Source organism: Streptomyces sp. NPDC018263 (assembly GCF_055562575.1).
Window position 1 is genome coordinate 223,248 of sequence record NZ_JBVHFA010000009.1, and the last position, 55,200, is coordinate 278,447.

The following is a 55,200-nucleotide window of genomic DNA, read 5'->3' on the forward strand; positions in this document are numbered from 1 at the left end:
GGCGATGGCGAAGTCGCCGGGCAGCACCGCGCCGGGCAGGACCACGACGACCTTGTCGCCGACCGCGAAGTTCCGGGCGCCGCAGACGATCTCCTGCGGCTCACCGGTGCCGTTGGCGGTGCCGACGTCGACCGTGCAGAAGCGGATCGGCTTCTTGAAGCCCTCCAGCTCCTCGATCGTCAGCACCTGGCCGACGACGAGGGGACCCTTCAGGCCGGCGCCGAGCTGCTCGACGGTCTCGACCTCGAGGCCGGAGTCGATGAGCTTGGCCTGTACGTCACGGCCGGTCTCGGACTCCGGCAGGTCGACGTACTCCCGCAGCCAGGAAAGCGGGACACGCATCAGATCTCCATCCCGAACGGCCGGGTGAACCGGACGTCACCCTCGACCATGTCTCGCATGTCTTCGACGTTGTGGCGGAACATCAGCATCCGCTCGATGCCGAACCCGAAGGCGAACCCGCTGTACTTCTCCGGGTCGACGCCGCAGGCGGTCAGCACCTTGGGGTTGACCATGCCGCAGCCGCCCAGCTCGATCCAGCCCTCGCTGGAGCAGGTGCGGCAGGGCCGGTCGGGGTTGCCGACGGACGCGCCGCGGCAGACGTAACACACCATGTCCATCTCGGCGGACGGCTCGGTGAACGGGAAGAAGTTCGGCCGCAGCCGGGTCTTCATGTCCGGGCCGAACAGCGCCTGGACCATGTGGTCCAGGGTGCCCTTGAGGTCGGCCATGGTCAGGCCCTCGTCCACGGCGAGCAGCTCGACCTGGTGGAAGACCGGGGTGTGCGTGGCGTCCAGCTCGTCGGTGCGGTACACGCGGCCGGGGCAGATCACGTAGACCGGCGGCTCGCGGTCCAGCAGGGAGCGGATCTGCACGGGCGAGGTGTGGGTGCGCAGCACGACACCGGACTCGGTGCCGCCCTTCTCACCGCGGACGAAGAAGGTGTCGGCCTCGCCGCGCGCGGGGTGGTCGGGGCCGATGTTGAGCGCGTCGAAGTTGAACCACTCGGCCTCGGCCTCGGGGCCCTCGGCGACCTCGTAGCCCATGGCCACGAAGACGTCCTCGATGCGCTCCGACAGCGTGGTCAGCGGGTGCCGGGCACCGGCGGGGACGCGGTCGTACGGCAGGGTGACGTCGACGTCCTCCTCGACCAGCACGCGGGCGTCCCGCTCAGCCTCCAGCTCCGCCTGGCGGGCGGCCAGCGCCTTGTTGACCGCGCCGCGGGCCATGCCGACCCGCTTGCCGGCGTCGGCCTTGGCGTGCGGGGGCAGGGCGCCGATCTCGCGGTTGGCGAGGGACAGCGGGGAGGCCGGGCCGGTGTGGGCGACCTTGGCCTCGTGGAGCGCGTCGAGGGAGTCCGCGGCACCGAAGGCGGCGAGCGCCTCGTCCCGCATACGCTCGATCTCTTCCGGTTTCAACGCCTCGACCTCGACAGGGTCGTACGACTTATTCGGTGCCGACATCTCTTCCCGTGCTTCCGATTGGGTGGCTGGTGGTCCCGTCACCGCCCGAAGGGGTCCCGGCGGGCCGCGTGCGGACACAAAGGTGCCAAGGGCCGAGTCTAACGGGGACGGGCTGGGCGAATGGCCCGCGGGCGGCTAGGCCAGGTAGGCCGGGGCGCTCACGGGCAACGTAAATCGGAACTGCGCGCCGCCGCCGGGGGCGCGGCCGACCGTGATGGTGCCGCCGTGGGCCTCGACGATGCCCTTGACGATGTAGAGCCCGAGGCCGGTGCCACCGCGCTTGCTGCCCCGCCAGAAGCGGGTGAAGACGCGGTTCATGGACTCCTCCGGGATGCCGGGCCCCTCGTCGCTCACCGTGACCGACGTGCCTGTCTCCTCGCCCTCGCGCGGGGAAGGGGCGGGCCTGACGTCGATCGTGACAGTTCCGGCGCCGTGGCGCACCGCGTTTTCCAGCAGGTTGCTGAGCACCTGGTCGACCTTGTCGGGGTCGGCCCACAGGGCGGGCAGCGGGTGCTCGACGCGGAGCAGGAAGCGGTCTGCGGGCTGGCCCGCGGCGACATGGGCCTGGATGTGCCGGCCGACGGCGGCGGCGGTGTCGACGGGCTGGCGGCGCACCTCCAGCCGGCCGCTGTCGATGCGGGAGATGTCGAGGAGCTCGGCGATGAGCCGGGTGACCCGGTCGGCGTCGGCGTCCACGGTCTCCAGCATCAGCCGCTTCTGCTCGTCGGTGAACCGCTCCCACTTGGCCAGCAGGGTCGCGGTGAACCCCTTCACGGAGGTGAGCGGGGAGCGCAGTTCGTGCGCGACGGTGGCGATCAGCTCGGCGTGGCTGCGCTCGGTGCGGCGCCGGGCCTCGGTGTCCCGGAGGGTGACGACCAGGCGGCGCAGCGGGCCGAGGGGTTCGTCGCGTACGTAGCGGGCGGCCACCAGGACCTCGCGGCCGCCGGGCAGCAGCAGGTTCCGCTCGGGCTGGCGGACCCGGATGGCGAGGCCGCCGTAGGGGTCGGTGAGCTGCCACCAGCGGCGCCCTTCGAGGTCCTCCAGCGGCAGCGCCTTCTCCAGCGGCCGGCCGAGGGCGTCGGCGGGGCTGACGGCGGTGATCCGGGCGGCTGCGGCGTTGAACCGTACGACCCGGCCGTGCTCGTCGGCGACGACGAGCCCGTCGGGGAGCTGGTCGGGGTCGATCGCGTCGGCGGGAAACGCGCGCACGTCCCGCCCGTCCGGCGCCGCACTCGTGCCGACCACACTCATCCCCGTACCCCACCTCTCAGCCTGCGCAGGGCCCCCGAGTGGGTCACCCTACTAGCTCCCGGTGACGGAACGGCAGCCTCCGGTAGCGCGCTGGGCGCGCGCCGACGCGTAGAGGCATACGGCCGCGGCGGTGGCGAGGTTCAGGCTCTCGGCCTTGCCGTGGATGGGGACGCTGACGACGGCGTCGGCCAGGGCGCGGGTCTCCTCCGGCAGTCCCCACGCCTCGTTGCCGAACACCCAGGCGGTGGGGTCGCCCATGGCGCCCTTGTCCAGCTCCTCGTCGAGGTCGCGGTCCCCGGCGCCGTCGGCGGCGAGGATGCGCACCCCGGCGTCCTTGAGCCCCTGCACGGCCTGCTCCACGGGGACGCCCATGGCGACGGGCAGATGGAACAGGGAGCCGACGGAGGCGCGTACGGCCTTGGGGTTGTACAGGTCCACGGAGGCGTCGGTGAGGATCACCGCGTCGGCACCGGCGGCGTCCGCGCAGCGCAGTACGGTGCCCGCGTTGCCGGGGTCGCGGACGTGCGCGAGGACGGCGACCAGCTTCGGGCGGGCGGCGAGGATGTCCTCGAACGGGGTGTCCAGGAAGCGGCAGACGCCGACGACACCCTGCGGGGTGACGGTGGTGGAGATGTCGGCGATGACCTCCTCGTCGGCGAGGTGCACCCGGGCGCCCGCCGCGCGTGCCGCGGCGATGATGTCGGCGTACCGCTCCGCGGCCTCGACCGTGGCGAACAGCTCCACCAGCGTGGACTCGCCCCCCACCCGGTGCCCGGCGGCCTCCCGGACGGCCTGCGGCCCCTCCGCGAGGAACAGCCGCTCCTTCCCCCGGAAATTCCGCCTCCCCAGCCGCCGCGCGGCACTCACCCGCGCGGACCGGGGAGAGATCAACTCAGGGTTGCCGGAGCCCATGTTCCTCATCACCTTCAACCGAATCCCAACAGCAAGCGGTGTCGTTCAGGGGCGCGGGGAACTGCGCGACCAGCCACGAGGGACCCGCACCCGACGGCACACGCACCGCCCGCCCCAACAACAGGACCCGCAAGCAAAATAGCCTGCGGGTCCTGGAAACAACCGGCTCAAAGCCAGCGCAGCGTCACGCGGCCTTCGGCGCGTTCACGTCCGCCGGGAGCGCCTTCTGGGCGACCTCGACGAGCGCCGCGAACGCGGTGCCGTCGTTGACGGCCAGCTCGGCCAGGATCTTGCGGTCGACCTCGATGTTCGCGGCCTTCAGACCCTGGATGAAGCGGTTGTAGGTGATGCCGTTGGCGCGGGCAGCGGCGTTGATCCGCTGGATCCAGAGCTGACGGAAGTCACCCTTGCGCTTCTTGCGGTCGTTGTAGTTGTAGACCAGCGAGTGGGTGACCTGCTCCTTGGCCTTGCGGTACAGGCGCGAGCGCTGACCACGGTAGCCGGAAGCCTGCTCGAGGATCGCCCGGCGCTTCTTGTGGGCGTTGACTGCCCGCTTGACGCGTGCCACTTGTTAACTCCTTGTAGCGGGGCCGGTGAGTGGACTCGGACTCACACGACCCGAAAACGATTGGGTCCCGGTGTCGACGTACGGCGCGCTAGGGGCGCCGCGACGTCACTTGCCGAGAAGCTTCTTGATCTTCGCGGCGTCGCCCGGAGCCATCTCGGCGGTGCCGGTGAGGCGGCGCGTCACGCGGGACGACTTGTGCTCGAGCAGGTGGCGCTTGCCGGCGCGCTCACGGAGCACCTTGCCGGAGCCGGTGACCTTGAAGCGCTTGCTGGCACCGCTGTGCGACTTGTTCTTCGGCATAGCGCCGTTCTCTCCTCGTCGGTGGCGCTCCGGTGCCCGGTCGTGAAACCGGGCACGGTGGAGCGTCGCTCTCTTATCGGTTGGTTCCGTCGGGACTCGCGTCCCTCGGGATCACGCCTCGGCGGGAGCCTCGGCAGGGGCCTCGGCGATCGCGTCCTCCACGATGCCGTCGTTCTCCGCGGCGTTCTGCGAGCGGCCGGGGTTGGCCTTCGCGTCGGCCTTGCGGGCCTCCTGCGCCTGGCGGGCCTCGGCCATCGCCTCGGTCTTCTTCTTGTGCGGACCGAGGACCATGATCATGTTTCGGCCGTCCTGCTTCGGGTTCGACTCGACGAACCCGAGGTCCTGGACATCCTCCGCGAGACGCTGGAGCAGTCGGTAGCCCAGCTCGGGGCGGGACTGCTCACGGCCACGGAACATGATCGTGATCTTGACCTTGTCGCCCTGCTTGAGGAACCGGACGACGTGACCCTTCTTGGTGTCGTAGTCGTGCGGGTCGATCTTCGGCCGGAGCTTCATCTCCTTGATGACCGTGTGCGCCTGGTTCTTGCGCGCCTCACGGGCCTTCATGGCCGACTCGTACTTGAACTTCCCGTAGTCCATGAGCTTGCACACGGGCGGACGGGCGTTCGCCGCGACCTCGACCAGGTCCAGGTCGTACTCCTGCGCAAGCTCCAGTGCCTTGGCCAGGGGGACGATGCCCACCTGCTCGCCACTGGGACCGACAAGTCGCACCTCGGGAACGCGAATCCGGTCGTTGATGCGGGGCTCGGCGCTGATGGATCCTCCTCGGTAGCACCACGCGACGGTCTGGCGGACAGCCGCGTAACGTCTGTATCAGTAAGACCTAACCGCGCCGAAGCACAAAAAATGCCCCGGACGATCACAGGCGGGGCTCCTCGAACTACCGGAACACCGCCGCGATGGTCGCGGGGCGCGCTCTCGGACGGTGTCCGACGCCTGGGCGACGAATCCGTCTGACCGGTGACCCGCCGCCCGTGAGGGTGGTCGGGTGGGAGCTCGAAGCCTCCACTTGTGGGCCGGAGTGCTCGCCGCGTGGGCGTACTCGTCCGGCCGGTCGTTACACCAGGTTAGCAGGAGCGGCACGCCACCGCTAATCCCGTGTCTCCCGGCCGGGCGGGCCGGGGTCCGGTCGGGAAGCGCCGGGGACCGGCGCCTATCGTGTGGGGTATGAGTGAGACCTCCCCTGAGACCCCCGACTTCGACGCCATGACCCGCGACATCGCCGAGGTCCCCGCCGTCGAGGTGATCGTGACGGTCGCCGTCAACCTGATGAGCGCCGCCGCCGTGAAGCTCGGGCTGAGCGAGGAGGGCGAGAAGTACAAGGACCTGGACGAGGCCCGCAAGCTGATCAGCGCCCTCGCCGGCCTGCTGGACGCGAGCACGACCGAGATCAGCTCCTTCCACGCGGCCCCGCTGCGGGACGGCCTGAAGTCGCTCCAGCTCGCCTTCCGCGAGGCGTCCCTCGTCCCGGACGAGCCCGGCCAGGGCCCCGGTGAGAAGTACACCGGGGCGGTCTACGGCTAGTCGTCAGCTTCGGACGTACAAGGGCTCGCCCGGAGGGGTGGTCCCGGCCGGCAGGAGTGCCAGGTCGAGGCCGCGCACCAGGCGGGCCCTCAGCGTTTCGTCGGCGGCCAGCCGCTCGGCGACCGCGCGGGCGGCCCGGGCGGGGGCGGCGGCCGGGTCGAGGACGAGCGCGAGGGTGCCGTCCGCCTCGCCGGGACCCAGGTGGGCGGAGCGCACGGCGGGCTCGGCGGCGACGGCCGCGCGGACGGCGGCCACCACGGCCGGGTCGGTGAGCGGGTCCACGCTGGTACGGCCTTCGGCCAGCGCGAGCAGCGCGGGTCCGGTCAGCTCGAACGGCACCGGACCGGCGAGGTCCAGTACGACCGTGTCGGCCTTCTCGTGGGCGGCGGCCTGGAGCGCCTGGTGCAGCGGTACGGCGACCGGCCGGGCGGCGGGGTCCCAGCGGGCCAGCGACGCGGTGGAGGTGAAGGCGGGCAGCGCGGTGCGCCCGGCTGCCTTGAGCGTGGGAACGGCCATGTCACTGGTCTTCTCCCGGCGCAGCCCCTTCTCGTCCACCTCGGCCTCACCGAGCACGGCGACGACGGGCACGAGCAGCCGGGCGCCCTTCAGCGCCTCCAGCACGGGTCCGAGCGCCGTGCGGTCCTCGGCCCAGGCCGTGAGGGCGGCGCTCAGCCGGGGGTCGGCGGAGCCGTCGTCGTCGGAGAACCCGGAGTCGGGAATGTTCTTGTTCGCCACGGTCCCGACCCTATCGGGGCCGGTACGGGGCCGAGCCGACGGGAGGCGTCGATGGAACCGCTGAGGGTGGAGGTGCCCGAGGGGGCCCGGCTGTCGGTGGGGGTGCTCGATCCGGGTTCCGGGCGCAGCGCGGTGCACGGCGACGGCTCGTACGACGCGGCGAGCGTGGTCAAGGTCGGCATCCTGGCCGCGCTGCTGCTCGCCGCCCAGGACGCGGACCGGGCCCTGACGGCGGCGGAGCGGGAGCGGGCAGCGCGGATGATCTGCCGCAGCGACAACGACTCCGCGACCGCCCTCTGGCACGGCATCGGCGGCGCCCCCGGCCTGGACGCGGCCCACCGCCGCCTCGGCCTCACCGCGACGGTGGGCGGCACGGGCGGCTACTGGGGCCTCACCCGGACCACCGCGCAGGACCAACTGACGCTGCTCCAGCACGTGTTCACCCCCTCCTCCGTCCTGGCCCCGGCCTCGCGCGCGTATCTGGCCGCGCTGATGGCCTCGGTGGTCCCGGAGCAGCGGTGGGGCGTCTCCGCGGTGGGCCCCGGCGCCCTGAAGAACGGCTGGTTCCCCCGCGACGCGACCGGCCGCTGGGTCGTCCACAGCATCGGCCGGGCGTCCGGCCCGGACGGCGCCCGCCTCCTGGCGGTCCTCACCGAGGGCACGGCCGGCCGTACGGAGGGGGTGGCGCTGGTGGAGAGGGCGGCATGCGCGGCGGTACGGGCGTTCACCGACCCGGCCTGATCAGCCGCCGGCACCACAGGGCAACCGGGGGCGCGCCGAGGCCGGCCGGCTGAGGGCGGCGGGGGCGATCGCGGTGTGCGGCAGGCGCGCGGGAGTCCCGCTCCCCGGCGAGCAGCGGTGGGGCCGCTCGTCGTACCTGCGCAGACGCGCCCTCGGCGCGACCGGCCGGCGTCAGCCGGCAGGCCGGCCGGTGGCGGTGAGCGGCGGCGGGCGCGCGGCCCCCGTGTGATCAGCCCGGCGTGCCCGGCCGGCGGTTGCGGCGGATCAGGGTGGCGGCCGCGATCAGGAGCGCGGTGCCGGTGGTGCCCGCGAGCCAGGCGGGCCAGCCGGGGCCGGAGGTGCCGGAGTGGGGGGTGTCGGGGCCGGGGCCGAAGTACTTCTTGCCGTAGGTGGCGGGGTGCGGGTTCTCCGGCTTGAGGTCCGGGGCGGCCTTCAGGGCGGCGGCCGGGTCGATCATGCCGAAGCCCCGGGAGTCGTCGCGGCCGCCCGTGGGGGCGTCCCGCGCGGTGTCCTCCAGCACCTTCTTGATCTGGGCCGGGGTCAGCTTCGGGCGGTCGGCCTTGAGCAGGGCCGCCGCGCCGGAGACGAAGGCGGAGGCGGCCGAGGTGCCCCAGCCCTCGTAGTAGCGGTGGTCGGGGTCGGCGATGACGACGTCGACACCGGGCGCGCTGACGGCGGCGTACCAGCGGCGGGTGGAGAAGGAGGCGCGGGTGCCGTAGCGGTCGACCGCCGTGACCGCGATGACGCCGGGGTAGGCGGCCGGGTAGGAGACGTGGTCGCCCTTGTCGCCGCCGTTGCCCGCGGAGGCGACCACCACGACGCCCTTGCCGAGGGCGTACTGCACGGCCTCGTCCTCGCCGGCCTCGGGGTGCGCGGAGTCGGAGTCGTCGCCGAGGGAGAGGTTGATGACGTCGGCGCCGTGGTCGGCGGCCCAGCGGATGCCGTCCGCGAGGGCGTTGCCCCGGGTGACGCGGGCCTTGGAGCGGGCGGGGTCCTTGTCCTCCAGGATGACCCGTACGGGGAGGATCTTGGCCTTGGGCGCGACGCCCATGATCCCGGCATCGCCGCCCGGCCCGTGCCCGTGACCGGCGATGATCCCGGCCATGGCGGTGCCGTGCCGGGCCCAGGCGCGGTCACCTGGTCCGGCGCCGAAGCCGACCATGTCCCTGCCGGGCAGGACGTTGCCCGCGAGGTCGGGGTGGTCGTCCTCCACGCCGGTGTCGAGCACGGCCACGGTGACACCCTGCCCCTGGGTGGTGCGCCACGCCTGGTCGAGGTGGAGCGCGGACAGCCCCCACTGCTGGGCGCGGATGGAGTCGGCGTGGGCGGCGGTGGCCGGGAGCAGGGCGAGGCCGGCCGCGAGCAGCAGGCTGGACGCGGTGCGGGTGCGGCGCCTCATGACGGTGTCTCCGTGGCCGGGCTGACGGTCTGGCGGAGCTTGCGCTGGATGCGGTCGGCGAGTCCCTGGGCCTCGTTGCCGAGTCCGGCCTGCGCGGGTGCGGAGGTGGCGCCGGAGCGTACGGCGTCCGGGGCGGGCTGCGGGGTGTCGACGGTGCGGCCGTCGGCCCAGCCGGAGACGGCGAAGGCGACGATGGGGGCGTCGGTGAGGACGCTGACCGTCCAGCTCGCGCGCTGCTTTGCGCCGAACCCGGCGGCGGGGGTGCCCTTGGCGGCGTACGGCAGGGGCAGCAGGTCGGTGCGCCGGTCCAGGCGCTCGGTGCGGAAGCGTGCGGCGAGCCCGGCCATCGCGGCGGGGTCGGCCTTGGTGAACAGCAGGCCCACGGTGGTGACATGGGTCTCGGTGGCGTCCATGTACGTGGCGCGCAGCAGGCGGGCGCAGCCGACGGGGGCGAGGGCGCGCGCCAGCAGGGGGTCGAAGGCTCCCGCGCACCCGGTGTCGGGGGCCACGGCGATCCTGGTCCAGCTCCGGTCGGCTCCGCCGGGACCGGCGCCGGTGCCCTTCACGGTGGGCGGGAAGAGCTGGTCGACGGGCACGTTGTGCCAGAGCGCCCCGGCGGCCGTGAACCCGCTGTCGGCGGCGCGGTCGCCGTCCTCGCCGGTGAGCCAACTCCCGGCCAGCGCACCGCCGATGAGGCCGAGCCCGAGCACGACGCAGACGGCGGTGACACCGGTGCGGGTGCGCAGCCGGGCCAGCGGGCCGAGGCCGCGCACGGGTTCCTCGTACGGCTCGGGCTGGCCGAACGCGCCGACCGGCCAGGGGGCGTTCCAGGAGAGAGCGGGGTCGGGCGCGGGCGCCGGGCTCCAGGCGGGCGGGGGCGGCACCGGGGCGGCGGGCGGCACGGGCCGCAGCCGGGCGGTGGTCTCCGTGGGCGTCTCGGCCGGGGTGCGGGCCGGCGGGGCGTCGGGGAAGCGGGCGGAGGCCGGCGGGGGCGGCGGAGGCGTGGTGAGCCGGGCCTCGGGGACCGGCGGCCTGGTCTCACGGGGCCGTTCGCGGGGGCGGCGCGGGGCGAACACCGAGGGCTCGTCCTCGGCCGGGGGCGTGTCCGGTGCGGCCCCGGCGGCGGGCGCGGGGTCGTCGGCGGGGCGCGGAGGGAACGGGGCGCGGCGCGCTTCCGTGCTCATGCACCCCCCGTTTCCTGGCGACCGGGCCGACAGCTCGTACGCGGGCCGTCCCTGCCGGGGCGGCCGCGGCCCGTCGGACGAGTTCCGTCCGGGCACGCATACCCGTACGGCTGTACCGGCATCCCGGTTCAGCGCTGCGGCCGGGTGTTTTCCGCCGTACGTGCGCGTCACTTTACGGGTTCCGGGACGCCGGGACGGAACCGGCCGAGGACGCCGGGGCATCTGCCCGGAACATCCCCCTACCCTCGGGTAATCGCGTCTGGCAGGCTGCCGTCATGACTGCGCGTGCCGCCGACCGGGCCCGGTACGACCGGGCCACCGCCGCCTACGAAGCCCCGCTCGCCCTCGTGGATCTGGCCGCCTTCGACGCCAACGCGGCCGATCTCGTGCGCCGGGCGAACGGCAAACCGATCCGGGTCGCCTCCAAGTCGGTCCGCTGCCGGGCCCTGCTGGAACGGGTGCTGGCGCGGGAGGGCTTCGCCGGGATCATGTCGTTCACGCTGGCCGAGTCGCTGTGGCTGGCGCGCTCCGGCTTCGACGACGTGCTGCTGGCCTACCCGTCCGCCGACCGGGCGGGGTACGCCGAGCTGGCCGCCGATCCCAAGCTGGCCGCCTCGGTCACGGTGATGGTGGACGACGTGGCCCAGCTCGACCTGATCGACGCCTCCCGCGCGGGCGGGCGTGAAGTGGTGCGGGTCTGCCTGGAGTTGGACACCTCGCTGCGGCTGTTCGGCGGCCGGGTGAGGGTGGGCGCCCGCCGCTCCCCGCTGCACTCCCCCGCCCGACTGGCCGAGCTGGCCCGGTCGGTGGCCCGGCGGCCGGGGTTCCGGCTGGTGGGGATCATGGGGTACGAGGGGCATGTGGCCGGGGTCGGGGACGCGGTGGCCGGGCGTCCGGTGCGCTCGCGGGCGGTCCGGCTGATGCAGGCGGCGGCCCGGCGGGAGCTGGCCGAGCGGCGCGGGGCGGCCGTACGGGCGGTGCGGGCGGTGGCGCCGGAGCTGGAGTTCGTCAACGGCGGCGGCACGGGCAGTGTGCAGCACACGGCGGCCGAGGACTGCGTGACGGAGATCGCGGCCGGTTCGGGGCTGTACGTGCCCCGGCTGTTCGACAACTACACGTCGTTCACGGGCCGTCCGGCCGCCCTGTTCGCGCTGCCCGTGGTCCGGCGGCCCGGCGTGGGCGCGGTGACGGTGCTGGGCGGCGGCTATCCGGCGTCGGGTGCGGCGGGCCCGGACCGGCTGCCGGTGCCGTATCTGCCTCAGGGGCTGCGCTTCGACCCGCAGGAGGGTGCCGGGGAGGTGCAGACCCCGCTGCTGGGCTCGCCCGCCGACGATCTGCTGATCGGCGACAAGGTGTGGTTCCGGCACGCCAAGGCGGGCGAGCTGTGCGAGCGGTTCGACGTGCTGCACCTGGTGGAGGGGGACACGGTCACGGCGACCGTGCCCACCTACCGGGGTGAGGGGCACACGTTCCTCTGACGGCCCCTCAGTAGACCGTGTCCGCCTGGTCCGGGACCACCGAGCCGTCCGGGCGGAGCACCGGCGTGCGGCGGCCGTCCGGGGCGTTGTAGGCGGTGGTGGAGCAGGGGTACGGGTCGGTCCTGCGGGGCAGCGGCTCGATGAACATCGGGTTGATCACCCAGCGGCCGTCGGAGTCGTCGTAGGCCCGGCACATCAGCTCGGCCTTGTTGCGGTTGAGGACCAGGTGGGCGCCGGTGGCGTCGGAGACGAAGGTGACGTCGGTGTCCGCGTCGCCGCCGCCCAAGGCGATCCGGTTCTTCCAGGACTGCTTCTGCCAGGCGGCCGGGCCGCGGATACCGTAGATGTCCTGGTTGATCCAGCACCGCTTGCCGTCGATGTACGGGATGACATCGCCCTTGTTCACGCCGGTCCCGCCGCAGCCCTCGTTGCGGGTGGTGATGCGGCCGCGGTGGTCGAGGACGGAGCGGATGGCGATGGTGTGCGCGGCGTCGACGCCGACCCCGCGCGACCAGACCTCGGTGACCGGTTCGGAGCCGGCCGAGACGATGTACACCCGGAATCCGGCCCGCTGGAGGGTGCGGATGAGGTCACGCTGCTGGTCGTAGTAGCGGACGTAGGCCGGGACGGTGTGGGTGCCCAGGGTGCGGGTGGCGCCGATGGGCGCGGCCAGCGCCTCGGTGCGGGCGGCGGCCGCGTACGAGGAGAGCTGGGCGGGGGTGCGGCCCGCGAAGAGCTGGGGCACCCAGGCGTACTGCGGGACGGTGCGCCGGTGGTTCCAGGTGCCCGCGAAGGCGGCGGCGCCGCTCATCGTGGTGCCCTTCTCCCGGATCTCCACGATCTCGTCGGTGCACTTCGGGCGGTCGGAGGTGCGCAGGGAGCCGCCCGCGCCGGTGCCGCAGGCGGCGGTGAGCGCCCGGTCCCCGGCGTCGGTCATCCAGGCGCTGGTGTCCTTCCAGCGGGCGGGCCGGGGCAGCGCGTCGTGGCGCAGGGCCCAGGAGAGGGTGGCGTCGGTGACGTCGTTCTTGGTGATCGTGTTGTCCCAGTCGAACGCGGCGACCGCGCCGCGGTGTCCGGAACAGGTGCCGTGGCTGTCGATGACCTGTTGCAGGTGCGCGCGGTTGTCGCCGTACCAACTGGTGCTCAACTTAGGGCACTTGGTGTCGGCTGCCGCCGCGGTGGGGGCCGGCGCGGCCGCGAGGGCGGCGGCCGCGGCGAGGGACCAGGCGAGTAGCTGTCGCATGGGACGGGGACCGTACACCTTTCGTCGGGAGGGGGGTGGGGTACGCGCCGACTAGAGCGGGGTGACGTACGCGCCGGAGATACCGCCGTCGACCAGGAAGTCGGTGGCGTTGACGAAGGAGGCGTCGTCGCTGGCGAGGAAGGCGACGGCGGCGGCGATCTCGTCGGCCCGCGCGAACCGGCCCAGCGGGATGTGCACCAGGCGGCGGGCGGCCCGCTCGGGGTCGGCGGCGAACAGCTCCTGGAGCAGCGGGGTGTCGACCGGGCCGGGGCACAGCGCGTTGACCCGGATGCCCTCGCGGGCGAACTGCACCCCGAGTTCGCGGGACATGGCGAGCACCCCGCCCTTGGAGGCGGTGTAGGAGATCTGGGAGGTGGCCGCGCCCATCCGGGCCACGAAGGAGGCGGTGTTGATGATGGAACCCCGGCCCTGGCGCCGCATGTAGGGCAGCGCGGCCTTGCAGCACAGGTAGACGGAGGTGAGGTTGACCTCCTGCACCCGCTTCCACGCCTCCAGGCCGGTCTCCAGGATGGAGTCGTCGTCGGGCGGGGAGATGCCGGCGTTGTTGAAGGCGATGTCGACGCTGCCGTAGGTGTCGTGGGCGGCCTTGAACAGCGCCTCGACCTGGTCGGGGTCGGTGACGTCCGTCTTCACGAACAGTCCGCCCACCTCCTCGGCGGCGGCCTTGCCGCTGGTCTCGTCGATGTCGGCGCAGACCACACGGGCGCCCTCGGCGGCGAGCCTGCGGACGGTGGCCAGTCCGATGCCGCTGCCGGCTCCGGTGACGACGGCGGTGCGGCCGACCAGGCGGCGGCAGACGGGAGCTTCGATCTCGGTCACTTAGGCGTGCCCCTCCGTGCTGAGGAAGACGTTCTTGGTCTCGGTGAAGGCGGTCAGGGCGTCCGGGCCGAGTTCACGGCCGAGTCCGGACTGCTTGAAGCCGCCGAACGGGGTCCAGTAGCGGACGCTGGAGTGGGAGTTGACGGACAGGTTGCCGGCGCGGACGGCCCCGGAGACGCGCAGGGCTCGGCCGAGGTCGCGGGTCCAGATGGAGCCGGAGAGCCCGTAGGGGGTGTCGTTGGCGAGCCGGATCGCGTCCTGCTCGTCGGTGAAGGGCAGCAGGACGGCGACGGGCCCGAAGATCTCCTCGCGGGCGGCCGGGCTGTCGGGGGCCACGTCGGTGAGCACGGTCGGCGGGAACCAGTGGCCGGGTCCGTCGGGGGCGGTGCCGCGCAGGGCGGGAGCGTCGTCGGGGACGTAGGAGCGGACGCGGTCGAGCTGGGCGCGGGAGATCAGCGGGCCCATCTGCGTCTTCTCGTCGGCCGGGTCGCCGACGACCACGGCGGCGAGGGCGTCCGCGAGGTGGGCGCGGGCCTCGTCGTAGACCTCGCGCTGGACCAGGACGCGAGTGCGTGCGCAGCAGTCCTGGCCGGCGTTGTCGAGGAAGGAGAAGGGGTCGAGGGCGGCCTTGAGGTCGGCGTCGGCGAAGACGATGTTGGGGCTCTTGCCGCCGAGTTCGAGGGTGACCGGCTTGAGCAGGCGGGCGCAGCGCTCCGCGACCTCGTGTCCGGTGCGGGTGGAGCCGGTGAACACGATCTTGGCGATGTCCGGGTGCTCGACCAGCGCGCGTCCGGCGGTGTGGCCGTGGCCGGGGAGCACCTGGAAGAGGTGCTCGGGCAGGCCCGCCTCCAGGGCGAGTTCGGCGAGGCGGAGCGCGGTGAGCGGGGTGGTCTCGGCGGGCTTGAGAACGACGGCGTTGCCCGCGGCGAGCGCCGGGAAGGAGCCCCAGGCGGCGATGGGCATCGGGAAGTTCCAGGGGGCGATGACGCCGACCACGCCGAGAGGTTCGTGGAAGGTGACGTTCCAGCCGCCGGGGGCCGGGATCTGGCTGCCGGTCAGCCGTTCGGCGCCGCCGGCCGCGTAGAGCAGCAGGTCGCGGGCGTTGCCGGCCTCCCAGCGGGCGTTGCCGAGGGTGTGGCCGGCCTCGCGGACCTCCAGCAGGGCCAGTTCGTCGGTGTGCGCGTCGACGGTGTCGGCGAAGCGGCGGAGCAGCCGGGCGCGGTCGGCGGGGGCGAGGGCGGCCCAGGCGCGCTGGGCGGGGACGGCACGGGCGACGGCGGCGGCGATGTCCTCGGCGCTCGCGGCGGGGACGGTGGCGAGGGTCTCCTCGGTGGCCGGGTTGACCACGTGGAGTTCGTGCGGGTCCGTCAAGGGGGTGTCACCTTTCACGGGCGTTCACAGGTGTTCGCGGGTTCACAGGTGTTCGCAGGTTCACGGGTGTTCGCAGGTTCACGGGTGTTCGCGGGTTCACGGGTGTTCGCGGGTTCACGGGCGTTCACACACGGTGAGCTGTTCACAGCCGACGGCCTGTTCACAGGCGTTCGAAGGAGCGGCGCAGTTCCCAGTCGGTGACGGCGGCGTCGAAGGCGGCCAGCTCGACACGGGCCATGTTGGCGTAGTGGGCGACCACCTCCTCGCCGAAGGCGGCCTTGGCGATGGGGCTGGTCTCCCAGAGCTGGGCAGCCTCCCGCAGTGTGGTGGGCACGTGCTCGTACTCGGCGATGTAGGCGTTGCCCGCGCAGGGCTCGGGCAGTTCGAGCCGCTGCTCCACCCCGTACAGCCCGGCGGCGACGAGTCCGGCGACCGCGAGGTAGGGGTTGACGTCACCGCCGGGCAGCCGGTTCTCGAAGCGCAGCGAGGGGCCGTGGCCGACGACGCGCAGGGCGCAGGTGCGGTTGTCGTGGCCCCAGGCGACGGCGGTCGGGGCGAAGGAGCCCGGCTGGAACCGCTTGTAGGAGTTGATGTTCGGCGCGTACAGCAGCGAGAAGTCGCGCAGCGCGGCGAGCTGTCCGGCCAGGAAGTACCGCATCACCTCGGACATGCCGTCGCCCTCGGCCATCGCGCTGCGGCCGTCCTCGTCGGCGAGCGAGAGGTGGATGTGGCAGGAGTTGCCCTCCTTCTCGTTGAACTTCGCCATGAAGGTGAGCGCCATCCCCTCCTGGCCGGCGATCTCCTTGGCCCCCGTCTTGTACACCGCGTGCTGGTCGCAGGTGCGCAGGGCCTCGGTGTAGCGGAAGGCGATCTCGTGCTGGCCGGGGTTGCACTCCCCCTTGGCGGACTCGACGGTGAGGCCCGCGCCCGCCATCTCGTTGCGCAGCCGGCGCAGCAGGGGCTCGACGCGGCCGGTGCCGAGGATGGAGTAGTCGATGTTGTACTGGTTGGCCGGGGTCAGCCCCCGGTACCCGGTGTCCCAGGCGTGCTCGTAGCTGTCCCTGAAGAGGATGAACTCCAGCTCGGTACCGGCCTGGGCGGTGTATCCCAGCCCGGCCAGCCGTTCAAGTTGGCGGCGCAGGATCTGGCGCGGGGCGGCGACGACCGGGGTGCCGTCCTCCCAGGCGAGGTCGGCCATGAGCAGCGCGCTGCCCGGGTGCCAGGGCAGGCGGCGCAGCGTGGCCGGGTCGGGGCGCATCGCGAAGTCGCCGTAGCCCCGGTCCCAGGAGGACATCTCGTAGCCGTCGACGGTGTTCATCTCGGTGTCGACCGCGAGGAGGTAGTTGCAGCCCTCGGTGCCGTGGTCGAGTACCTCGTCGAGGAAGAAGCGGGCGGCGAACCGCTTGCCCTGGAGCCGCCCCTGCATGTCGGGGAAGGCCAGGACGACGGTGTCGATCTCCCCGCCGGCGACCAGCGCCCGCAGTTCCTCGATGCTCAGCGGGGGTGTGCGGTCTGCCACGGGAGAGCCTCCTGGGACGTGCTGCGCGCGGTCCGGCAAGGAGCCATAAGGTATGGCGGGGAACCATTGCTTGGGAAGGGGGCGCGACCGGATGGCCGGGAATGCGGGGGCGCGGGAGCCCGGAGCGGGGACCGACCGGCTGGGCGCGGTGCTGCGGCCGGTGCGGGCGGGCAACGGCTTCGAGGAGGCGCTGGAGCAGATCCTCCAGGTGGTCCGGCTCGGCCTCGTCCCGGACGGTGAACGGCTGCCCTCCGAGCGGGAGTTGGCGGAGCGGCTCGGCATCAGCCGGGTGACGCTGCGCGAGGTGCTGCGGGTGCTGCACGACCAGGGGCTCGTGGAGTCGCGGCGCGGGCGGTACGGCGGCACGTTCGTGCTGCGCCGCCCGGACGGGGTCGGCGAGGACGAGCTGCGGCGCCGCACGGCCGAGGTCGACATCGAGGACGTGCTGCGCTTCCGCGAGGTGCTGGAGGTGGGCGCGGCCGGTCTGTGTGCGGCGCACGGGCTGACCGGGGAGGGTGTCGTACGGCTGCGGCGGGCGCTGGACCACACCCGTGACGCGCCGCTCGCGGACTACCGGCGCCGGGACACCCTGCTGCATCTGACGCTGGCCGGGCTGTGCGGCTCGCCGTCCCTGGCGGCGCAGTACGCGGCGGTCCGGGCGGGCGTCAACGACCTGCTGGACTGCATCCCGCTGCTGGTACGGAACCTGGAGCACTCCCAGCGGCAGCACACCGCGCTGGTGGAGGCGGTGCTGGAGCGGGACGCGGACGCGGCGCGGGAGATCGCGCGGGAGCACTGCGCGGGCACGGCGGCCCTCCTGCGGGGCTTCCTCGCCTGACCCCCGCTCTGCAAAGGTATGCCTGAGCACCTTTGGAGGGCACATGGGCGGACGGCCGCTGATCGGCGTGAGTACGTATCTGGAGGCGGGCGCCCGCTGGGGCGTCTGGGAACTGGAGGCGGCCCTCCTCCCGGCCGCCTACCCCCGCCTGGTGAGCCGTGCGGGCGGCCTCCCCGCCCTGCTGCCCCCGGACGACCCGGCGCTGGCACCGGAGGTGGTGGCCCGCCTGGACGGCGTGGTGATCGCCGGCGGCCCCGATGTCGACCCCGCCCGCTACGGCGCCGAACGCTCCCCCCGCTGCGGCCCGCCCGCCCCGGAACGTGACGCCTGGGAACTCGCCCTGATCGAGGCCGCGTTGGCCGCCCACGTCCCCCTCCTCGGCATCTGCCGGGGCATGCAGCTCCTCAACGTCGCCCTGGGCGGCACCCTCGTCCAGCACCTCGACGGCCACACGGAGGCGGTCGGCGTCTTCGGCGCCCACCCCGTCCACCCGGTACCGGGCACCCTCTACGCGGCCATCCAGCCGGACGGCACCAGCGTCCCCACCTACCACCACCAGGCGATCGCCCGCCTCGCCCCCGCCCTCACCCCCTCCGCCCATGCCTCCGACGGCACGATCGAAGCCGTCGAACTCCCCTCCGCCGAGGGCTGGGTGCTCGGCGTCCAGTGGCACCCGGAGATGGGCACGGACGACCGGGTGATGAGAGCGCTGGTCGCTGCCGCGAGCTGAGCGGCATGAAGCGGTGCGACACGGAGACGCGGCCGACTGCCCGCCGGGCGCCCACGGGGCCAACGGCCGGGCTGAGCGCGGTCGCCCGGCAGGCACGGGGCGACCGAGCCCCACGCCACGCCGGGTACGGCAGGCCGATCACGGCACACCCACTCCGGGCCCGCCGGCCCGGATCACGGCCGGCACGCCCACAGCCCGCCCCCGAAGCAGCCCCCGCCTCATCCCCGCGTCAGTGACAGCAGCTCCCTCGCCGGTCCCGTAGGCCGGTGTCCCGTGGGCCACACCGCCCGCAGGTCCCGGCGCAGGGCGGCCCCCTCCACCGGGATGCCGATCAGGCGGCGGGTGGTGAGTTCCTCGCCGACGGCGAGTTCGCTGAGGACGGCCGGGCCCGCGCCGCTGATCACGGCTGCCTTCACGGCGGTGGTGGAGGAGAGTTCGATCAGGGGGCGGGCGGGGGCGCCGAGGGCGGCGTCGAGGACCTGGCGGGTGCCGGAGCCGCGTTCGCGGAGGATCAGGGGGGTGGCGGCGAGTTCCGCCGTCGTCAGGGGGCGGGGGCGGCGGGCCCAGGGGTGGGCGGGGGCGGTGACGACGGTGAGGCGGTCGTGCGCGATGACGGCCGAGTCCAGGCCGGTGGGGACACTCAGCCCCTCCACGAAACCGAGGTCGGCCTCGCCCGCGAGCAGGAGTTCGGCGACCTTGGCCGAGTTGCCCGCGAGCAGGGACACCGCCGTGTCCGGGCGTCCGGCGCGCAGTGCGAGCAGCCAGCCGGGCAGCAGGTACTCGGCGATGGTCATGCTGGCCGCGACCCGCAACCGGGAGTCCCGCGTCGCACGGAGCGCCTGCGCGCCCGCGTCGAACACCTCGGCCGCCGCCACGACCTGCCGGGCCCAGTCGGTGACCAGCGCGCCCGCGTCGGTGAGCCGGGAGCCGCGCGGGGAGCGGTCGACCAGGGCGACACCGAGCTGCCGTTCCATGGAGCGCAGCCGGCTGCTGGCGGCGGGCTGGGTGATGCCCAGCTCGCGCGCGGCCGAACCGAGGCTGCCCAGCCGGGCCACCGCCAGCAGCAGCTCGAGGCCGCCCAGATCGGGCACCCGGTGCGCCAGCGAACCGCTCCTCGCCTGCTCTTCGCTCATAAGACCATCTTATGCCCCCATAGACACACCATCCCTGGTCAGCGACGATCCGCGCCAGGAAGCTGGTCCCATGGTCACCGCAGCCCGCCTCCGCCACCTCGGCCCGAACTGGTACGCCGCCGTCATGGGCACGGCGATCGTCGGCTCGGCGGGTGCCGCCCTCCCCTCCCACGTCCGCTGGCTCTGCGCCGCCCTGTGGACCCTCTCCCTGCTCCTGCTGCTCGCCCTCCTCGCGGCCCGCGCCCTGCACTGGACCCACCACCGCGACCAGGCCCGCGCGCACCTCCTCGACCCGGCGACCGCCCCCTTCCACGGCTGCGCCGCCATGGCCCTCCTCGCGGTCGGCGGGGGCGCCCTCTCCGCGGGCCGGTACTGGATCGGCACACAGGCGGCCGTGGCCCTGGACGCCGTGCTGTTCACGGCCGGTACGGCACTGGGCCTGGCGGCGGCCGTGGCGGTGCCGTACCTGATGGTGACCCGGCACCGGCCCGCTCTCGCCGACGCCACCCCCGTGTGGCTGCTGCCGCTGGTCGCGCCGATGGTGTCGGCCGCGCTCGGTCCCGCGCTGGTGCCGTATCTGCCGCCGGGCCAGCCTCGTGCGACCCTGCTGCTGGGCTGCCTGGCGCTGTTCGGGCTGAGCCTGCTGGCCACGCTGCTGATGCTGCCGCTGCTCCTCGCCCGTCTGCTGCTCCACGGCCCGCTGCCGCTCGCGCTCACCCCGGCCCTGTTCCTGGTCCTCGGCCCGCTGGGCCAGTCCACCACTGCGGCCGGCGCGATCGCGGATCTGGCGCCGGGGGTGGTCCCGGCGCCGTACGACCGGGGGCTCGCGGTGTTCGCGGTGCTGTACGGGGTGCCGGTGATGGGCTTCGCGCTGCTGTGGCTGGCGTTCGCCGCCGCGCAGGTGGGGCGGGCGCGGCGCCGGGGCATGCGGTTCGCGCTGAGCTGGTGGGGACTCACCTTCCCGGTCGGCACCTGTGTCACCGGCGCCGCCTCCCTGGCCCGGCACACCGGCCTGACGGTGTACGCGGGGCTCGCGGTCGCCCTGTACACCCTGCTGCTCATCGCCTGGGCCGCCGCGGCCGCCGGTACCGTGCGCGGCCTGCTCAGCGGCGCGCTGCTGCCAGCGCCTCCCCCAGCACGCGGGGCGCTTCGAGCAGCGAGGGTCCGTACCAGGTCAGGTGCCGTCCGCTGACCAGGGCGCAGGGCAGGCCGGGGAACGCCTCGGGGCCGTCGTCGGCGGTGAAGCGGTACGGCTCGTCGGGCAGGACGACCAGGTCGGGGTCCGCCGCGTTCAGCTCGTCCAGCGGGACGCGGGGGTAGCGCTCGGTGTGGCCGTCGTACAGGTGCCGTACGCCGAGGCGGGCCAGTACGTCGCCCGCGAAGGTGTCCCGGCCGAGCACCATCCAGGGGCGGCGCCAGACCGGCACCACGGCACTCAGCGGCCGGTGCGACTCCGGCGGCGCGGCCCAGGCCGCCTCGGCGCCGTCCAGCCAGCCGGGCCGGCTCGTGGCGCCGCACGCCGACAGCACCCGCTCCAGCTCGGTGAATGCCTGCGGCACGGTGCGCACCTCGGTGACCAGCACCGGGACGCCCGCCGCGCGCAGGGCGTCGAGGTCGGGGGCGCGGTTCTCCTCCTCGTTGGCGATCACGAGGTCGGGTTCGAGGGCGGCGATCCGCGCGGTGTCGGGGTTCTTGGTGCCGCCGACGCGCTCGACGTCGAGGTCCGCCGGGCGTTCGCACCAGTCGGTGGCTCCGACGAGGACACCGGGCAGCGTCACGGCGACCGCCTCGGTCAGAGACGGCACCAGGGAGACGACCCGCACTACCGCGCCCGGTCCTGGACCGCCTCGATGTGCTCGGCGACGGCCACCACGATCACCCGGGTGTCCGGCACGGTGGCCCGCCAGCGGTGGCGGACACCGCCGGTCAGGTACAGGGTGTCGCCCCGGCCGAGCCGGTAGGCGCGGCCCTCGGCCTCGATCTCGACCGCGCCGTCGGCCACGTACATCAGCTCGTCGTTGCGGTGCTGGAACTCGCGGCCGGCGTCGTGGTCGCCGGTGAACTCGGAGGCGTGGAGCTGGTGGTGGCCGCGCACCAGGGCGCGGGTCCGGGCGGTGAAGTCGCCGTCCGCGACCGGCTCGCCGCGTACGACGTCCACGCTGCACGCGGGGTCGGCGGCAGCGAGGAGTTCCACCGCCGTGGTGCGCAGCGCGTCGGCCAGCTTCTCCAGGGAGGTGCGGCTCGGGCGGGCCCGGTCGTTCTCCACCTGGCTGAGGAAGGGCACCGAGAGGCCGCTGCGCTCGGCCACGACCGCGAGGGTGAGTTCGAGCGTCCGGCGGCGCCGCCGGACGGCCGCGCCGACCCGCACGGGCTGTCGCTCCTTGTGGTCGCCCATCGCTGCGGCTCCCTCCTTCACGCGTGGCGCGGCTGCCCGGACGCCGTGTGCCGGGCGCCCCTGTCCCTAAGCTGTCTGCACCCTACGCACGTTCGGCAAACCGTTTCACGCGCCTCTCACATCCCGCGCCGCCGCCGGGCCGGTACCCCACGGTTCGCGCCAGTGCCGCGGTCCGCCGGACGCCTGGTCCTGCCCCGGTGTTCCGCGGCGTTCACCTGCTTAAAGGCTCGGGCGCCCCCAGGTGTTCCCGTGAGGCGGGGCCCATGGCGCTCCGTGGTTGGCCGGAACCCTACGGTGGTGAAATCGGCCGCGGGGGCGGACGCGGGTGCCGCGTCCGCCCCCTCCCCTCGTCTCACCTCGTGGGGCCGCCTACTTCTCGGCGTTGCCGGCCGGTGCCCAGGTGTCGGCCAGCTTCGGGTTCTCCTTGAGCCAGGTGCGCACGGCGTCCTGCTCCTTGCCCTTGCCGGCCTTCTGGATACGGGCTTCCAGGCCGGTGAGCTGCTTCTCGGTCATCGAGAAGTCCTTCAGCCACTTGGCGACCTCGGGGTTGTCCTCGCTGAACCCCTTGCGGGCGAGGGTGTGCACCTTGTCGCCCTTGCCCCAGGCGCCCGCCGGGTCCTTGAGCTTCTTCAGCTTGTAGTCGCTGTACGCCCAGTGCGGGGACCACAGGGTGACGACCACGGGCTGCTTCTTGGCGTAGGCCCGCTTCAGCTCGGTCAGCATGGCCGGGGTGGAGCCGTCGACGACCTCGTACTTGCCCTTGAGGCCGTACTGGTCGAGCACCTTGTCCTTGAGCAGGCCCATCATGCCCGCGCTGGGCTCGATGCCGATGATCCGGCCGTCGAACTCGGCGGCGTGGTCCTTCAGGTCGGCCAGGGAGTTCACGTCCTTCACATAGGACGGGACGGTCAGCTCCAGGGAGGTGGAGCCGTACCAGTTGCCCAGGTCCTCCATCCGGTCGCCGTACTTCTTCCAGTACTCGGCGTGCGTGGTGGGCAGCCAGGAGTCGGTCTCGAAGTCCAGGTTGCCGGTGGCGAGGCCGGTGTAGAGGGGGCCGGCCGCGTACTGGGTGACGCTGACCTTGAAGCCGCGCCGCTCCAGCAGCTCCTTCCAGAGGAAGGTGGAGGCGATGCCCTCGTCCCACGGGATGTACCCGAGCTTGATCTCCTTGCCCTTGCCGATGTCCGTACCGGAGGCGGTGGACTTGGTGGCGCCGGGCCCGAAGACCCCGAGGCCGCCCGCGACCAGCGCGAGCACGACCACCGCGACGACGGCGACGGCCGGGCGCGGCCGGTACGACCAGGCGGTGGGCCGGGCCTTGGCGGCGGCGCGGCGGCCCAGCGGGGAGAGGTGGGTGCCGAGCGCGCCGGTCACCCGGTCGAGGTAGATGGCGAGGACGACGATGCCGACGCCCGCCTCGAAGCCGTAGCCGATGTCGAGCTGGCCGATGGCCTCGTTGACCGCGCCGCCCAAGCCGCCGGTGCCGACCATGCCCGCGATGACGACCATGGACAGGCCGAGCATGATGACCTGGTTGACGCCCGCCATGATGGTGGGCAGCGCGAGCGGGAGCTGAACCCGCCACAGGGTGTCGCGGGGTGTGGTGCCGAACGCCTCGGCGGCTTCGACCAGTTCGGCGTCGACCTGGCGGATGCCCAGCTCGGTCATGCGGACGCCGGGGGCGAGCGCGAAGATCAGGGTGGCGACGACACCGGCGGCGGTGCCGAGGCCGAAGAAGAGCATGGCCGGGATCAGCAGCACCATCGACGGCATGGTCTGGAGCAGGTCCAGCGCGGGGCGCAGGGTGGCGCTCACCGCGCGGGAGCGGGCGGCCCAGATGCCGAGCGGGATCGAGATGACCAGCGCGATGATGGTGGCGACCAACACCAGCGAGAGCGTGGACATGGCCCGTTCCCACAGGTCGAGGGAGTCCACGAGGGCGAATCCGGCGAAGGCGAGGACACCGGCGAGCAGTCCGCGCAGCCACCAGGCGAGGACGGCGAGGATGCCGGCGAGCAGCAGGGGCTGGGGGGCGGTGAGGACGGCGTCGATGCCGTCGTACATGCCCTCCAGGACGGCGCGGACGGCGTCGAAGAGCCAGGAGAGGTGGCCGACCAGCCAGTCGACCCCGGAGTCGACCCAGTCACCGAGCGGAAGCCTAGGCACGGGCGGTCACCTTCCTCCCGTCGCCGCCGTGGTCGCAGACGATCGGGTCCTTCCGGTCGTCGCCGAGGAAGCCGACCAGGCGGCTCTCGGGGACGACGCCGACCACGGTGCGGTCGGCGTCGAGGACGGCGACCGGGTGGCTGAGGCGGGCGCTGAGCGCGCACAGTTCGGTGAACGGCGTGCCGGGCGCGGCGGTCTCGCAGGCGCAGTCGGCCTCGTCGCCCGTCACGTCGGTGTCCATGACGGCGGACGCGGTGAGCACGCGGGAGCGGTCGACGTCCTGGATGAAGGAGGCGACGTAGTCGTCCGCGGGGCGCAGCAGGATGTCCTCGGCGGTGCCGGTCTGCACGATGCGGCCGTCACGCATGACGGCGATGCGGTCGCCCAGGCGCATGGCCTCGTTGAGGTCGTGGGTGATGAAGACGATCGTCTTGTGCAGCGTCTTCTGCAGTTCGAGGAGCTGGTCCTGCATGTCGCGGCGGATCAGCGGGTCCAGTGCGCTGAAGGACTCGTCCATCAGCAGCAGGTCGGCGTCGGTGGCGAGCGCGCGGGCGAGGCCGACGCGCTGCTGCATGCCGCCGGAGAGTTCGTCGGGCCAGGAGTCCTCCCAGCCGGCCAGCCCGCACAGGGCGAGCGCCTCGTCGGCGCGGCGTTCGCGCTCGGCGCGGGGCACGCCCTGCACGGCCAGGCCGTACGCGGCGTTGTCACGGACGCTGCGGTGCGGGAAGAGCGCGAAGTGCTGGAACACCATGCTGATCTTGTTGGCCCGGACCTCGCGCAGCTCGCGGTCACCGAGCGCGGTGAGGTCCTGTCCGTCGAAGCGGACCCGGCCCGCGGTGGGCGCGAGCAGGCCGTTGAGCGTGCGCAGCAGGGTGGACTTGCCCGAGCCGGACAGGCCCATGACAACGAAGATCTCACCCGGCGCGACGGCGAAGGAGGCGTCGATGACGGCGGCGGTGCTGCCCTCCGCGCGCAGATCGTCGCGGTCGGCGCCCTGTTCGAGCCGTGCCACGGCCTGGTCCGGTCGTCTGCCGAACACCTTGTAGAGATGTTCCGCTTCGATTCTCGCTGTCATGCATGTCCCTCGGCTAGGCGGCAAGAAGCAGGAGACGAGGGATAGTTGTCACTTGATAAGCAATTGCCTCGTTCCGGCGCGCGGCGCCTGCCCGGTCGTATTTGAGCCAAACACGGAAGTGGTCCAGGTCACATGCGTGGGCCCGGTGCGCGGGCCCGCTGTCGGTGCGGTGCGGCATGATGCGAGCGTGACCGGACGACTGATGCTTCTCGACACCGCCTCCCTGTACTTCCGCGCCTACTTCGGCGTGCCGGACTCGGTGCGGGCGCCGGACGGCACCCCGGTGAACGCGGTGCGCGGACTGCTGGACTTCATCGACCGCCTGGTCAAGGACCACCGCCCGGACAAGCTGGTGGCCTGCATGGACGCCGACTGGCGCCCCCAGTGGCGGGTCGACCTGATCCCCTCCTACAAGGCGCACCGGGTGGCCGAGGAGCACGAGGGCGCGCCGGACGCGGAGGAGGTCCCGGACACCCTATCCCCGCAGGTCCCGGTGATCGAGGAGGTGCTGGACGCGCTCGGCATCGCCCGCGTGGGCGTGGCCGGATACGAGGCGGACGACGTGATCGGCACGTTCACCGCCCGCGCGGACGGCCCCGTCGACATCGTCACCGGCGACCGCGACCTGTACCAACTGGTCGACGACGCCCGTGACATCCGCGTCCTGTATCCGCTCAAGGGCGTCGGCACCCTCCAGCTCACCGACGAGGCGTGGCTGCGCGAGAAGTACGGCGTGGACGGCCGGGGTTACGCCGATCTGGCGCTGCTGCGCGGCGACCCGAGTGACGGCCTGCCGGGCGTGCCCGGTGTCGGGGAGAAGACGGCGGCCAAGCTGCTGGCCGAGTTCGGGGACCTGGCCGGGATCGTCGCGGCCGTGGACGACCCGAAGGCGAAGCTGACCCCGGCCCAGCGCAAGCGGCTGACCGAGGCGGCCCCCTATCTCGCGGTCGCCCCGAAGGTCGTCCGGGTCGCCGACGACGTCCCGCTGCCCGAGGTGGACACCGACTTGCCGCACACTCCGCGCGACGCCGCCGCCCTGGACGCGCTCGCGGCCCGCTGGGGCCTGGGCGGCTCGCTCCAGCGGCTGTTGACCACGCTGGAGGCGTGAGTACGACCCCCTGTGCGAGGGAAATCTCCGGACGAAGGGACCCCCGACACCAAAGCGACCCCGGCGCGAGGTGCTAGCTTAGGTATACCTAACCAAGGCAGCAGGAGGCCGTCATGGCAGAGCGTCCGGGGCGAAAGCCGCGCAAGCTCCATTCCGCCCAGGTGGTACGCACCGAGCGGCTGACCCCGCACGTCCAGCGGATCGTGCTCGGCGGCGCCGGACTGGCCGACTTCTCGGCCGACACCTGGACCGACCACTATGTGAAGCTGCTCTTCGCCCCGGTGGACGGGATGACCTACCCGGAGCCGTTCGACCTGGAGCGCGTCCAGGCCGAACTCCCCCGTGAGCAGTGGCCGGTGACCCGTACGTACACCGTGCGCGCCTGGGACGCCGAGCACCGGGAGATGACCCTCGACTTCGTCATCCACGGCGACCAGGGCCTCGCCGGGCCCTGGGCCACCCGGGTCCGCCCCGGCGAGACCCTGCGCTTCTTCGGCCCCGGCGGCGCCTACACCCCCGATGTGACGGCCGACTGGCATCTGCTCGTCGGGGACGAGAGCGCGCTGCCCGCCATCGCCCGCGCCCTGGAGACCCTGCCGTCGGGCACGCCCGCGCACGCCTTCGTGGAGGTGGCCGGTCCCGAGGAGGAGCAGAAGATCGACTCCGAGGTGGAGGTCGTCTGGCTGCACCGCGGGGACCGCCCGGTGGGCGAGGCCCTGCTGGAGGCCGTGCGGGCGCTGGAGTTCCCCGAGGGCCGGCCGCACGCCTTCGTGCACGGCGAGGCGTCCTTCGTGAAGGAACTGCGCCGGATGCTGCGGGTGGACGCGCGGATTCCCCGCGAGGACCTCTCCATCTCCGGCTACTGGCGCCTGGGCCACAACGAGGACGGCTGGCAGGCCAGCAAGCCGGAGTGGAACGCGCGCATCGAGGCCGAGCAGGAGAACGCGGCCGCGTGACGGGACGGGAGCGGCGGGGGCGGCGGGGGCGGCGCCTCAGTCGCCCCTGAGCCGGGCGTGCAGATGCATGTCGTGCCAGCCGTCCGGGTGCAGCAGCGCCCGGCGCCGGGTGCCCTCCACGGCGAACCCCGCCTTGGTGGCGACCCGGCAGGACGCCTCGTTGGCGGTGGCGTGCATCAGCTCCAGCCGGTTGAAGCCGATCTCGTGGAACGACCAGCGCACCAGCGCGTCCGTGGCATGCCGGGCCACACCCCGCCCGCGCGCCCGCGCCACCGTCCAGTACGCCACCTCGGCCACACCGTCCCGCAGCCGGATCTCCCGCAGCGCGGCCCGGCCGAGCAGCTCACCGGTGTCCGCGCGCACCACGGCCCACTGGGCGCCATGCTCCCGCGTCCACTCCGCGTGCCAGTCCTCGATCCAGCCGGCGGCCTCCTCCGGGGCGTCACAGGACCGCCCGTGCCACTGATTGAGGGTCGGGTCCTGGAAGGCGGCATGGACGGCGGGCGCGTCCTCGGCCCGCCAGGGGCGCAGGCGCATCCCGGCCGCGGCCGGGATGTCGGGCTGCGGCTGACGGGCGAGGGTTCCTGCGGGCAGCACCGGGCTGGTGAGAAACGGCATGCCCGGCATCCTGCCAAGCGCCCGGCGGCGGGCCAACCGGATTGGGCGGCCCCCGTAACCTGGGGAACCTGATGAGACGCCGTACGCAGCCCCCGCCCGCCCCGCTCCCCCAGCGCCGGGGTGTCGACCCCGTACGGGTGCGGCTGCCCCTGGAGGGGACATGGGCCACGGTGCGCGAGCACCTGGTGGCGCGGCTGACGGGGGCCGGTCCGGGCCAAGTGGAGGCGATGTTCCACGCCGGGGCGGTGGTGGGTGCCGACGGGCTGCCGGTGGCGCCGGACGCGCCGTACCGGCCGGGGATGTTCGTGTGGTTCCACCGCGAGCTGCCCCCGGAGGTGCCGGTGCCCTTCCCGGTCGAGGTGGTGTACCGGGACGAGCACATCGTCGTCGCCGACAAACCGCACTTCCTGGCCACCACCCCGCGCGGCTCCCACGTCTCCGAGACCCTCCTCGCCCGCCTCCGCCACGACCTCGGCCTGCCCGGACTGGGCGCCGCGCACCGGCTGGACCGGCTGACCGCCGGACTGGTGCTGTTCACCGTGCGCCCGGAGGAACGCGGCGCCTACCAGGGCCTGTTCCGCGACCGCCGGGTGCACAAGGAGTACGAGGCCGTCGCCCCGCACGCCCCGGAGCTGACGCTGCCCAGGACCGTGCGCAGCCGGATTCTGAAAGAGCGCGGGGTGCTGGCCGCGCGGGAGGTGGCGGGCGAGCCCAACGCGGTGACACGGGTGGAGATCACCGGGCACCGCGAGCGGGACGGCCTGGCCCGTTATCGTCTGCTGCCGACCACCGGCCAGACCCACCAGCTCCGGGTGCACCTGAACACGCTCGGCGTCCCCATCCTCGGCGACCCCCTCTACCCGGAGGTGGCCCCTGAGACGGCGCCCGGCGACTTCCGGCGCCCCCTCCAACTCCTGGCCCGCAGGCTGGAGTTCACCGACCCGCTGACCGGCGCCCGGCACAGCTTCGTCAGCGGGCGCACGCTCCAGGCGTGGACCTCCCCGAAGGAGTGGGCCGACGCCTGACCCCGGCCCGGCTCACTCCCCCAGCAGCCACCGCCACATCCGCTGCCAGCGGCTCGGCGGCGCGCTCCCCGACGGCGCGGCCCAGGACCCGGCCGGCTCGGCGGGCGGCACCGGCACCACCCGCTCCTCCGCCTTCTCCGGCTTCCCCGCCTTCTCAGCCTTGTCCGCCTTGTCTGCCTTGTCTGCCTTATTCTCGGCCCACCCGCGCGGCTGCGGCACCGGTTGCTCCACCCGGTGCGGGTGGAGGGGGGACATGCTGGGCGCCCGGTTGACGTCCTGCTTGGGCTTGGGCTCGAACAGCACCGGCAGCGAGACCAGATGCCGGGACGCGATGGAGGACCGCCAGCGCAGATCCTCCTCGGCACACTCCAGCCGGATGTCCGGCAGCCGGGTCAGCAGGGCGTCCACCCCGATGTCGGCGATGGCCCGCCCGATGTCCTGGCCGGGGCATTCGTGCGGGCCGCCGCCGAAGGCGAGATGGGACCGGTTGCCCTTCATGTGCGCGGTCGGGTCGGGCCGTACGCGCGGGTCGAGGTTGCCCGGCGCGGGCGCGAACAGCAGCCCGTCGCCGCGCCGGATGCGCTGGCCGCCCAGTTCGGTGTCCTGCTTGGCGTAGTAGCCGAGGACGGTGCTGAACGGCGGCTCGTCCCACAGCGACTGCTCGATCGCCTCCGGCACCGTCATCTGGCCGCCGTTGAGCCGGGCGCGGAACCCCGGCTCAGTCAGCACCATGCGCAGCGCGTTGGCCAGCAGGTTGGCGGTGGTCTCGTACGCGGCGAACAGCAGCAGCCGCAGATGCTCGCGGACCTCGTCGTCGCTGAGCCCCGCCGAGTGCGTGATGAGGTGGCTGGTGACGTCGTCCTCGGGGCGGGCCCGGCGCCGGGTGGTGAGCCCGCTGAGCGCGTTCATCACGTAGGTGTGGCTCTGGATGGCGGTGTCGGTGCCCTTGAGCGCGTCCCGGGCGGCCTGCACCATCCGGTCGTCGTACTCCTCGGGCATGCCGAGGATCTCGCACATCACGGCCATCGGCAGGTGCTCGGCGAACTGGGAGACCAGGTCGGCGCGGCCGCGCCCGCAGAAGCGGTTGACGAGTTCCTGGGTGGAGCCGTTGATGGAGCGGCGCAGCCCGCGGTGGTCGATGGTGCCCATGGCGGCGGTGACGGCCGCGCGCAGCCGCTGGTGCTCGTCGCCCTCGGCGTGCGCGCAGATCGGCTGCCGGGCGATGTGCGGCATCAGCGGATGGTCGGGCTTGACCATGCCCTCCAGCAGCGGGGTCCAGCCCCGGCTGTCACGGGTGTACTGCGAGGGACTGCGCACCATGTGCAGGTTCTCGGCGTGCCCGAGCACCACCCACATGGGCACGTCGTCGTGGAGGAGTACGGGGGCGACCGGGCCGTACTGCTCGCGCAGCCGCTCGTAGAGGTCGTCCAGGTCGAGCGCGTCCGGGCCGTACAGCCGGTGCAGGCCGCCGGGGCCGGTGCCGTGCGCGGGGCAGCCAGGCGGTGGGCCGGGGACGGTGCCGGGGGTGCCTGTCGGGGTCTGGGGTTCAGGCGTCACAGTGATCGCTTTCGGGGAGACGGCCGATGGGGTTCGCGCGCCCGCTCAGGTCAGGGCGCCGGACCGGGCGAGGGAGTGCAGGAAGTGCATCAGCGTCAGCAGGGTGTCCCGGCTGGAGGCGCGGCGGCGTACGTCGCACTCGACGATCGGGATCTCCGGGGCCAGGTCGAGCGCGCCGCGCAGTTCCTCGATGGGGTGCCGGGGCGCGTCCGGGAAGGAGTTGACGGCGACGATGAACGGCACGCCGCGTTCCTCCAGGCGCCCCATGACGTCGAAGCTGACGTCCAGCCGGCGGGTGTCGACCAGGACGACCGCCCCGAGCGCGCCCTCGAAGAGCCGGTTCCACAGGAACCAGAACCGCTCCTGGCCGGGGGTGCCGAACAGGTAGAGCACCAGCTTGTCGGTGATGCTGATGCGGCCGAAGTCCATGGCCACCGTGGTGGCCGTCTTGGTCTCGGAGCCGTAGTTGTCGTCGATGCCGATACCGGCCTGGGTCATGGTCTCCTCGGTGGTCAGCGGTCTGATCTCGCTGACCGAGCCGACCATGGTGGTCTTGCCGACGCCGAAGCCGCCCACGATCACGATCTTCACCGCGGCCTGGGCGGTCTGCGGGAGCCGCTCCTCGGTGCGCGGGCCGGGGATCGCGGGGGCGGCGTCAGAGGCGTTGAAGTCCATGCATCACCGCTTCGAGGAGGGTCCGGTCGGGGAGCGCCTGGCGGACGATCGGCGCGCGGGCCTGCACCAGGTCGGCGCCGATCAGCTCGGTGATCAGCGCGGTCATCGCGCTGAACGGCAGGTCGAGGTAGGCCGAGAGTTCGGCCACGGACAGGGGTGCGGAGCAGAGCCGGAGCACGGCCGCCTGTTCGGGGGTGCCGGACGGCGGGGGCGCCGAGCGCGCCACGATCAGGGTGACCAGATCGAGCTGCGCCCGCCCGCCCTCGTGCAGTCCGGTGACGGCGTACAGCCGCTCGGGGCTGCCCGCCTCCGTCTCCTCGCCCGTGTCCGGGGAGAGGGGTGGCGGGGAGGGCGCCTCCTGCGGCAGGCGCCGCTTGCGGCGCGGGGTCATACGGCCTGCCCGCCGCGCCGGGGCGGAGAGGTGAGGTGGGCGCCGATCCGGACGACGAGGTCGCGCATCATGCCGCCCATCCGGCCGGGTTCGCAGACCACGTCGGCGAGGACGGCGAGGTAGGCGTTGTCGCCCGCGGCCATCAGATAGAAGTAGCCGCCGTCGATCTCGATGACGACGAGCTTCATCTCACCGCTGCTGCCCGGCAGTTCCTGGGCGACCGCCCCGGCCAGGCTCTGCACGCCGGCGCAGGCGGCGGCCACCCGGTCGGCGGCGTCGGGGTCACCGCCGTAGCGGGCGATGCGCAGGCCGTCCGAGGAGAGCACCACGATCATCTCGATACCGGGTACGCCGTCGTGCAGTTGCTTGAGCATCCAGTCGAAGTTGGCACGCTGCTGGATCACTTGGGCTCCCCCTCGTCGCCGGCGCCGGTGTCGGCCGAGTCGTCGATCAGATGCAGGTAGGCGGTCGGATTCCGGGTGAAGTCGGTCGGGTGGGCGCCTTCGTTGCCCTTCTTCATGCCGTCCCAGAAGGCGTCGACCCACATGCCCGGTTCGCGGTCGAGAAGCTTCTGCCGCTCGGGGTCGACCGGGGGCTGGGGCTCCGGTTCGGGCTGGGTCCGGGACCAGATGGTGGGGCGTCCCTCGCGCTCGGCCTGCTCGATGGCGGCCTGTTCGGCGTAGCGCTGGCTGAGCGGCACGGTCACCCGGCTGCGGCGCTGCGGCAGCCCGTTCGCCGTCCACTCGGTGACCTCGGGGACGTCGTCCTCCATCGAGGCCGGGGCGGGGATGCGCGGCGCGGTGGGGCGGCGGCGCTTGGGCGGCCGCTTGGGGCCCTCCAGCGCGCCGAGTTCGGGCATCGGCACGGCGGTGGCGCCGATGCCGTGCGCGGCGCCGACACCGGGCTCGGTGGTGAGCATGTCGCGGGGTACGACGAGGATGGCGCGGACGCCGCCGTAGGCGGAGGCGCGCAGCGAGACGTCCATGTCGAAGGCGTTGCAGAGCCGGCCGACCACGGCGAGGCCGAGCCGGGGGCTGTCGCCGAGGTTGTGCGCGTCGTCGTCGGCGCGGGCGTCGAGGATCATCTGCTCGACGCGGGCCCGCCCCTCCTCGCTGAGGCTGACCCCGGCGTCCTCGATCTCGATGGCGAGGCCGGTCTGCACCTCGAAGGCGGTGACGTGCACCTTGGTCGAGGGCGGCGAGTAGCGGGTGGCGTTGTCGAACAGCTCGGCGGCCGCGTGGATGATCGGCTCGACCGAGGTGCCCTTGATGTTGATGTTGACGATCGACGCGAGGTTGATGCGCGGGAACTCCAGGATGCGGGACATCGCGCCCCGCAGCACGCTGTAGAGCGAGACGGGCACCGGCCACTGGCGCCCCGGACGGCCGCCGCCGAGCACCGAGATGGAGTCGGCGAGACGGCCGATCAGCGCGGTGCCGTGGTCGACGCGCAGCAGGTCGTCGAAGACCTCGGCGTTGCGGCCGTGGTCCTCCTCCATCTCCCGCAGTTCCTTGGCCTGTTGGTGGACGATGGCCTGCACGCGCCGGGCGGTGGTGACGAACGCCCGCTGGGTGGCGTCGCGCATGTTGATCTCGTGCTCGGCACCGCGCAGCGCGACCCGCAGCAACTCCCGCTGGGACGGCGGGAGATGACGCAGCTCGGGGTCCTCGTCGACGACATGGCGCAGGACGTCCCGCAGCCGCTCACCCCGGCGCAGCCGCCCGAGCGCCGTCGGCAGCACGTCGGAGCCGAGGCGGACGATCTCCGCGTCGTGGGCGGCGATGCGGTGCTCCAGATACGCCGTATGCCGGGCATTCTCGGCCTGCACAGCCCGGAGTTGACGCCCCCGGCGTACCACCTCGCTCGCGGTGGCGAGCAGCAGCAGTGTGGCCACGGCCCCGCAGCAGGCGACGGCGATCCGGGCGGAGCCCGGCACCAGGAACACGGCGGCCGCGGTCACCGCGGCCATCACCAGGGCGGGCGGCAACAACACCTGCGCGTACGGACGTTCACGGACACCGGGAGGTTTCTGAACACTCACCATGGATGCCTTCTGGGAAGAACGGGATATAGGGGAACAGGCGCCCGAATCCATCTCAACCGGGTCCGCCGCGGGCGAGCCTAATCCGACCGGGACACCCCCGTGTCATATTCGGCAAGCACCTGAAATCCCCCGAGCAACAGGAGTACCGTCACCCCTATTTGCACAGCGAGCACCCAATCGAACACGCTTAGTAGCACGAGACAGGCATGCAAAAAGGGCCGGCCGGAGCCGACCCTTCTTGGGGGCGCGGGGCTGTGTCGCTCACCCCACGGACGAGTAGGCGACAACTCCCCGCAGCAGTTGGTCAACAGCCTTACGCGCGTTCTTGGCGACCGTCGAGCCCTCCGCAGGAGCAGCCGCAGCGACCTGACCGAGGACATCGATCACCTGCTTCGTCCACCGCACGAAGTCCCCCGCAGGCATCTCCGCCTCACGCAGCACCTCGTCGAGCCCCTTACCCGAGGCCCACTGGTGGGCGATCCAGGCGAACCCCAGATCCGGCTCCCGCTGCCCGACCCCCTCGGTCTGGCTGATCCGGAAGTCCTCCTCCAGCGCGTCCAGCCGCCCCCAGATCCGCACCATCTCCCCGAGCGCGGCCTGAGCCGGCCCGGAGGGCAGCTTGGGCGCCATCGCGTCGTCGCTGACCCGCGCCTCGTACACCAACGCCGAGACGCAGGCGGCGAGTTCGGCGGGGCCGAGCCCCTCCCACACGCCCTCGCGCAGGCATTCGCTGGCCAGCAGGTCCAACTCGCCGTAGAGCCGGGCGAGCCGCTTGCCGTTGGCGGTGACCTCGTCGCCCCGCAGGTAGTCCAGTTCGGTCAGCAGGGCCACGATCCGGTCGAAGGTCCGCGCGATGGTGTTGGTGCGGCCCTCGATGCGCCGCTCCAACTGCGAGGTGTCGCGCTGGAGCCGGTGGTAGCGCTCGGCCCAGCGGGCGTGGTCCTCGCGGTCGTCGCAGCCGTGGCAGGGGTGCGCGCGGATCGCGGTGCGCAGCCGGGCGATCTCCCGGTCGTCGGCGGCCTGCGAACGCTTCTTGCGGGCCCGCTCCGGCGGGATGTGCCCGGCCTTGGTGCGCAGCGCGGAGGCGAGGTCCCGACGGGACTGCGGGGAGCGGGCGTTGAACGTCTTCGGGATGCGCATCCGGTCCAGCGCCTCCACGGGGACGGGGAAGTCCATCGACGCCAGCCGCTTGACCTGCCGTTCGGCGGTGAGCACCAGCGGGCGGGGCCCGTCGTGGTGGTCGAAGCCCCGCTGGCCGCCGGTCCGTCCGGCGGGCACACCGGGGTCGAGCACCAGCGCGAGACCCGCGTACTTGCCGGTGGGCACGTGGATGATGTCGCCCGGCTTGAGCTTCTCCAGGGCGACGGCGGCCTCGGCGCGCCGCTGGTTGGCGCCCTGACGGGCCAGCTCGGTCTCGCGGTCCTTGAGTTCGCGGCGCAGCCGCGCGTACTCGTCGAAGTCGCCGAGGTGGCAGGTCATGGACTCCTTGTAGCCCTCCAGACCCTCCTCGTTGCGCTGCACCTGCCGGGAGATCCCGACGACCGACTTGTCGGCCTGGAACTGCGCGAACGACGTCTCCAGCAGCTCCCGCGAGCGGTGCCGCCCGAACTGCTCGACCAGGTTGACCGCCATGTTGTACGACGGCTTGAAGCTGGAGCGCAGCGGATACGTACGGGTGCCCGCCAGCCCGGCGAGGTGCTCGGGGCTCATCCCCCGCTGCCACAGCACCACGGCGTGGCCCTCGACGTCGATGCCCCGGCGGCCGGCCCGGCCGGTGAGCTGGGTGTACTCGCCGGGGGTGATGTCGGCGTGCTGTTCGCCGTTCCACTTGACGAGCTTCTCCAGCACCACCGAGCGGGCGGGCATGTTGATGCCCAGCGCCAGGGTCTCGGTGGCGAACACGGCCTTGACCAGGCCCCGGACGAACAGCTCCTCCACGACCTCCTTGAAGGTCGGCAGCATGCCGGCGTGGTGGGCGGCGATGCCGCGCTCCAGGCCCTCCAGCCATTCGTAGTAGCCGAGGACGTGCAGGTCCTCGTGCGGGATGTTCGCGGTGCGCTCCTCGACCAGGGCGCGGACCTGTTCCCGCTCCTCCTCGTCGTTGAGGCGCAGGCCCGCGTACAGGCACTGCTGGACGGCGGCCTCGCAGGCGGCGCGGCTGAAGATGAAGGTGATGGCGGGCAGCAGGCCCTCGGCGTCCAGGCGCTCGATGACCTCGGGGCGGCCCGGCGTCCAGGCGCGCTGGCGCTGCCTGCGCTCCCGCTCCCGGTCGGCCTCGCGCATGCCGCGGCCGCGCTTGCGGTCCTGGTAGGAGGGCCGGGTGGCCTCCATCCGGGCGAGCCGGGCGAGGTCGGGGTTGACGGCCTTCTTGCTGCCCTCACCCTCCTCGAACAGGTCGTACATCCGCCGCCCGGCCAGCACGTGCTGGAACAGCGGTACGGGCCGGTGCTCGGAGACGATCACCTCGGTGTCGCCGCGCACGGTGTCCAGCCAGTCGCCGAACTCCTCGGCGTTGGACACGGTGGCCGACAGCGACACCAGGGTCACCGACTCGGGCAGGTGGATGATCACCTCTTCCCAGACGGCGCCCCGGAAGCGGTCGGAGAGGTAGTGCACCTCGTCCATGACCACGTAGCCGAGGCCCAGCAGGGTCTGCGAGCCCGCATACAGCATGTTCCGCAGCACCTCGGTCGTCATGACGACGATCGGGGCGTCGGAGTTCACGCTGTTGTCGCCGGTGAGGAGGCCGACCTTGTCGGCTCCGTAGCGGCGGCACAGGTCGGCGTACTTCTGGTTCGACAGCGCCTTGATGGGTGTCGTGTAGAAGCACTTCTTGCCCTGCTCCAGGGCGAGGTGGACGGCGAACTCGCCCACGATCGTCTTGCCCGAGCCGGTGGGGGCGGCCACCAGCACGCCCTTGCCGCCCTCGAGTGCCTGACAAGCTTCCACCTGGAAGTCGTCGAGACCGAAGTCGTACATCTCGCGGAAGCCCGCGAGCGCGGTGGCCTGCTCGGCGGCCCGCACTCGGGACGCCGCGTACCGCTCGGCCGGTGAGAGGTCCTCTGTCATCGTGCTTTCGAGCGTACCGGCCCGCACCGACAACAGGACGATCATTATCGCTTCCCACGCCCACCGAAACGGAATGCCCGCCTCCGACCCGACCGCGCAGGCGGCCGGGCACACGACCGAGGGGCCGGACGGAAGATCCGTCCGGCCCCTCGGTCACGGGTACTGCCGCATTTCAGGTGACGTCGTCGTAGCCCTCGTACCGGCCCGGCGGCAGGGCCTCGGCCTGGCGCGCCTGCTCGGGCACGGCGGCGGTCAGCCGCTCGGGGCCGGCGATCGGCTCCGGCCGGTGGTCCAGCGGCGAGGCTTCGTCGTCGTCCAGCTCGGCGGCCTCCTCCACACGCCGGCGGCGGCGGTCGTTGAGGAACGCGATGCCGACGGCGATGAAGTACAGCACCACGATCGGGCCGGCCAGCGCGATCATGCCGAAGGGGTCCGTGGTGGGGGTGGCGACGGCGCCGAAGACGAAGACGCCCATGACCACACCGCGCCACCAGCCGGCCATCCGGCGCGCGGTCACCACACCGGCGAAGTTCAGCATGACCAGCAGCAGCGGCAGCTCGAAGGCGCCGCCGAAGATGAGGATCATCCGGACGATGAAGTCCAGGACCTTGTCCATCGGCAGGATGTTCGCCGAGCCGTCGGGGGTGATGCCCAGCAGCACCCGCATGGAGATCGGCAGGATCGTGTAGGCGAGCCAGGCGCCCGCCATGAAGAGCGGCACCGCCGCGGCCACGAACCCGTAGGTGTACTTGCGCTCGTTGCGGTGCAGGCCCGGTGCGATGAACGCCCAGAGCTGGTAGAGCCAGACGGGGCTGGAGAGAACCACGCCCGCCATGAAGCAGACCTTCACCGTGGTGGTGAAGGGCGACAGCAGGTCGGTGTAGGCGATGACCGCGCAGGAGCCTCCGGTGGACTCCCCCAGACCCTCGGTGCAGCGCGGGACCGGATGCGAGAGGAAGGACATCAGGTCCTGGCTGTAGAAGGCGGCCACCACGGAGACGACCGTGATCGCCAACATGCCCTTGGCGAGCCGGTTGCGCAGCTCACGCAGGTGCTCCACGAGGGGCATCCGCCCCTCGGGGTCCTTCTCTTTCTTGCGGGCAGACTTGAGCAACCCACGTCCTCATCTCGTGCGGCAGGCCGGGAATGCGGCCGCGGTTCAGCGCTGGGGGGTGTCCGTGGGCTCGTTGACCGGGCGGGCGCTGTTCACGTCGCCGGGGGCGGCCTGGATGGTGCGCTGCGCGGGGGGCTGCTCGCCGGGGGTGGGAGGCGCGGAGGTGTTGCTCTCCTCCTTCATCGCCTTCGCCTCGCTCTTGAGGATGCGCGCGGACTTGCCCAGGGAGCGGGCCATGTCCGGAAGCTTCTTCGCGCCGAAGAGCAGGAAGACCACGACGAGGATGAGAATGATCTCGGTAGGACCGAGTCGTCCGATGCCCATGAGTTAGTACCTTCTCACCGAGGCGGGGGGGGTGGGGTGCTGCGCGACCGCTCGGACAAGCGTCCGGATGGTCGTGTCGGCAGCGATCGTAACGCTCAGGGGTAAACGAGAGGCAATCCCCGTACGTACTCCCGGTCCGCGGTACGCGCCTCGTTCTCCGCACCGCGACCAGCAGCGTACCCGTACGGCTGTCCCGCACGACAGGGCGAAGTGACGCAAACCGCTTGTGGCGTTTCCGGCGCCCGCCTCGCCCCGCAGGTCAGAGCGTGTCGGCGGCGCGGGCGGTGCGCACCGCGGCCCGCTCCAGCTCCTCGGCGGCACGGCTGATGCGGCGCCCGGAGTCGGCCACCTGGACGCCGAGTTGCCGTGCGGCCAGGAAGACCCGGACGGCGAGCACCCCCAGCACGGCGAGACCCAGAAATCCCATGGCAACCGCGAACATCGGCCAGAACATGAGGACGAGCCTAGACCGTCCGCAGGCGGCTTCAGACGGTGGAGTGCAGCCGCAGGGTCCGCACCCCGGCGCCGCTGAGCAGTTGCACGATCCGGTCCCCGGCGGGCTTGCGCACCGCCGTGCCGCACTCGGGGCAGGTGAAGGAGTAGAACGTGGTCCGGCTGGAGCCGCCGATGGCCAGCCGCAGCGCGCTCGCGGCCAGTTCGAACCGGCCCCGGCAGTCGGGGCAGGCCGCCTTGAACACCACGGGGACGGCGCGCCGCATCCCGGCGAAGGCGGCGGCCGCCGTCACCTCGCGCGTCCCGGTCACCGAGGTCTCGTTCACGGCGTGTACCCCTCGTAGGCGGCCAGCGCCTCGCGCGCTGCCCGGCGGGCGCGGTCGGCGAGGTCGGACGGCGACACGATCCGGCCGTCGGGGCCGAGCCGCAGGGCGAGCCGGCGCAGCGAGGCCGGGTCGGGGGTGCGCAGGGTGATGCGCAGGCCGCCGTCGGGCAGCTCCTCGGCCGTGTCGTGCGGGTAGTACTCCGCGACCCAGCGCCCGCCGGGGCCGACCTCGACCACGACCTCGGGGTCCTCGGCGGCGGGCTGCACCAGCCCCTCGGACAGGTCGCGCGGTTCTATCTCGGGCGGCGCGGCCGGCTCGTCGAGAATCCGGATCTCCGCGACCCGGTCCAGCCGGAAGGTACGGCGTGCCTCCGAGCGGCGGCACCACGCCTCGACGTAGGTGTGGCCCATGGTGACCAGGCGGATCGGGTCGATCTCGCGCTCGGTCAGCTCGTCGCGGGCCGGGGAGTAGTAGCGCACCCACAGCCGGCGCCGCTCGGAGATGGCCCGGTCGACGTCGGCGAAGACCCCGCCCTCGGACTCGAAGGTCACCGACAGCCGGGAGCTGGCCCCGGCCGCCTCACCGGCGGCGGTCTCCACCTTGGCGGTGGCGCGTACCAGCGCCTGCCGGTCGCTCTCGCGCAGTCCGGGCAGCGTGGCCACCGCGCGGGCGGCCACCAGCAGCGCGGTCGCCTCGTCGGCGGCGAGCCTGAGCGGTTCGGCCGCGTCCTCGCCGAGGGCGGCCGGGTTGTGCCACCAGATGCGCTCGCCGTCGGTGTCGATGTCGAGCAGGTCGCCGCCGCGGAAACTGGTGCCGCACATGGGCAGCACGTCCAGGTCGGAGACGAGTTCGTCCTCGGTGATGCCGAAGGCGCGGGCCACGTCCGCGATCCGGGCGCCGGGGCGCTCGCGCAGATAGGTGACCAGCGACAGCATCCGCCGGGTCTGGTCGATGGCGTTCACGGGCCTCGCCGGTTTGCCTGCCATGGTGTCTCGCTCCGCTCTCAGCCCTTGGCCACGGCACGCAGCCGGTCCACCACGTCCGCCCGCAGCTCGGCCGGTTCCAGCACCACCACGTCCGGTCCGAACTCCACCAGCCAGGCATCCAGCCCGTGCCCGTACGGGATCTCCAACTCGTCCCAGCCGTCGCCCAGTTCGCGGACCTTGGTGGCCCTGGCCCGCAGCGGGTAGCCGGCGCCCGCCCGCAGCCGGATCAGCGCGGAGCGGTCGGCGGTCTCCCCCGCCCAGCCCCGGACCGTCTCCCGCACGGTCACCACGTCCGGCACCGGCGCGGTGAAGCCCGTGCCGCGGGCGCGGACCTTGCCGGTGATCCGGGACAGCCGGAAGACGCGCTCGGCGCCGCGCTCGCGGTCGTAGCCGGCCAGGTACCAGTGGCCGCGCCAGCACTCCAGCGCCCACGGCTCGACATGCCGGGTCTCGGGGTGCGCGGCGGACGCCTTGCGGTAGTCGAAGACCACCGGGCGGCGGTCCCGGCAGGCCAGCATCAGCGGCTCGAACGCGGCCTCGTGCACCGGGATGCGCGGCTCCAGCGCGCCGTGCGAGCCGTAGGGGTCGACGTCCTCGGGCAGTCCGGCCGCGCGCAGCTTCTGCAGGGCGCCGCTGGCCGCACCGGCCAGCCGGGCCTGCTGCCAGACCTTGGCGGCCAGGCCCAGGGCGGCGGCCTCCTCGGCGTCCAGGGTGATCGCGGGCAGCCGGTTGCTGTCCCGGCGGGCGAGATAGCCGATCTCGCCCTCCAGGTTCTCCACCGTCTCGATGACCAGGCCCAGCTCGCGCAGATCGTCCTTGTCCCGCTCGAACATGCGGTTGAAGGAGTCGTCCGACCCCGCTTCCAGGTACGCCTCGATGGACCCGCGCAGCTCGCGCTTGCTGAGCGGCCGCCGTGCGCCGAGCAGGCACAGCGCGAGGTTCATCAACCGCTCGGCCTTGGCAATGGCCATCGACGCCCTACGCCTTCCCTCATGTGCTTCCGACCGTCGACCGTACCGCTCCCGGGTGGCGCGGCAAAAGCCGAAGCAAAGAACGGGGGCCATACCGGACGAGCGTGATCACAGAAGAAGGGCCCGCGCGCCAGGCACGGGCCCTTCTTCGATCAGAAACGATCAGGCTTGACCGTCGGGTCAGCGCTTGCCGACGCCCACGAGGTCGCAGACGAAGATCAGCGTCTCGCCCGGCGCGATCCGGCCGCCGGCGCCCCGGTCGCCGTACGCGAGGTGCGCGGGGATGACGAGCTGGCGGCGGCCGCCGACCTTCATGCCCTGCACGCCCTTGTCCCAGCCCGGGATGACCTGGCCGACACCGAGCTGGAAGTCCAGCGGCGTGCCGCGGTTCCAGGACGCGTCGAACTCCTCACCCGTGGAGAACGCGACGCCCACGTAGTGCACCTTGACGAAGTCGCCCGCCTCGGCGACCTCGCCGTCGCCCTCCCAGATGTCCTTGATCTCAAGGTCCTTCGGCGGCTCGCCGCCCGGAAAGTCGACCTCGGGCTTGTCGATGCTCACGTCAAAAGCTCCTGCGTGTGTACGAAACGAAACATGGACAGTCTGTCATCCCCGCAGCTCGCGCGCCCGGCGCACTACATCGCGGCGAGGATGTCGACCGTGAAGACCAGCGTGGCGCCCTTCTTGATACCGCTCCCGCTCGGCGGGTTGTCGCCGTAGCCCAGGTCCGGCGGCACCACGACCAGCACCCGGCTGCCGACCTTCTTCCCCGTGACCCCCTGCGCCAGACCCTTGACGACCTGTTCCATCTGCTCCACCGAGAACTGGCTCAGGCGCCCCGAGCCGTACGTCTTCTGGAACGTCCGGCCGCCCTGCCACTCAAGGCCCTGGAACTGGCACAGGATCGCCTGCTTCCTGGTGACCTCGTCCCCGTCGCCCTCGAGGATGTAGTTCGACACCAGCTTCTTCGGCGGGTCCGACTTCGGCAGCGTCACCTTCGGCAGGTTGCCGTCGGTGTTGGTGGCCACCTTCGGCAGGGCCGCGTCCGTCTGCGGGACCACCTTGCCCTTCGCCGAGCTCTTGGCGTTGTAGGAGTCCAGCAGATCGATCACGAACACCAGCGTGTCCGTGCCCTTGATCCCCGCCTGCTCATTGCCCGACGGCCCGTACCCCCAGGTCGGCGGCACCGCGATCTCCACCCGGCTGCCGATCTTCTTCCCCGTCAGCGCGTACCGCCAGCCGTCGATGATGCTGCCCTGCGCCAACTGCAGCACCAGCGGATTGCGGTCGTAGGAATTGTCGAAGACCTTCCCCGAGCTCCAGATCTGGCCCAGGTAGTTCGCCTTGATGAAATCGTTCTCCGCCACCGTGCGGCCGTTGCCCGCGATCACCGTACGGACCGCCAGGTCCTTCGACGGGTCCCCCGTGCCCTTGGCGACCGTCGGCTTCTCCCCGAACTTCGTCCCCGCCGTGATCGCCGGCAGCGGACCGTCCACGATCTTCGGCGGCGGAGGCGCCGACGCCGAGGCCGAGGGGGAAGCGCTGGCCTTGCTCGACTTCGAATCGCCGTCGCCGCACCCGGCGAGCGTGACCAGTCCAGCGGGAACGGCGGCCATGAGGAGTGAGCGTCGGCGCACGGGAGATGCCTCGTAATCGGTCGATCTTGCGGATTGGTGCGCGCAACTCTACGGCGTGACAAGGGCGCCGTACGGGAAACGTACGGCGCCCGTGTGGCGCTCGAAGACAATACGGCGCCAAAAGCCGCGGCCGGAGCCGCCGCTCCTACATTCCGGCAATCAGTTTCTCCACCCGGTCGTCCACCGAACGGAACGGGTCCTTGCACAACACCGTGCGCTGCGCCTGGTCGTTGAGCTTCAGATGCACCCAGTCGACCGTGAAGTCCCGGCGCTGTTCCTGCGCCCGCCGGATGAAGTCACCGCGCAACCGCGCCCGAGTCGTCTGCGGCGGCACCGACTTGCCCTCGAAGATCTTCAGGTCATTGCAGATCCGCGCCGCCTGACCCTTCTTCTCCAGCAGGTAGTACAGCCCACGACGCCGGTGGATGTCGTGATACGCGAGGTCTATCTGCGCGACCCGCGGATGCGACATCGTCATGTTGTGCTTCTCGCGGTACCGCTCGATGAGCTTGTACTTCATCACCCAGTCGATCTCGGTACCGATCCGGTCCAGGTCCTCCGTCTCGATCGCGTCCAGCGTCCGGCCCCACAGCTCCAGCACCTGCGCGACCGTGCCCGTACGGATGCCCCGGCGGTCACAGAAGTCCACCGCCTTGTCGAAGTACTCGCGCTGCACCTCCAGCGCCGACGCCTCCCGGCCACTGGCCAGACGCACCTTGCGCCGGCCCGTGATGTCGTGACTGACCTCGCGGATCGCCCGGATCGGGTTCTCCAGCGTCAGATCCCGCATCACCGTGCCCGCCTCGATCATGCGCAGCACCAGATCGGTGGCGCCGACCTTCAGCAGCATCGTCGTCTCGGACATGTTCGAGTCGCCGACGATGACATGCAGGCGCCGGTACCGCTCGGCGTCCGCGTGCGGCTCGTCGCGGGTGTTGATGATCGGCCTCGAACGCGTCGTCGCCGACGACACGCCCTCCCAGATGTGCTCCGCCCGCTGACTCACGCAGTACACCGCGCCACGCGGGGTCTGGAGCACCTTGCCCGCCCCGCACAGCAACTGCCGGGTCACCAGGAACGGGATGAGGATGTCCGCGAGCCGGGAGAACTCCCCGTGCCGCGCCACCAGATAGTTCTCGTGGCAACCGTAGGAGTTGCCCGCCGAGTCGGTGTTGTTCTTGAAGAGGTAGACGTCGCCCGCGATTCCCTCCTCGTGCAGGCGTCGTTCCGCGTCCACCAGGAGTCCCTCGAGAATGCGCTCGCCGGCCTTGTCGTGGGTGACCAGTTCGGTCACATTGTCACACTCGGGTGTCGCGTATTCCGGATGTGAGCCCACGTCGAGATACAGCCGGGCGCCGTTCCGCAGAAAGACATTGCTGCTGCGGCCCCATGACACGACACGGCGGAAGAGGTACCGCGCCACCTCGTCAGGAGACAGACGCCGCTGTCCCCTGAACGTGCACGTGACGCCGTACTCGTTCTCCAGCCCGAAAATGCGGCGGTCCATGACTGAACATTACGCCCGATCCCCTGAACTGAAACGGGGTTCGGCAGCACGATCTGGATCATTTTCCGATGAAGCCGCAACCACACCGCCCCCGACAGGAGCCGCCAGCACCCGTCCCGTGGCCAGCAGCACCAGCAACGACACACCCCCCGCCACCCCCGGCACCGCGAACCCCCACGACGCACCACCCGACTGGACCACCGGCCCCGCGAGCCCCGTCCCCACCGACGCGCCCACCATGAACGTCGTCACCAGCCACGAGAACGCCTCCGTCACCGTCCCCGCCGGAGCGTGCCGGTCCACGATGATGAACGCGCACGCGATGCACGGCGCCAGGAACACGCCCGACACCACCGACAGCAGCACCATCGCCACCGGCCCCGGCATCCACAGCAACGGCAGGTAACACACCGCCAGCAGCGCCACCAGCACCCTGAGCCGCCGCTCCGGCACCCCCGGCCACTGCCGCGCCCCGTACACCGTCCCGCCGACCAGCGCGCCCAGGCCCAGCCCCGCCATCATCCAGCCGTACACCGCGTCACCACCGTGCCCGTCCGCGTACGACACCGACGCCACCGTGATCGACCCCATCGCGATCCCCACGAACAGGAACGCCCCCAGCAGCGCCAGCAGCCCCCGCGACCGCAGCGCCCCCAGCCAGTGCGCCTCCCGCGGCTCCGACCGCCACGCCCGCGACGGCGCCGACACCACCACCGACAGCGCCCCCAGCACGCCCACCGCGTTCAGCACCAGCAGCGCCGCCCGCTCCGACCACACCGACACGCACAACGTCACCAGCAGCGGCCCGACCGTGAACATCACCTCCTGCGCCACCGCGTCCAGCGCGTACGCCGTGTGCACCTGGTCCCCCCGGCGCAGCACCGACGGCCACAGCGCCCGCAGCCCGCCCTCCAGCGGCGGCGTGCACAGCCCCGCCAGCGCCACCAGCGCGTACGCCAGGCCCAGCGGACCGATCCCGCAGAACGCGAACCCCGCCATCGCCAGCGCCGACGCCACCGCCGCCGGCAACTGCACCCGCGGCTGCCCGTACAGGTCCACCAGCCGCCCCAGCAGCGGCTGGCCCACCGCGTTCGCCACCCCGTACACCGCCGCCAGCGCGCCCGCCAGGCTGTACGTACCGCCCTCCGCGCGCACGAACAGCAGCATCGCGATCGGCGCCACCGCGTTGGGCAGCCGGCCCACCAGCGTCCCCGTCAGCAGGTGCAGCGCATGCCGCGCCCGCAGGATCTCCAGATAACCCGTCGCCATGTCCCGCCCCTTCAGCGGCCGCTCCGGCACCCCCGACGGCCGTCGCGATGTCCCCGAAGTGTTACGTATAACTAGCGCTTTCATACGTACCATGTGCGCTGTCCGACCGTCCACACAGCACCCAGCACCCAGAGGAGCACGCCCGCGGTGGCACGCAGCAGCACGCGCCCGACCAGCCGTGACGTCGCCCGCGCGGCCGGAGTCAGCCAGGCCGCCGTCTCACTCGTCCTCGGCGACAAATGGCGCGGCCGCGTCTCCGAGACCACGGCCCAGCGCGTCCGCCAGGCCGCCACCGACCTCGGCTACCGCCCCAACCTCGCCGCCCGCAACCTCCGCCTCGGCCACACCCGCACCGTCCTCCTCGTCGTCCCCGCCCTCACCACCGAGTTCTTCGCCGGCGTCTACACCGGAGCCGCCCGCGTCGCAGCCCAGCACGGCTTCGGCGTCGTCCTCTACCCCTCCCCCGAAGGCGTCGGCCCCGCCCGCGACCCCTTCGCCAGCGCCCAGGCCGCCCTCGACGGCGTCATCGCCTCCTCCATGGCCGCCGACGCCCTCACCGCCATCAGCGGCGACCAGCTCCCCCTCGTCATGCTCGACAGCGACCCCGCCGGCAGCCTCGGCGCCGCCACCGTCAACCTCGACATCACCGACGGCGTCCGCCAGGTCACCGACCACCTCCTCGGCCTCGGCCACCGCCACCTCCTCCACCTCGCCGCCGACGTCCCCTCCTGGACCTTCGAGATCCGCGCCCGCGAACTCGCCGACCGCCTCGCCACCACACCCGGCACCCGGCTCACCACCGCCCGCGCCCCCATCACCATCGACGCCGCCCGCGCCGCCACCGAGGCCGCCCTCACCACGCCCGGCCCCCGCCCCACCGCCATCGTCTGCGACGACGACAAACTCGCCGCCGGCGCCTACAAGGCCGCCCGCCGCCTCGGCCTGCGCATCCCCGACGACCTCTCCGTCACCGGCCTCGACGACCTCGCCCTCGCCACCGCCCTCGACCCCGAGCTGACCACCGTCCGCCTCGACGCCGAACTCTTCGGCGAACGCGGCATGCAGGCCCTCCTCGCCGTCCTGGACGGCCGCGAGCCCCCGCACGGGGACATCCCGGTCCACCTCATCCCCCGCGCCTCCACGGCCCCACCACGGCCCTCCTGAGGCCCTCCCCACGCCACACACAAAGCGCCCCCGGCCGGAAACCGGCCGAGGGCACCTCACCACACACCGCGCAGCGCGCGCCTCACTCCTTCTCGGAGCCGGACGCCTCGTCCGGATCGTCAGCGCTCTCCGCCTCCGTCGCCGCACCGTTCGCCGCCAGCAACCGCGACAACTGACCGCCCACGATCCGCTTGAACTTCCGCTTCTGCGGCCGCGTCCGGTCCAGCACCGCCACCTCGAGACGCTCCGCGGGAATCTCCCGCTCGCCGCCGTTGGTGTCCCGCGACAGCGCCTGCACCGCCAGCTTCAGCGCCTCCGCCAGACTCATCCCGTCCCGGTGCCGCTGATCCAGGAACGTGCTGATCTGCTCCGCGTTGCCGCCGACCGCCACCGAACCGTGCTCGTCCACGATGGAACCGTCGTGCGGCAGCCGGTAGATCTGGTCGCCGTCCGGAGTCTCACCGACCTCCGCCACCACCAGCTCCACCTCGTACGGCTTCTCGGCCGCCGAGGAGAAGATCGTGCCCAGCGTCTGCGCGTACACGTTCGCCAGACCGCGCGCGGTCACGTCGTCCCGGTCGTAGGTGTAACCACGCAGGTCCGCGTACCGGACACCACCGATGCGCAGATTCTCGTACTCGTTGTACTTGCCGGCGGCCGCGAAGCCGATCCGGTCGTAGATCTCGCTGAACTTGTGCAGCGCACGGGACGGGTTCTCACCGACGAACACGATCCCGTCGGCATACTGCATGACCACCAGGCTGCGACCGCGCGCGATGCCCTTGCGGGCGTACTCGGCGCGGTCCGCCATGGCCTGCTGGGGTGAGACATAGAACGGCGTCGACACCGGTTATCCGTCCCTTTCTGTCATGGTCACTGGGATCACCTCACTGCGAAGACCGAGAGCACCCGCTCAGAGCAGGGCGGCCCGCGGACCGTCCGGCTCCTCCAGCCGCCGCTGGAGCACCGCGCGAGACAGCTCCGACGCCTCCTGCTCGGTCAGCCTGCGGAAACCTTCGTCGGTGATCACCGTGATGATCGGATAGATCCGGCGCGCCACGTCGGGACCACCGGTCGCCGAGTCGTCGTCGGCCGCGTCGTACAGCGCCTGCACCACCAGGGTGGTGGCCTCGTCCTCGGTCAGGTCGTCGCGGAACAGCTTCTTCATCGCCCCGCGCGCGAACACCGAACCCGAACCGGTCGCCGCGAAGTTGTGCTCCTCGCTGCGGCCGCCGGTCACGTCGTACGAGAAGATGCGGCCCTTCTCGCGGTCCAGGTCGTACCCCGCGAACAGGGGGACCACGGCCAGGCCCTGCATGGCCATGCCGAGGTTGGAGCGGATCATCGTCGACAGGCGGTTCGCCTTGCCCTCCAGGGAGAGCTGCGCGCCTTCCACCTTCTCGAAGTGCTCCAGCTCCAACTGGAAGAGCTTGACCATCTCCACGGCCAGGCCCGCGGTGCCGGCGATGCCGACCGCGGAGTACTCGTCCGCCGGGAAGACCTTCTCGATGTCGCGCTGGGCGATGACGTTGCCCATGGTGGCCCTGCGGTCACCGGCGAGGACGACGCCTCCGGGGAACGTCACGGCCACGATCGTCGTCCCGTGCGGGGCCTCGATCACGCCCTGCACCGGGGGCAGCGTCCGCTTGCCCGGCAGCAGCTCCGGCTGGTGGTCCGACAGGAAGTCCATGAAGGAGGACGACCCAGGCGTCAGGAAGGCAGCTGGTAGACGCCCGGTGCCACGAGTATTGGCTTCCACGAGTTTCCTTCCAGATAGGCGGCGGCCCGGCGTACGGCCTCGGGGTCGTCCCCCAGCTTGCCGATGGCCGAATTGCAGTTGAAGCACAGTACGCCACGGACCCTACCCGTCTTGTGGCAGTGATCCACATGTGCGGCCGGGGCATTCAGACAGATCACACAGAGCCCCCGCTGAGAAGCGACCATGGCGTCGCGCTCTGCTTCGGTCAGGCCGTAATTGCTCTTCAGGTGATGAGCACGGCCCTTGGCGGCCCGACAAGCCTTGCAGCTCGTCGACAGGCCGTCGGAGGCCGAGGCGTTGCGGTGCCACTCACTCCACGGCTTGACCGCATTGCAGCTCCGGCAGAACTTGAATCCCTCGGGCGTCTCCACCCGCGGCCTCACGTTCTTCCCTTTCGCCAGTTGACGAGCTTGGTGGTACGCCGACCAGCATTCCCGGCAGTAGGCCTGCAATCCGTCACGAGCCGACTTGTTATTGGCGAACGCCGCCCGCGGCTTTGTCACATTGCACCGCGAGCAGCGCTTCACCTCCGCACTCCTCACTTACACCCCCGCACCTTCGATTCGAAGGCCGAATCGACTTACTGTCCGCCCTTCTGAACGAAGCTTCGCACGAAGTCCTCGGCATTCTCCTCGAGGACATCGTCGATTTCGTCCAGCACCGAGTCCACGTCGTCGGTCAGTTTTTCCTGTCGTTCCTTGAGGTCTTCGGAGCCCTGTGCCTCCTGGGTCTGCTCCTCGACCTCTTCGGTGGAGCGTGTGGCCTTCTGCTGGCCGCCGCCGGTGTCCTTGGTCGCCATAACCCTCACCCCGCTCAGTTCGCCGTTCGCTGATGATCAGACCCTACAAGCCGGGTCCGACATCGGCCCCGTAGTTCCAGGAACGTACGGGGGCCATCTCGATGATTCCCTGACGCCGGGATTTCCACCCTGCGAAGGGAGCCGAATCAATGTCCCGGACCGGGGTTTCAATTGCCGGACAGCACCCTGACCAGCTCATCAGCGGTCCGGCACCGGTCCAGCAGCTCCTTGACGTGATTTCGCGTTCCGCGAAGAGGTTCCAGGGTTGGCACCCGCTGGAGCGAATCGCGGCCGGGAAGGTCGAAGATGACCGAGTCCCAGGAGGCCGCGGCCACGTCGTCCGCGTACTGCTCCAGGCACCGCCCCCGGAAGTAGGCCCGGGTGTCCTCCGGCGGCTTCGTACGCGCCCGCTCGACCTCCGCGTCGTCCAGCAGCCGCTTCATGCGCCCCTTGTCGACCAGGCGGTTGTAGAGGCCCTTCTCGGGGCGCACGTCGGCGTACTGGAGGTCGACCAGGTGCAGCCGGGGCGCGTCCCAGTCGAGGTCGTCGCGGCGACGGTAGCCCTCCATGAGCTGCCGCTTGGCGACCCAGTCGAGTTCCGCGGCCAGGCTCATGGGGTCGTTCTCCAGCCGGGTGAGGGTGTCCTCCCAGCGGACGAGGACGTCCCTGGTCTGGTCGTCGGCGTCGGCGCCGTACCGCTCCTCGACGTACTTGCGGGCCAGCTCGAAGTACTCCATCTGCAACTGCACGGCGGTGAGCGTGCGTCCGCTGCGCAGGGTGACGAGGTGCTGGAGGGAGGGGTCGTGGGAGACCTGGTGGAGGGTGCGGACGGGCTGGTCGACCGCGAGATCCACCGCGATGAAGTTGTCCTCGATCATGGAGAGGACCAGTGCGGTGGTGCCCAGCTTGAGGTAGGTGGAGATCTCCGAGAGGTTGGCGTCGCCGATGATCACATGGAGGCGGCGGTACTTCTCGGCGTCCGCGTGGGGTTCGTCGCGGGTGTTGATGATGGGCCGCTTGAGGGTGGTCTCCAGGCCCACCTCGACCTCGAAGTAGTCGGCGCGCTGGCTGAGCTGGAAGCCGTGTTCGTGGCCGTCCTGCCCGATGCCGACGCGGCCGGCGCCCGCGAAGACCTGGCGGGAGACGAAGAAGGGCGTCAGGTGGCGCACGATGTCCGAGAAGGCGGTCTCCCGCTTCATCAGGTAGTTCTCGTGCGTGCCGTAGGAGGCGCCCTTGTTGTCGGTGTTGTTCTTGTAGAGGTGGATGGGCTGGGCGCCGGGCAGCGCGGCGGCGCGTTCGGCGGCCTCGGCCATGATGCGTTCGCCCGCCTTGTCCCAGAGGACGGCGTCGCGGGGGTTGGTGACCTCGGGGGCGCTGTACTCGGGGTGGGCGTGGTCGACGTAGAGCCGGGCGCCGTTGGTCAGGATGACGTTGGCGAGGCCGATGTCCTCGTCGGTGAGCTGGCTGGAGTCGGCGGCCTCCCGTGCGAGGTCGAAGCCTCGCGCGTCGCGCAGCGGGTTCTCCTCCTCGAAGTCCCAGCGGGCCCGGCGGGCCCGGTGCATCGCGGCCGCGTAGGCGTTGACGATCTGGGACGAGGTGAGCATGGCATTGGCATTGGGGTGGCCGGGGACGGAGATGCCGTACTCCGTCTCGATGCCCATTACTCGCCGTACGGTCATGCGGCCCTCCTTGCCCGGCGGCACCCTCTGTCTTGGGTGCCGCTCGCGTACCGCTGGCGCTCCGGTGCGTGTGCGGTGCCCGTCCCCGCACTGCGCGACTCGGCGGTAGGAAAGAGCCTAGAACGCCTTTGCACTGGTGGGGAGATCATTCGCGTCATTGACTGCTCCGGTCGTGGCCGGAAAAGCGAGCGGCTGCGGATGCCCGTGGCGGGCATCCGCAGCCGCTGGAGCCCTTTACAGGTACTGACCGGTGTTCGCCACCGTGTCGATGGACCGCCCGGTGTCCGCGCCCTGCTTTCCGGTGATGAGGGTGCGGATGTACACGATCCGTTCGCCCTTCTTTCCGGAGATGCGGGCCCAGTCGTCGGGGTTGGTGGTGTTGGGCAGGTCCTCGTTCTCCTTGAACTCGTCCACGCATGCCTGGAGGAGGTGGGAGACGCGGAGGCCCTTCTGGCTCTTGTCGAGGAAGTCCTTGATCGCCATCTTCTTGGCGCGGCCGACGATGTTCTCGATCATGGCGCCGGAGTTGAAGTCCTTGAAGTAGAGGACTTCCTTGTCTCCGTTGGCGTAGGTGACTTCCAGGAAGCGGTTTTCCTCGGATTCGGCGTACATCTGCTCGACCGCCGTCTGGATCATGCTCTGGACGGTGATCTCCTTGTCGCCGCCGTGCTCGCCGAGGTCGTCGGAGTGCAGCGGGAGGCGCTCGGTGAGGTACTTGCCGAAGATGTCCTTGGCGGCTTCGGCGTCCGGGCGCTCGATCTTGATCTTCACGTCGAGCCGGCCGGGCCGGAGGATGGCGGGGTCGATCATGTCCTCGCGGTTGGAGGCGCCGATCACGACCACGTTCTGGAGGCCCTCGACACCGTCGATCTCCGCGAGGAGCTGCGGGACGATGGTGTTCTCGACGTCGGAGCTGACGCCGGAGCCCCGGGTGCGGAAGAGGGATTCCATCTCGTCGAAGAAGACGATGACGGGGGTGCCCTCGCTGGCCTTCTCACGGGCACGCTGGAAGACGAGGCGGATCTGCCGCTCGGTCTCGCCGACGTACTTGTTGAGCAGCTCGGGGCCCTTGATGTTCAGGAAGAAGCTCTTGCCCTGGGCCTGTCCGGTCACTTCGGCGACCTTCTTGGCGAGCGAGTTGGCGACGGCCTTGGCGATCAGGGTCTTACCGCATCCGGGGGGGCCGTAGAGCAGGACGCCCTTGGGCGGGCGCAGCTCGTGCTCCTTGAAGAGGTCGGGGTAGAGGTAAGGGAGTTCGACGGCGTCGCGGATGGCCTCGATCTGGCCGCCGAGTCCGCCGATCTGTTCGTAGCCGATGTCGGGGACTTCTTCGAGGACGAGTTCCTCGACCTCGCTCTTGGGCACGACCTCGTAGACGTAGCCGGAGCGGGGTTCGAGGAGGAGTGCGTCGCCGGGGCGGATGGTGACGCCCCGGAGCGGTTCGGCGAGCCGGACCACGCGTTCCTCGTCGGTGTGGCCCAGTACCAGGGCGCGTTCGCCGTCCTCGAGGATCTCCTTGAGGGTGACGATGTCGCCGACGCTCTCGTACTCCATGGCCTCGACCACGTTGAGCGCTTCGTTGAGCATGACTTCCTGGCCGCGCCTGAGGTTGTCGAGTTCGACGCTCGGGCTGACGTTGACGCGGAGTTTGCGACCGCCGGTGAAGATGTCGGCGGTGCCGTCCTCGTTGGCCTGAAGGAACGCTCCGAAGCCGGCCGGCGGCTGGGCGAGCCGGTCGACTTCCTCCTTGAGGGCCACGATCTGGTCGCGGGCCTCGCGGAGTGTGTTGGCCAGGCGCTCGTTCTGTGCGGAGACGCCGGCCAGATTGGTCTGAAGCTCGACGATCCGCTCCTCGAGAATCCTCGTGTGCCGCGGAGAGTCGGCGAGCTTGCGGCGCAGGACGGCGATCTCCTGCTCAAGATAGGCAATCTGCCCGGCGGGGTCGTCGGACCCTCGTCCCGAGCGGATGCCGCGGTTGATGTCGTCGTCGTGGGCTGCCACGGTCCTCACCTCCTCCAAGGGGAGCTGGACGCTTCCAGACCCTACCTGGGTGGGTGTCGATTGAAACCCCTAGATCACAAAGACTGTCAAGGTGTGTCGTCGGTCACCCGGTGCGCTCCCTCTCGCACGGAGGGGATACCCACTGAACGGGATGGGGAAGCCGCTTGTTCCGGGTGATCCGGTGCGGCCCAGGTAGGGTCGGGGTGTTCGACAGCCGCCGGGCACGTGGGTCCGGCGAATCCAGGTCAGGAGAGATGAGCGTGCAGCAGGAGGCCCCGGACGGCGAGGCGCTGGAGGTCTGGATCGACCAGGACCTGTGTACCGGTGACGGGATCTGCGCCCAGTACGCGCCGGAGGTGTTCGAGCTGGACATCGACGGGCTGGCCTATGTGAAGGACGCCGACGACGAGTTGCTCCAGGCCGTGGGGGCGACGACGCCGGTGCCGCTGCCGTTGCTGACGGATGTGGTGGACTCGGCGAAGGAGTGTCCGGGGGCGTGCATCCATGTGCGCCGGGTTTCGGACAAGGTCGAGGTGTTCGGGCCGGAGGCGGACTGAGGTCCGCTCGACAGGGTTTCAGCGGGGACGCGCGCGTGCCGGGGGCATGCGCGCGTCTCGTGCGTTCGGGGGTCAGACGCCCCGGCTGTCGGCCGGGGTGGTGCGCAGGAAGGCGTGGCCGTTCCAGTGCCAGGCGGCGGGCTTCTTCACGTCGGGGCAGCAGCTCGGTACGTCCTCGGTGGAGTAGCCGAGCAGGGTGGCCGTGACGGTGCGGTCGCGGACGGCGAGGTCGGTGGCGGTGAGGCGGTCGGCGGGCTGGACGAGGGTGGCGACCAGGCGGGGTTTGCCGTCGGTGGCGTTGCGGGTGAGGACGTAGACGGCGTCGGGCGGGGTGCCCATGGCGGCGTCGCAGTGGACGACGGCGACGGTTTCGGGTTTTCCGTCGCCGTCGAGGTCGCCGTCCGCCTGGTGGGCGACGACGGCTTTGACGGGGCCGCAGTCGAGGGGGAAGGCGACGCCGGTGGTGCCGGGCGGGGTGGTGGCGGTGGGCGCGGGGGCGGGCCTGGCCTCGGTGGCGGTGGCCGGCTGGGCCGCGGTGGCCGGGCCGGGCTGCACGAGGGAGGACAGTGCGATCACGCCGGCGACCGCGGTGGCCGTGGCGACCCAGTGGATGGGCCGGGTGTCCGTGCGGGCGAGCTCCGGGACGGCGGATTGCTGCACTAGGAGGGTCTCCTGTGGGGCTGTGCCGGTGAGGGGGTGGCCAGCATGGTGTCACACGTCACGGTGGGTGGGAACGGCGGGGGCGGGTGCGGATTCTGCGGGGTGCGGGGTCCGTGATCGCGAGGGGGAACGCGAGGGCGCCGTGCCCCTGGTTCCCGTGGTGGCGGGAGGTGGGGGTACGGCGCCCTGGTGTGGTGCGGGGTGGGTGCGGGTCAGCGGCCCGCGCCGCCGTCGGCGTTGGGTCCGGCGTAGTCGTCGCCGTAGGCGCCCTTGGCGGGGCGGCGGCGGCGCATGGGCGGTTCGACGCCGTCGGCGAGCCGGCGGGCGGTGAGCAGGAAGCCGGTGTGGCCGATCATGCGGTGGTCCGGGCGGACGGCCAGGCCCTCGATGTGCCAGTTGCGGATCATCGTCTCCCAGGCGGTCGGCTCGTTGAAGCAGCCGATCTCGCGGATGGACTCGACGGTCCGGGCGAGCTGGGTGGTGGTGGCGACGTAGGCGCAGAGGATGCCGCCGGGGACGAGTGCCTTGGAGACGGCCTCCAGGCATTCCCAGGGGGCGAGCATGTCGAGGATGACGCGGTCGACGTCGGTGTCGGACAGGTTGTCCTGGAGGTCGCCGACGGTGAGCTGCCAGGCGGGGTGTTCGCCGCCGAAGTAGCGCTCGACGTTCTGCTTGGCGATCTCGGCGAAGTCCTCGCGGCGCTCGTAGGAGTGCAGCATGCCCTGGTCGCCGATGGCGCGCAGCAGGAAGCTGCTCAGCGAGCCGGAGCCCACGCCCGCTTCGACGACGCGGGCGCCGGGGAAGATGTCGGCGAAGGCCAGGATCTGCCCCGCGTCCTTGGGGTAGACCACGGCGGCGCCGCGGGGCATGGACAGGACGTAGTCGGGGAGCAGGGGGCGCAGCGCGAGGTAGGCGACGTTGCCGGTGGTGCGGACAACGCTGCCCTCGGGAGCGCCGATCAGTTCGTCGTGCGGGAAGGAGCCCTTGTGGGTGTGGAAGTTCTTCCCGGCTTCGAGCGTGAACGTGTAGTGGCGGCCCTTGGGGTCGGTCAGCTGAACCTGGTCCCCGACCTTGAAGGGCCCGCGCCTGCGGGCGGCACCGGTCGGTTCGGACATGTGACCAGCTTACCGGCTCGCCGCCGGGGGCTTGACCGTCGGCAGCGGTCCGGGGAGGTGCGGGTGCGTCGACCGGTGCGCACCGTTCGGGGCCGGTCGCGCAGTTCCCCGCGCCCCTTGGTCCGTACCACTTCGCGGAGTTGTCAGGTGGGCCTTGCCATTGCCTTGACAAAGGCCTTCTCCACGTCCGCCGCGGAGAGGACGCCGTAGATCTCGCCGGTGTTCTCGACGACGAGGTATTCGGTGGCGGGGGTCGCTCGCAGGGTGTCCAGCAGCTCCTCGCCGGTGAGTTCGGCGGAGACGCGCATGCCGTCGGTGAGGTCCTGGGCGAGGTCGCTGACGGGGACCCAGGGGCGGCGGTGTTCGGGGACGCCGACGATGGCGGCTTCGCGGACGAGGGAGAGGGGGGTGCCGTCGGCGTCGACGACGACGAGGGCGCGGGCGCCGGCGGCGTTGGCGCGGCGCAGGCCCTCGGAGAGGGGGGTGTCGCTCTGGACGGGGACGGCGCGGCGGGTGAGGGTGCGGGCGCGGAGGTCGGGGAGGTGTTCGC

General features: G+C 71.9%; 56 protein-coding genes (2 of these 56 running past the window's edge). 11 read left to right on the plus strand and 45 right to left on the minus strand.

The window, feature by feature from the left end; genetic code table 11:
- The 7 genes from pheT to infC all read right to left on the minus strand — a co-directional run.
- A protein-coding gene (gene pheT, locus ACZ3HQ_RS26030; protein WP_467514479.1) for a phenylalanine--tRNA ligase subunit beta crosses the window boundary here: on the minus strand, positions 1-342 show its 5' portion. Its footprint begins 2,172 nt before the window's first position; only the first 342 of its 2,514 coding nucleotides appear in the window; the start codon lies at positions 340-342; its stop codon lies beyond the left edge, outside the window.
- Positions 342-1,463 carry a phenylalanine--tRNA ligase subunit alpha gene (pheS, locus tag ACZ3HQ_RS26035; protein WP_467514481.1) on the minus strand — a complete coding sequence of 374 codons (1,122 nt, stop codon included), beginning with the start codon at positions 1,461-1,463 and terminating at the stop codon, positions 342-344. Before pheS ends, pheT begins: the two co-directional genes overlap by 1 nt.
- A gap of 135 nt (positions 1,464-1,598) precedes the next feature.
- Positions 1,599-2,714 (minus strand): sensor histidine kinase, encoded by a 1,116-nt coding sequence (locus tag ACZ3HQ_RS26040; protein WP_467514483.1) that lies wholly within the window; start codon positions 2,712-2,714, stop codon positions 1,599-1,601.
- Between the two features lie 51 nt (positions 2,715-2,765).
- Positions 2,766-3,626, minus strand: coding sequence for a TrmH family RNA methyltransferase (locus ACZ3HQ_RS26045; RefSeq protein WP_467514485.1), 861 nt, complete (start codon positions 3,624-3,626; stop codon positions 2,766-2,768).
- Between the two features lie 184 nt (positions 3,627-3,810).
- Positions 3,811-4,194 carry a 50S ribosomal protein L20 gene (rplT, locus tag ACZ3HQ_RS26050; RefSeq protein WP_030812835.1) on the minus strand — a complete coding sequence of 128 codons (384 nt, stop codon included), beginning with the start codon at positions 4,192-4,194 and terminating at the stop codon, positions 3,811-3,813.
- A 105-nt stretch (positions 4,195-4,299) separates the two neighbouring features.
- A complete protein-coding gene (gene rpmI, locus ACZ3HQ_RS26055) occupies positions 4,300-4,494 on the minus strand; it encodes a 50S ribosomal protein L35 (protein ID WP_018549118.1) in 195 nt (64 codons plus the stop codon).
- Between the two features lie 111 nt (positions 4,495-4,605).
- Positions 4,606-5,271 (minus strand): translation initiation factor IF-3, encoded by a 666-nt coding sequence (gene infC / locus ACZ3HQ_RS26060; protein WP_467514769.1) that lies wholly within the window; start codon positions 5,269-5,271, stop codon positions 4,606-4,608.
- Between the two features lie 411 nt (positions 5,272-5,682).
- Here infC and ACZ3HQ_RS26065 point away from each other — a divergent pair, with 411 nt between their 5' ends.
- The gene (locus ACZ3HQ_RS26065; RefSeq protein ID WP_030812829.1) at positions 5,683-6,039 is read left to right on the plus strand and encodes a DUF1844 domain-containing protein; all 357 of its coding nucleotides are present in this window, start codon (positions 5,683-5,685) and stop codon (positions 6,037-6,039) included.
- Positions 6,040-6,042: 3 nt separating this feature from the next.
- Here ACZ3HQ_RS26065 and ACZ3HQ_RS26070 read toward each other — a convergent pair whose 3' ends face one another.
- Positions 6,043-6,774, minus strand: coding sequence for an SseB family protein (locus ACZ3HQ_RS26070; RefSeq protein WP_467514486.1), 732 nt, complete (start codon positions 6,772-6,774; stop codon positions 6,043-6,045).
- 51 nt (positions 6,775-6,825) lie between these two features.
- Between ACZ3HQ_RS26070 and ACZ3HQ_RS26075 the strand changes: the two genes are divergently transcribed.
- Complete coding sequence (locus tag ACZ3HQ_RS26075) at positions 6,826-7,515, plus strand: serine hydrolase (RefSeq protein ID WP_467514488.1); 690 nt, start codon at positions 6,826-6,828, stop codon at positions 7,513-7,515.
- A 229-nt stretch (positions 7,516-7,744) separates the two neighbouring features.
- Here the strand turns inward: ACZ3HQ_RS26075 and mycP are convergent, their stop codons facing one another.
- Both mycP and ACZ3HQ_RS26085 read right to left on the minus strand, forming a co-directional pair.
- Positions 7,745-8,914 carry a type VII secretion-associated serine protease mycosin gene (gene mycP / locus ACZ3HQ_RS26080; RefSeq protein WP_467514491.1) on the minus strand — a complete coding sequence of 390 codons (1,170 nt, stop codon included), beginning with the start codon at positions 8,912-8,914 and terminating at the stop codon, positions 7,745-7,747.
- The gene (locus ACZ3HQ_RS26085; protein ID WP_467514493.1) at positions 8,911-10,098 is read right to left on the minus strand and encodes a hypothetical protein; all 1,188 of its coding nucleotides are present in this window, start codon (positions 10,096-10,098) and stop codon (positions 8,911-8,913) included. The genes mycP and ACZ3HQ_RS26085 overlap by 4 nt, the downstream gene beginning before the upstream one ends.
- A 275-nt stretch (positions 10,099-10,373) precedes the next feature.
- Between ACZ3HQ_RS26085 and ACZ3HQ_RS26090 the strand changes: the two genes are divergently transcribed.
- Entirely contained in the window at positions 10,374-11,576 is a 1,203-nt protein-coding gene (locus ACZ3HQ_RS26090; RefSeq protein WP_467514495.1) for an amino acid deaminase/aldolase, read from the plus strand.
- A gap of 7 nt (positions 11,577-11,583) precedes the next feature.
- On the opposite strand, the gene ACZ3HQ_RS26095 is transcribed toward ACZ3HQ_RS26090, so the two are convergent.
- The 4 genes from ACZ3HQ_RS26095 to ACZ3HQ_RS26110 all read right to left on the minus strand — a co-directional run bounded on the left by ACZ3HQ_RS26095 (position 11,584) and on the right by ACZ3HQ_RS26110 (position 16,549).
- Positions 11,584-12,819 (minus strand): HAD family hydrolase, encoded by a 1,236-nt coding sequence (locus ACZ3HQ_RS26095; protein ID WP_467514498.1) that lies wholly within the window; start codon positions 12,817-12,819, stop codon positions 11,584-11,586.
- Between the two features lie 51 nt (positions 12,820-12,870).
- Entirely contained in the window at positions 12,871-13,659 is a 789-nt protein-coding gene (locus tag ACZ3HQ_RS26100; RefSeq protein ID WP_467514499.1) for a 3-oxoacyl-ACP reductase, read from the minus strand.
- A complete protein-coding gene (locus ACZ3HQ_RS26105) occupies positions 13,660-15,030 on the minus strand; it encodes an aldehyde dehydrogenase family protein (protein WP_467514500.1) in 1,371 nt (456 codons plus the stop codon).
- Between the two features lie 160 nt (positions 15,031-15,190).
- On the minus strand, positions 15,191-16,549 hold the full coding sequence (locus tag ACZ3HQ_RS26110; protein WP_467514502.1) for a glutamine synthetase family protein: 1,359 nt from the start codon (positions 16,547-16,549) through the stop codon (positions 15,191-15,193).
- Positions 16,550-16,640: 91 nt separating this feature from the next.
- Between ACZ3HQ_RS26110 and ACZ3HQ_RS26115 the strand changes: the two genes are divergently transcribed.
- Positions 16,641-17,387, plus strand: coding sequence for a FadR/GntR family transcriptional regulator (locus ACZ3HQ_RS26115; RefSeq protein ID WP_467514504.1), 747 nt, complete (start codon positions 16,641-16,643; stop codon positions 17,385-17,387).
- 43 nt (positions 17,388-17,430) lie between these two features.
- Positions 17,431-18,117 (plus strand): gamma-glutamyl-gamma-aminobutyrate hydrolase family protein, encoded by a 687-nt coding sequence (locus tag ACZ3HQ_RS26120; protein WP_467514506.1) that lies wholly within the window; start codon positions 17,431-17,433, stop codon positions 18,115-18,117.
- Between the two features lie 218 nt (positions 18,118-18,335).
- Here ACZ3HQ_RS26120 and ACZ3HQ_RS26125 read toward each other — a convergent pair whose 3' ends face one another.
- Entirely contained in the window at positions 18,336-19,250 is a 915-nt protein-coding gene (locus ACZ3HQ_RS26125; protein WP_467514508.1) for a LysR family transcriptional regulator, read from the minus strand.
- A gap of 70 nt (positions 19,251-19,320) precedes the next feature.
- On the opposite strand from ACZ3HQ_RS26125, the gene ACZ3HQ_RS26130 reads away from it, so the two are divergent.
- A complete protein-coding gene (locus tag ACZ3HQ_RS26130; protein ID WP_467514510.1) occupies positions 19,321-20,442 on the plus strand; it encodes an SLAC1 family transporter in 1,122 nt (373 codons plus the stop codon).
- Here ACZ3HQ_RS26130 and ACZ3HQ_RS26135 read toward each other — a convergent pair.
- From ACZ3HQ_RS26135 to ACZ3HQ_RS26150, 4 genes are all read right to left on the minus strand, one after another.
- Positions 20,354-21,073: a helical backbone metal receptor gene (locus ACZ3HQ_RS26135; RefSeq protein WP_467514512.1), complete on the minus strand. Its 720-nt coding sequence runs from the start codon at positions 21,071-21,073 to the stop codon at positions 20,354-20,356. The genes ACZ3HQ_RS26130 and ACZ3HQ_RS26135 overlap by 89 nt on opposite strands.
- Entirely contained in the window at positions 21,073-21,645 is a 573-nt protein-coding gene (locus ACZ3HQ_RS26140; protein ID WP_467514514.1) for a helix-turn-helix domain-containing protein, read from the minus strand. Before ACZ3HQ_RS26140 ends, ACZ3HQ_RS26135 begins: the two co-directional genes overlap by 1 nt.
- Before the next feature lie 369 nt (positions 21,646-22,014).
- A complete protein-coding gene (locus tag ACZ3HQ_RS26145; RefSeq protein ID WP_467514516.1) occupies positions 22,015-23,811 on the minus strand; it encodes an ABC transporter permease/substrate binding protein in 1,797 nt (598 codons plus the stop codon).
- The gene (locus tag ACZ3HQ_RS26150; RefSeq protein ID WP_467514518.1) at positions 23,804-24,886 is read right to left on the minus strand and encodes a quaternary amine ABC transporter ATP-binding protein; all 1,083 of its coding nucleotides are present in this window, start codon (positions 24,884-24,886) and stop codon (positions 23,804-23,806) included. Before ACZ3HQ_RS26150 ends, ACZ3HQ_RS26145 begins: the two co-directional genes overlap by 8 nt.
- Positions 24,887-25,073: 187 nt before the next feature.
- Here ACZ3HQ_RS26150 and ACZ3HQ_RS26155 point away from each other — a divergent pair, with 187 nt between their 5' ends.
- Together ACZ3HQ_RS26155 and ACZ3HQ_RS26160 are read left to right on the plus strand one after the other, a co-directional pair.
- Complete coding sequence (locus ACZ3HQ_RS26155; RefSeq protein WP_467514520.1) at positions 25,074-25,994, plus strand: 5'-3' exonuclease; 921 nt, start codon at positions 25,074-25,076, stop codon at positions 25,992-25,994.
- Positions 25,995-26,107: 113 nt separating this feature from the next.
- Positions 26,108-26,950: a siderophore-interacting protein gene (locus ACZ3HQ_RS26160; protein ID WP_467514522.1), complete on the plus strand. Its 843-nt coding sequence runs from the start codon at positions 26,108-26,110 to the stop codon at positions 26,948-26,950.
- A 36-nt stretch (positions 26,951-26,986) separates the two neighbouring features.
- On the opposite strand, the gene ACZ3HQ_RS26165 is transcribed toward ACZ3HQ_RS26160, so the two are convergent.
- Complete coding sequence (locus tag ACZ3HQ_RS26165) at positions 26,987-27,568, minus strand: GNAT family N-acetyltransferase (protein ID WP_467514523.1); 582 nt, start codon at positions 27,566-27,568, stop codon at positions 26,987-26,989.
- A 71-nt stretch (positions 27,569-27,639) separates the two neighbouring features.
- On the opposite strand from ACZ3HQ_RS26165, the gene ACZ3HQ_RS26170 reads away from it, so the two are divergent.
- Positions 27,640-28,593 carry a pseudouridine synthase gene (locus tag ACZ3HQ_RS26170; RefSeq protein WP_467514525.1) on the plus strand — a complete coding sequence of 318 codons (954 nt, stop codon included), beginning with the start codon at positions 27,640-27,642 and terminating at the stop codon, positions 28,591-28,593.
- A 12-nt stretch (positions 28,594-28,605) separates the two neighbouring features.
- Here the strand turns inward: ACZ3HQ_RS26170 and ACZ3HQ_RS26175 are convergent, their stop codons facing one another.
- From ACZ3HQ_RS26175 to ACZ3HQ_RS26250, 16 genes are all read right to left on the minus strand, one after another.
- Entirely contained in the window at positions 28,606-30,150 is a 1,545-nt protein-coding gene (locus ACZ3HQ_RS26175; RefSeq protein WP_467514527.1) for a cytochrome P450, read from the minus strand.
- A gap of 45 nt (positions 30,151-30,195) precedes the next feature.
- Complete coding sequence (locus tag ACZ3HQ_RS26180; RefSeq protein WP_467514529.1) at positions 30,196-30,825, minus strand: GTP-binding protein; 630 nt, start codon at positions 30,823-30,825, stop codon at positions 30,196-30,198.
- Positions 30,806-31,216 carry a DUF742 domain-containing protein gene (locus tag ACZ3HQ_RS26185; protein ID WP_467514531.1) on the minus strand — a complete coding sequence of 137 codons (411 nt, stop codon included), beginning with the start codon at positions 31,214-31,216 and terminating at the stop codon, positions 30,806-30,808. The genes ACZ3HQ_RS26180 and ACZ3HQ_RS26185 overlap by 20 nt, the downstream gene beginning before the upstream one ends.
- Positions 31,213-31,620: a roadblock/LC7 domain-containing protein gene (locus ACZ3HQ_RS26190; protein WP_030812755.1), complete on the minus strand. Its 408-nt coding sequence runs from the start codon at positions 31,618-31,620 to the stop codon at positions 31,213-31,215. The genes ACZ3HQ_RS26185 and ACZ3HQ_RS26190 overlap by 4 nt, the downstream gene beginning before the upstream one ends.
- On the minus strand, positions 31,617-33,260 hold the full coding sequence (locus tag ACZ3HQ_RS26195; RefSeq protein WP_467514533.1) for an ATP-binding protein: 1,644 nt from the start codon (positions 33,258-33,260) through the stop codon (positions 31,617-31,619). The genes ACZ3HQ_RS26190 and ACZ3HQ_RS26195 overlap by 4 nt, the downstream gene beginning before the upstream one ends.
- A 261-nt stretch (positions 33,261-33,521) precedes the next feature.
- The gene (locus ACZ3HQ_RS26200) at positions 33,522-36,374 is read right to left on the minus strand and encodes a DEAD/DEAH box helicase (protein WP_467514535.1); all 2,853 of its coding nucleotides are present in this window, start codon (positions 36,372-36,374) and stop codon (positions 33,522-33,524) included.
- Between the two features lie 127 nt (positions 36,375-36,501).
- Positions 36,502-37,398: a twin-arginine translocase subunit TatC gene (gene tatC / locus ACZ3HQ_RS26205; protein WP_467514537.1), complete on the minus strand. Its 897-nt coding sequence runs from the start codon at positions 37,396-37,398 to the stop codon at positions 36,502-36,504.
- Between the two features lie 90 nt (positions 37,399-37,488).
- Positions 37,489-37,761, minus strand: a complete 273-nt coding sequence (gene tatA, locus ACZ3HQ_RS26210) for a Sec-independent protein translocase subunit TatA (protein ID WP_467514771.1) — start codon at positions 37,759-37,761, stop codon at positions 37,489-37,491.
- Positions 37,762-38,026: 265 nt separating this feature from the next.
- A complete protein-coding gene (locus ACZ3HQ_RS26215) occupies positions 38,027-38,221 on the minus strand; it encodes a hypothetical protein (protein ID WP_467514538.1) in 195 nt (64 codons plus the stop codon).
- Between the two features lie 31 nt (positions 38,222-38,252).
- A complete protein-coding gene (locus ACZ3HQ_RS26220; RefSeq protein ID WP_467514773.1) occupies positions 38,253-38,486 on the minus strand; it encodes a hypothetical protein in 234 nt (77 codons plus the stop codon).
- Between the two features lie 56 nt (positions 38,487-38,542).
- Entirely contained in the window at positions 38,543-39,532 is a 990-nt protein-coding gene (locus ACZ3HQ_RS26225) for a helix-turn-helix transcriptional regulator (protein ID WP_467514540.1), read from the minus strand.
- 17 nt (positions 39,533-39,549) lie between these two features.
- Positions 39,550-40,503 carry a helix-turn-helix transcriptional regulator gene (locus ACZ3HQ_RS26230; RefSeq protein ID WP_467514542.1) on the minus strand — a complete coding sequence of 318 codons (954 nt, stop codon included), beginning with the start codon at positions 40,501-40,503 and terminating at the stop codon, positions 39,550-39,552.
- A gap of 180 nt (positions 40,504-40,683) precedes the next feature.
- On the minus strand, positions 40,684-41,064 hold the full coding sequence (locus tag ACZ3HQ_RS26235; RefSeq protein WP_467514544.1) for an FKBP-type peptidyl-prolyl cis-trans isomerase: 381 nt from the start codon (positions 41,062-41,064) through the stop codon (positions 40,684-40,686).
- Positions 41,065-41,138: 74 nt separating this feature from the next.
- Positions 41,139-42,140, minus strand: a complete 1,002-nt coding sequence (locus ACZ3HQ_RS26240) for an FKBP-type peptidyl-prolyl cis-trans isomerase (protein ID WP_467514545.1) — start codon at positions 42,138-42,140, stop codon at positions 41,139-41,141.
- 145 nt (positions 42,141-42,285) lie between these two features.
- On the minus strand, positions 42,286-43,647 hold the full coding sequence (gene pafA, locus ACZ3HQ_RS26245) for a Pup--protein ligase (RefSeq protein ID WP_030812727.1): 1,362 nt from the start codon (positions 43,645-43,647) through the stop codon (positions 42,286-42,288).
- Between the two features lie 9 nt (positions 43,648-43,656).
- Positions 43,657-44,916 (minus strand): MFS transporter, encoded by a 1,260-nt coding sequence (locus tag ACZ3HQ_RS26250; RefSeq protein WP_467514547.1) that lies wholly within the window; start codon positions 44,914-44,916, stop codon positions 43,657-43,659.
- A 147-nt stretch (positions 44,917-45,063) separates the two neighbouring features.
- Between ACZ3HQ_RS26250 and ACZ3HQ_RS26255 the strand changes: the two genes are divergently transcribed.
- Complete coding sequence (locus ACZ3HQ_RS26255; RefSeq protein WP_467514548.1) at positions 45,064-46,080, plus strand: LacI family DNA-binding transcriptional regulator; 1,017 nt, start codon at positions 45,064-45,066, stop codon at positions 46,078-46,080.
- 82 nt (positions 46,081-46,162) lie between these two features.
- Here the strand turns inward: ACZ3HQ_RS26255 and prcA are convergent, their stop codons facing one another.
- The 6 genes from prcA to arc all read right to left on the minus strand — a co-directional run bounded on the left by prcA (position 46,163) and on the right by arc (position 52,318).
- On the minus strand, positions 46,163-46,927 hold the full coding sequence (gene prcA / locus ACZ3HQ_RS26260) for a proteasome subunit alpha (protein WP_350752468.1): 765 nt from the start codon (positions 46,925-46,927) through the stop codon (positions 46,163-46,165).
- Positions 46,928-46,993: 66 nt separating this feature from the next.
- On the minus strand, positions 46,994-47,839 hold the full coding sequence (gene prcB / locus ACZ3HQ_RS26265; protein WP_467514551.1) for a proteasome subunit beta: 846 nt from the start codon (positions 47,837-47,839) through the stop codon (positions 46,994-46,996).
- On the minus strand, positions 47,791-48,366 hold the full coding sequence (locus ACZ3HQ_RS26270; RefSeq protein WP_467514554.1) for an endonuclease VII domain-containing protein: 576 nt from the start codon (positions 48,364-48,366) through the stop codon (positions 47,791-47,793). Before ACZ3HQ_RS26270 ends, prcB begins: the two co-directional genes overlap by 49 nt.
- A 53-nt stretch (positions 48,367-48,419) precedes the next feature.
- Complete coding sequence (locus tag ACZ3HQ_RS26275; protein WP_135792641.1) at positions 48,420-48,638, minus strand: ubiquitin-like protein Pup; 219 nt, start codon at positions 48,636-48,638, stop codon at positions 48,420-48,422.
- A gap of 167 nt (positions 48,639-48,805) precedes the next feature.
- The gene (dop, locus tag ACZ3HQ_RS26280) at positions 48,806-50,317 is read right to left on the minus strand and encodes a depupylase/deamidase Dop (RefSeq protein WP_467514556.1); all 1,512 of its coding nucleotides are present in this window, start codon (positions 50,315-50,317) and stop codon (positions 48,806-48,808) included.
- A 234-nt stretch (positions 50,318-50,551) separates the two neighbouring features.
- A complete protein-coding gene (gene arc / locus ACZ3HQ_RS26285; RefSeq protein WP_467514558.1) occupies positions 50,552-52,318 on the minus strand; it encodes a proteasome ATPase in 1,767 nt (588 codons plus the stop codon).
- A 254-nt stretch (positions 52,319-52,572) separates the two neighbouring features.
- Here arc and ACZ3HQ_RS26290 point away from each other — a divergent pair, with 254 nt between their 5' ends.
- Positions 52,573-52,875 (plus strand): ferredoxin, encoded by a 303-nt coding sequence (locus tag ACZ3HQ_RS26290; RefSeq protein ID WP_467514560.1) that lies wholly within the window; start codon positions 52,573-52,575, stop codon positions 52,873-52,875.
- Positions 52,876-52,947: 72 nt separating this feature from the next.
- On the opposite strand, the gene ACZ3HQ_RS26295 is transcribed toward ACZ3HQ_RS26290, so the two are convergent.
- The 3 genes from ACZ3HQ_RS26295 to ACZ3HQ_RS26305 all read right to left on the minus strand — a co-directional run.
- Positions 52,948-53,535 carry a hypothetical protein gene (locus ACZ3HQ_RS26295; RefSeq protein ID WP_467514562.1) on the minus strand — a complete coding sequence of 196 codons (588 nt, stop codon included), beginning with the start codon at positions 53,533-53,535 and terminating at the stop codon, positions 52,948-52,950.
- Positions 53,536-53,747: 212 nt separating this feature from the next.
- The gene (locus ACZ3HQ_RS26300) at positions 53,748-54,650 is read right to left on the minus strand and encodes a tRNA (adenine-N1)-methyltransferase (protein WP_031180023.1); all 903 of its coding nucleotides are present in this window, start codon (positions 54,648-54,650) and stop codon (positions 53,748-53,750) included.
- Between the two features lie 143 nt (positions 54,651-54,793).
- On the minus strand, positions 54,794-55,200 hold the end of the coding sequence (locus ACZ3HQ_RS26305; RefSeq protein ID WP_467514564.1) for a site-2 protease family protein. The gene runs 1,141 nt beyond the window's last position; 407 of the gene's 1,548 nt are visible here — the last part of the coding sequence; its start codon lies beyond the right edge, outside the window; its stop codon occupies positions 54,794-54,796.

Bases quoted from the DNA above. Each gene is read 5' to 3' on its own strand.
- ACZ3HQ_RS26275 (WP_135792641.1), bottom strand. From the start codon at position 48,638: ATGGCGACCAAGGACACCGGCGGCGGCCAGCAGAAGGCCACACGCTCC.
- ACZ3HQ_RS26300 (WP_031180023.1), bottom strand. From the start codon at position 54,650: ATGTCCGAACCGACCGGTGCCGCCCGCAGGCGCGGGCCCTTCAAGGTC.
- ACZ3HQ_RS26170 (WP_467514525.1), top strand. From the start codon at position 27,640: ATGAGACGCCGTACGCAGCCCCCGCCCGCCCCGCTCCCCCAGCGCCGG.
- ACZ3HQ_RS26195 (WP_467514533.1), bottom strand. From the start codon at position 33,260: ATGGTGAGTGTTCAGAAACCTCCCGGTGTCCGTGAACGTCCGTACGCG.
- ACZ3HQ_RS26095 (WP_467514498.1), bottom strand. From the start codon at position 12,819: ATGCGACAGCTACTCGCCTGGTCCCTCGCCGCGGCCGCCGCCCTCGCG.
- tatC (WP_467514537.1), bottom strand. From the start codon at position 37,398: ATGCCCCTCGTGGAGCACCTGCGTGAGCTGCGCAACCGGCTCGCCAAG.
- ACZ3HQ_RS26220 (WP_467514773.1), bottom strand. From the start codon at position 38,486: ATGCGGCGCGCCGTCCCCGTGGTGTTCAAGGCGGCCTGCCCCGACTGC.
- ACZ3HQ_RS26040 (WP_467514483.1), bottom strand. From the start codon at position 2,714: ATGAGTGTGGTCGGCACGAGTGCGGCGCCGGACGGGCGGGACGTGCGC.
- ACZ3HQ_RS26125 (WP_467514508.1), bottom strand. From the start codon at position 19,250: ATGAGCGAAGAGCAGGCGAGGAGCGGTTCGCTGGCGCACCGGGTGCCC.
- ACZ3HQ_RS26115 (WP_467514504.1), top strand. From the start codon at position 16,641: ATGGCCGGGAATGCGGGGGCGCGGGAGCCCGGAGCGGGGACCGACCGG.
- ACZ3HQ_RS26225 (WP_467514540.1), bottom strand. From the start codon at position 39,532: ATGGCAGGCAAACCGGCGAGGCCCGTGAACGCCATCGACCAGACCCGG.
- ACZ3HQ_RS26200 (WP_467514535.1), bottom strand. From the start codon at position 36,374: ATGATCGTCCTGTTGTCGGTGCGGGCCGGTACGCTCGAAAGCACGATG.
- ACZ3HQ_RS26090 (WP_467514495.1), top strand. From the start codon at position 10,374: ATGACTGCGCGTGCCGCCGACCGGGCCCGGTACGACCGGGCCACCGCC.
- ACZ3HQ_RS26140 (WP_467514514.1), bottom strand. From the start codon at position 21,645: ATGGGCGACCACAAGGAGCGACAGCCCGTGCGGGTCGGCGCGGCCGTC.
- ACZ3HQ_RS26150 (WP_467514518.1), bottom strand. From the start codon at position 24,886: ATGACAGCGAGAATCGAAGCGGAACATCTCTACAAGGTGTTCGGCAGA.
- ACZ3HQ_RS26165 (WP_467514523.1), bottom strand. From the start codon at position 27,568: ATGCCGTTTCTCACCAGCCCGGTGCTGCCCGCAGGAACCCTCGCCCGT.
- pheS (WP_467514481.1), bottom strand. From the start codon at position 1,463: ATGTCGGCACCGAATAAGTCGTACGACCCTGTCGAGGTCGAGGCGTTG.
- rpmI (WP_018549118.1), bottom strand. From the start codon at position 4,494: ATGCCGAAGAACAAGTCGCACAGCGGTGCCAGCAAGCGCTTCAAGGTC.
- ACZ3HQ_RS26230 (WP_467514542.1), bottom strand. From the start codon at position 40,503: ATGGCCATTGCCAAGGCCGAGCGGTTGATGAACCTCGCGCTGTGCCTG.
- ACZ3HQ_RS26045 (WP_467514485.1), bottom strand. From the start codon at position 3,626: ATGGGCTCCGGCAACCCTGAGTTGATCTCTCCCCGGTCCGCGCGGGTG.
- ACZ3HQ_RS26130 (WP_467514510.1), top strand. From the start codon at position 19,321: ATGGTCACCGCAGCCCGCCTCCGCCACCTCGGCCCGAACTGGTACGCC.
- ACZ3HQ_RS26120 (WP_467514506.1), top strand. From the start codon at position 17,431: ATGGGCGGACGGCCGCTGATCGGCGTGAGTACGTATCTGGAGGCGGGC.
- ACZ3HQ_RS26250 (WP_467514547.1), bottom strand. From the start codon at position 44,916: ATGGCGACGGGTTATCTGGAGATCCTGCGGGCGCGGCATGCGCTGCAC.
- ACZ3HQ_RS26065 (WP_030812829.1), top strand. From the start codon at position 5,683: ATGAGTGAGACCTCCCCTGAGACCCCCGACTTCGACGCCATGACCCGC.
- dop (WP_467514556.1), bottom strand. From the start codon at position 50,317: ATGACCGTACGGCGAGTAATGGGCATCGAGACGGAGTACGGCATCTCC.
- ACZ3HQ_RS26160 (WP_467514522.1), top strand. From the start codon at position 26,108: ATGGCAGAGCGTCCGGGGCGAAAGCCGCGCAAGCTCCATTCCGCCCAG.
- ACZ3HQ_RS26215 (WP_467514538.1), bottom strand. From the start codon at position 38,221: ATGTTCTGGCCGATGTTCGCGGTTGCCATGGGATTTCTGGGTCTCGCC.
- pafA (WP_030812727.1), bottom strand. From the start codon at position 43,647: ATGGACCGCCGCATTTTCGGGCTGGAGAACGAGTACGGCGTCACGTGC.
- ACZ3HQ_RS26075 (WP_467514488.1), top strand. From the start codon at position 6,826: ATGGAACCGCTGAGGGTGGAGGTGCCCGAGGGGGCCCGGCTGTCGGTG.
- ACZ3HQ_RS26085 (WP_467514493.1), bottom strand. From the start codon at position 10,098: ATGAGCACGGAAGCGCGCCGCGCCCCGTTCCCTCCGCGCCCCGCCGAC.
- mycP (WP_467514491.1), bottom strand. From the start codon at position 8,914: ATGAGGCGCCGCACCCGCACCGCGTCCAGCCTGCTGCTCGCGGCCGGC.
- ACZ3HQ_RS26185 (WP_467514531.1), bottom strand. From the start codon at position 31,216: ATGACCCCGCGCCGCAAGCGGCGCCTGCCGCAGGAGGCGCCCTCCCCG.
- ACZ3HQ_RS26180 (WP_467514529.1), bottom strand. From the start codon at position 30,825: ATGGACTTCAACGCCTCTGACGCCGCCCCCGCGATCCCCGGCCCGCGC.
- ACZ3HQ_RS26290 (WP_467514560.1), top strand. From the start codon at position 52,573: ATGAGCGTGCAGCAGGAGGCCCCGGACGGCGAGGCGCTGGAGGTCTGG.